The sequence below is a fragment of the Bradyrhizobium sp. RDM12 genome, assembly GCF_051917485.1.
Classification (GTDB): Bacteria; Pseudomonadota; Alphaproteobacteria; order Rhizobiales; family Xanthobacteraceae; genus Bradyrhizobium.
In genome coordinates, this window is sequence record NZ_CM133064.1 from 5272559 (window position 1) to 5328638 (window position 56080).

At 64.0% G+C, this 56080-nt stretch carries 53 protein-coding genes and 3 pseudogenes (1 of these 56 only partly in view); 24 read left to right on the forward strand and 32 right to left on the reverse strand.

All coding sequences use genetic code 11. The annotated features are described in order from the left end of the window. A protein-coding gene (locus tag ACTGJ9_RS25900; protein WP_456673400.1) for an acyltransferase family protein crosses the window boundary here: on the reverse strand, positions 1–651 show its 5' portion. 1188 nt of this gene lie to the left of the window's left edge; 651 of the gene's 1839 nt are visible here — the first part of the coding sequence; it begins with the start codon at positions 649–651; the stop codon falls past the left edge of the window. A gap of 191 nt (positions 652–842) precedes the next feature. On the opposite strand from ACTGJ9_RS25900, the gene ACTGJ9_RS25905 reads away from it, so the two are divergent. From ACTGJ9_RS25905 to ACTGJ9_RS25935, 7 genes are all read left to right on the forward strand, one after another. Continuing rightward, the gene (locus tag ACTGJ9_RS25905; RefSeq protein WP_456673401.1) at positions 843–1088 is read left to right on the forward strand and encodes a hypothetical protein; all 246 of its coding nucleotides are present in this window, start codon (positions 843–845) and stop codon (positions 1086–1088) included. 214 nt (positions 1089–1302) lie between these two features. Next, positions 1303–1929: a PilZ domain-containing protein gene (locus ACTGJ9_RS25910; RefSeq protein WP_456673402.1), complete on the forward strand. Its 627-nt coding sequence runs from the start codon at positions 1303–1305 to the stop codon at positions 1927–1929. A gap of 130 nt (positions 1930–2059) precedes the next feature. Next, on the forward strand, positions 2060–2320 hold the full coding sequence (locus ACTGJ9_RS25915) for a hypothetical protein (protein ID WP_456673403.1): 261 nt from the start codon (positions 2060–2062) through the stop codon (positions 2318–2320). Positions 2321–2460: 140 nt separating this feature from the next. Then, positions 2461–2613, forward strand: a complete 153-nt coding sequence (locus ACTGJ9_RS25920) for a hypothetical protein (RefSeq protein WP_456673404.1) — start codon at positions 2461–2463, stop codon at positions 2611–2613. 317 nt (positions 2614–2930) lie between these two features. Next, positions 2931–3971, forward strand: a complete 1041-nt coding sequence (locus tag ACTGJ9_RS25925) for a PrsW family glutamic-type intramembrane protease (protein WP_456673405.1) — start codon at positions 2931–2933, stop codon at positions 3969–3971. A 72-nt stretch (positions 3972–4043) separates the two neighbouring features. After that, positions 4044–4622 (forward strand): HdeD family acid-resistance protein, encoded by a 579-nt coding sequence (locus ACTGJ9_RS25930; RefSeq protein WP_456673406.1) that lies wholly within the window; start codon positions 4044–4046, stop codon positions 4620–4622. A gap of 233 nt (positions 4623–4855) precedes the next feature. Next, a complete protein-coding gene (locus ACTGJ9_RS25935) occupies positions 4856–5941 on the forward strand; it encodes a 3-deoxy-7-phosphoheptulonate synthase (RefSeq protein ID WP_456673407.1) in 1086 nt (361 codons plus the stop codon). Between the two features lie 63 nt (positions 5942–6004). On the opposite strand, the gene ACTGJ9_RS25940 is transcribed toward ACTGJ9_RS25935, so the two are convergent. Genes ACTGJ9_RS25940 through epmA form a run of 3 tightly spaced genes read right to left on the reverse strand, consistent with a single transcriptional unit; the run spans position 6005 to position 8452 of the window. Beyond that, positions 6005–6256 carry a hypothetical protein gene (locus ACTGJ9_RS25940; RefSeq protein ID WP_456673408.1) on the reverse strand — a complete coding sequence of 84 codons (252 nt, stop codon included), beginning with the start codon at positions 6254–6256 and terminating at the stop codon, positions 6005–6007. A 40-nt stretch (positions 6257–6296) separates the two neighbouring features. Next, entirely contained in the window at positions 6297–7391 is a 1095-nt protein-coding gene (locus tag ACTGJ9_RS25945) for a lysine-2,3-aminomutase-like protein (protein ID WP_456673409.1), read from the reverse strand. After that, positions 7388–8452: an EF-P lysine aminoacylase EpmA gene (epmA, locus tag ACTGJ9_RS25950; protein ID WP_456673410.1), complete on the reverse strand. Its 1065-nt coding sequence runs from the start codon at positions 8450–8452 to the stop codon at positions 7388–7390. The genes ACTGJ9_RS25945 and epmA overlap by 4 nt, the downstream gene beginning before the upstream one ends. Positions 8453–8614: 162 nt before the next feature. On the opposite strand from epmA, the gene efp reads away from it, so the two are divergent. Next, complete coding sequence (efp, locus tag ACTGJ9_RS25955) at positions 8615–9181, forward strand: elongation factor P (RefSeq protein ID WP_456673411.1); 567 nt, start codon at positions 8615–8617, stop codon at positions 9179–9181. Between the two features lie 24 nt (positions 9182–9205). Then, positions 9206–10828, forward strand: a complete 1623-nt coding sequence (locus ACTGJ9_RS25960; protein WP_456673412.1) for a M23 family peptidase — start codon at positions 9206–9208, stop codon at positions 10826–10828. 95 nt (positions 10829–10923) lie between these two features. On the opposite strand, the gene ACTGJ9_RS25965 is transcribed toward ACTGJ9_RS25960, so the two are convergent. Next, positions 10924–11427 carry a cupin domain-containing protein gene (locus tag ACTGJ9_RS25965; RefSeq protein ID WP_456673413.1) on the reverse strand — a complete coding sequence of 168 codons (504 nt, stop codon included), beginning with the start codon at positions 11425–11427 and terminating at the stop codon, positions 10924–10926. A 20-nt stretch (positions 11428–11447) separates the two neighbouring features. Continuing rightward, on the reverse strand, positions 11448–11927 hold the full coding sequence (locus ACTGJ9_RS25970; RefSeq protein ID WP_456673414.1) for a carboxymuconolactone decarboxylase family protein: 480 nt from the start codon (positions 11925–11927) through the stop codon (positions 11448–11450). Between the two features lie 54 nt (positions 11928–11981). On the opposite strand from ACTGJ9_RS25970, the gene ACTGJ9_RS25975 reads away from it, so the two are divergent. Next, positions 11982–12533, forward strand: a complete 552-nt coding sequence (locus ACTGJ9_RS25975; protein ID WP_456673415.1) for a MarR family winged helix-turn-helix transcriptional regulator — start codon at positions 11982–11984, stop codon at positions 12531–12533. 22 nt (positions 12534–12555) lie between these two features. On the opposite strand, the gene ACTGJ9_RS25980 is transcribed toward ACTGJ9_RS25975, so the two are convergent. After that, entirely contained in the window at positions 12556–12807 is a 252-nt protein-coding gene (locus ACTGJ9_RS25980) for a hypothetical protein (RefSeq protein WP_456673416.1), read from the reverse strand. A gap of 59 nt (positions 12808–12866) precedes the next feature. Next, positions 12867–13121: a hypothetical protein gene (locus ACTGJ9_RS25985; protein WP_456673417.1), complete on the reverse strand. Its 255-nt coding sequence runs from the start codon at positions 13119–13121 to the stop codon at positions 12867–12869. A gap of 137 nt (positions 13122–13258) precedes the next feature. Here ACTGJ9_RS25985 and ACTGJ9_RS25990 point away from each other — a divergent pair, with 137 nt between their 5' ends. Then, entirely contained in the window at positions 13259–14491 is a 1233-nt protein-coding gene (locus tag ACTGJ9_RS25990) for a lytic murein transglycosylase (RefSeq protein WP_456673418.1), read from the forward strand. A 5-nt stretch (positions 14492–14496) separates the two neighbouring features. Here ACTGJ9_RS25990 and ACTGJ9_RS25995 read toward each other — a convergent pair whose 3' ends face one another. From ACTGJ9_RS25995 to recJ, 3 genes are all read right to left on the reverse strand, one after another. Then, positions 14497–15288: an aldolase gene (locus tag ACTGJ9_RS25995; RefSeq protein ID WP_456673419.1), complete on the reverse strand. Its 792-nt coding sequence runs from the start codon at positions 15286–15288 to the stop codon at positions 14497–14499. Between the two features lie 96 nt (positions 15289–15384). Beyond that, on the reverse strand, positions 15385–16194 hold the full coding sequence (locus ACTGJ9_RS26000) for an SDR family NAD(P)-dependent oxidoreductase (protein ID WP_456673420.1): 810 nt from the start codon (positions 16192–16194) through the stop codon (positions 15385–15387). Between the two features lie 44 nt (positions 16195–16238). Beyond that, positions 16239–18080, reverse strand: coding sequence for a single-stranded-DNA-specific exonuclease RecJ (recJ, locus tag ACTGJ9_RS26005; RefSeq protein WP_456673421.1), 1842 nt, complete (start codon positions 18078–18080; stop codon positions 16239–16241). A gap of 233 nt (positions 18081–18313) precedes the next feature. Between recJ and ACTGJ9_RS26010 the strand changes: the two genes are divergently transcribed. Beyond that, positions 18314–19429, forward strand: coding sequence for a methyl-accepting chemotaxis protein (locus tag ACTGJ9_RS26010; RefSeq protein ID WP_456673422.1), 1116 nt, complete (start codon positions 18314–18316; stop codon positions 19427–19429). Between the two features lie 168 nt (positions 19430–19597). Here the strand turns inward: ACTGJ9_RS26010 and ACTGJ9_RS26015 are convergent, their stop codons facing one another. Continuing rightward, positions 19598–20578 (reverse strand): helix-turn-helix domain-containing protein, encoded by a 981-nt coding sequence (locus tag ACTGJ9_RS26015; protein WP_456673423.1) that lies wholly within the window; start codon positions 20576–20578, stop codon positions 19598–19600. 591 nt (positions 20579–21169) lie between these two features. Between ACTGJ9_RS26015 and ACTGJ9_RS26020 the strand changes: the two are divergent. Both ACTGJ9_RS26020 and ACTGJ9_RS26025 read left to right on the forward strand, forming a co-directional pair. Beyond that, a pseudogene (locus ACTGJ9_RS26020) lies at positions 21170–22092 on the forward strand (formylglycine-generating enzyme family protein). Positions 22093–22184: 92 nt separating this feature from the next. Further along, the gene (locus ACTGJ9_RS26025) at positions 22185–24290 is read left to right on the forward strand and encodes an adenylate/guanylate cyclase domain-containing protein (RefSeq protein WP_456673424.1); all 2106 of its coding nucleotides are present in this window, start codon (positions 22185–22187) and stop codon (positions 24288–24290) included. Positions 24291–24325: 35 nt separating this feature from the next. Here the strand turns inward: ACTGJ9_RS26025 and ACTGJ9_RS26030 are convergent, their stop codons facing one another. The 7 genes and pseudogenes from ACTGJ9_RS26030 to ACTGJ9_RS26060 form a co-directional block, all read right to left on the reverse strand. Beyond that, positions 24326–25336: a L,D-transpeptidase family protein gene (locus ACTGJ9_RS26030; RefSeq protein WP_456673425.1), complete on the reverse strand. Its 1011-nt coding sequence runs from the start codon at positions 25334–25336 to the stop codon at positions 24326–24328. Positions 25337–25429: 93 nt separating this feature from the next. Continuing rightward, positions 25430–26433 (reverse strand): annotated as a pseudogene (locus ACTGJ9_RS26035) (4-hydroxythreonine-4-phosphate dehydrogenase PdxA). Then, positions 26430–27968, reverse strand: coding sequence for a tripartite tricarboxylate transporter permease (locus ACTGJ9_RS26040; protein WP_456673426.1), 1539 nt, complete (start codon positions 27966–27968; stop codon positions 26430–26432). The pseudogene ACTGJ9_RS26035 and the gene ACTGJ9_RS26040 overlap by 4 nt, the downstream one beginning before the upstream one ends. 11 nt (positions 27969–27979) lie before the next feature. After that, entirely contained in the window at positions 27980–28462 is a 483-nt protein-coding gene (locus ACTGJ9_RS26045) for a tripartite tricarboxylate transporter TctB family protein (protein ID WP_456673427.1), read from the reverse strand. Between the two features lie 58 nt (positions 28463–28520). Next, complete coding sequence (locus ACTGJ9_RS26050; protein WP_456673428.1) at positions 28521–29513, reverse strand: Bug family tripartite tricarboxylate transporter substrate binding protein; 993 nt, start codon at positions 29511–29513, stop codon at positions 28521–28523. Between the two features lie 55 nt (positions 29514–29568). Continuing rightward, complete coding sequence (locus tag ACTGJ9_RS26055) at positions 29569–30828, reverse strand: CaiB/BaiF CoA transferase family protein (RefSeq protein ID WP_456673429.1); 1260 nt, start codon at positions 30826–30828, stop codon at positions 29569–29571. Positions 30829–30839: 11 nt separating this feature from the next. Next, positions 30840–31634 (reverse strand): enoyl-CoA hydratase/isomerase family protein, encoded by a 795-nt coding sequence (locus tag ACTGJ9_RS26060; protein WP_456673430.1) that lies wholly within the window; start codon positions 31632–31634, stop codon positions 30840–30842. Between the two features lie 116 nt (positions 31635–31750). Here ACTGJ9_RS26060 and ACTGJ9_RS26065 point away from each other — a divergent pair, with 116 nt between their 5' ends. After that, complete coding sequence (locus ACTGJ9_RS26065; protein WP_456673431.1) at positions 31751–32416, forward strand: GntR family transcriptional regulator; 666 nt, start codon at positions 31751–31753, stop codon at positions 32414–32416. A gap of 16 nt (positions 32417–32432) precedes the next feature. Here the strand turns inward: ACTGJ9_RS26065 and ACTGJ9_RS26070 are convergent, their stop codons facing one another. Next, entirely contained in the window at positions 32433–33359 is a 927-nt protein-coding gene (locus ACTGJ9_RS26070; RefSeq protein WP_456673432.1) for a LysR family transcriptional regulator, read from the reverse strand. A 97-nt stretch (positions 33360–33456) separates the two neighbouring features. On the opposite strand from ACTGJ9_RS26070, the gene ACTGJ9_RS26075 reads away from it, so the two are divergent. After that, positions 33457–34332 (forward strand): ABC transporter substrate-binding protein, encoded by an 876-nt coding sequence (locus tag ACTGJ9_RS26075; protein WP_456673433.1) that lies wholly within the window; start codon positions 33457–33459, stop codon positions 34330–34332. Positions 34333–34351: 19 nt separating this feature from the next. Here ACTGJ9_RS26075 and ACTGJ9_RS26080 read toward each other — a convergent pair whose 3' ends face one another. Then, on the reverse strand, positions 34352–35080 hold the full coding sequence (locus tag ACTGJ9_RS26080) for a haloacid dehalogenase type II (protein WP_456673434.1): 729 nt from the start codon (positions 35078–35080) through the stop codon (positions 34352–34354). A 256-nt stretch (positions 35081–35336) separates the two neighbouring features. After that, positions 35337–36734: an IS1380 family transposase gene (locus ACTGJ9_RS26085; protein WP_456673068.1), complete on the reverse strand. Its 1398-nt coding sequence runs from the start codon at positions 36732–36734 to the stop codon at positions 35337–35339. 668 nt (positions 36735–37402) lie between these two features. On the opposite strand from ACTGJ9_RS26085, the gene ACTGJ9_RS26090 reads away from it, so the two are divergent. Then, a complete protein-coding gene (locus ACTGJ9_RS26090) occupies positions 37403–38086 on the forward strand; it encodes a hypothetical protein (RefSeq protein WP_456673435.1) in 684 nt (227 codons plus the stop codon). A gap of 71 nt (positions 38087–38157) precedes the next feature. Here ACTGJ9_RS26090 and glpX read toward each other — a convergent pair whose 3' ends face one another. The 4 genes from glpX to ACTGJ9_RS26110 all read right to left on the reverse strand — a co-directional run bounded on the left by glpX (position 38158) and on the right by ACTGJ9_RS26110 (position 42421). Next, a complete protein-coding gene (glpX, locus tag ACTGJ9_RS26095; RefSeq protein WP_456673436.1) occupies positions 38158–39159 on the reverse strand; it encodes a class II fructose-bisphosphatase in 1002 nt (333 codons plus the stop codon). A gap of 159 nt (positions 39160–39318) precedes the next feature. Continuing rightward, positions 39319–40635: a homoserine dehydrogenase gene (locus ACTGJ9_RS26100; protein WP_456673437.1), complete on the reverse strand. Its 1317-nt coding sequence runs from the start codon at positions 40633–40635 to the stop codon at positions 39319–39321. Between the two features lie 28 nt (positions 40636–40663). After that, positions 40664–41884, reverse strand: coding sequence for an LL-diaminopimelate aminotransferase (locus ACTGJ9_RS26105; protein ID WP_456673438.1), 1221 nt, complete (start codon positions 41882–41884; stop codon positions 40664–40666). Between the two features lie 261 nt (positions 41885–42145). Beyond that, complete coding sequence (locus ACTGJ9_RS26110; protein WP_456673439.1) at positions 42146–42421, reverse strand: hypothetical protein; 276 nt, start codon at positions 42419–42421, stop codon at positions 42146–42148. A 253-nt stretch (positions 42422–42674) separates the two neighbouring features. Between ACTGJ9_RS26110 and ACTGJ9_RS26115 the strand changes: the two genes are divergently transcribed. Further along, a complete protein-coding gene (locus tag ACTGJ9_RS26115) occupies positions 42675–44495 on the forward strand; it encodes a PHA/PHB synthase family protein (RefSeq protein WP_456673440.1) in 1821 nt (606 codons plus the stop codon). A gap of 30 nt (positions 44496–44525) precedes the next feature. On the opposite strand, the gene ACTGJ9_RS26120 is transcribed toward ACTGJ9_RS26115, so the two are convergent. Both ACTGJ9_RS26120 and ACTGJ9_RS26125 read right to left on the reverse strand, forming a co-directional pair. Beyond that, complete coding sequence (locus ACTGJ9_RS26120; protein WP_456673441.1) at positions 44526–44978, reverse strand: transposase; 453 nt, start codon at positions 44976–44978, stop codon at positions 44526–44528. Continuing rightward, a complete protein-coding gene (locus tag ACTGJ9_RS26125) occupies positions 44884–46122 on the reverse strand; it encodes an IS1182 family transposase (protein ID WP_456673442.1) in 1239 nt (412 codons plus the stop codon). The genes ACTGJ9_RS26120 and ACTGJ9_RS26125 overlap by 95 nt, the downstream gene beginning before the upstream one ends. Before the next feature lie 112 nt (positions 46123–46234). Between ACTGJ9_RS26125 and ACTGJ9_RS26130 the strand changes: the two genes are divergently transcribed. Together ACTGJ9_RS26130 and ACTGJ9_RS26135 are read left to right on the forward strand one after the other, a co-directional pair. Continuing rightward, the gene (locus ACTGJ9_RS26130; protein WP_456673443.1) at positions 46235–46633 is read left to right on the forward strand and encodes an MAPEG family protein; all 399 of its coding nucleotides are present in this window, start codon (positions 46235–46237) and stop codon (positions 46631–46633) included. Between the two features lie 265 nt (positions 46634–46898). After that, positions 46899–47666, forward strand: a complete 768-nt coding sequence (locus tag ACTGJ9_RS26135; RefSeq protein ID WP_456673444.1) for an outer membrane protein — start codon at positions 46899–46901, stop codon at positions 47664–47666. A 156-nt stretch (positions 47667–47822) separates the two neighbouring features. Here the strand turns inward: ACTGJ9_RS26135 and argC are convergent, their stop codons facing one another. The 3 genes and pseudogenes from argC to ACTGJ9_RS26150 form a co-directional block, all read right to left on the reverse strand. Next, entirely contained in the window at positions 47823–48872 is a 1050-nt protein-coding gene (gene argC / locus ACTGJ9_RS26140; protein WP_456673445.1) for an N-acetyl-gamma-glutamyl-phosphate reductase, read from the reverse strand. Then, positions 48872–49555, reverse strand: a complete 684-nt coding sequence (locus ACTGJ9_RS26145) for an FMN-binding negative transcriptional regulator (RefSeq protein ID WP_456673446.1) — start codon at positions 49553–49555, stop codon at positions 48872–48874. Before ACTGJ9_RS26145 ends, argC begins: the two co-directional genes overlap by 1 nt. A 227-nt stretch (positions 49556–49782) precedes the next feature. Further along, positions 49783–50312: pseudogene (locus ACTGJ9_RS26150) on the reverse strand (DedA family protein). A 272-nt stretch (positions 50313–50584) separates the two neighbouring features. On the opposite strand from ACTGJ9_RS26150, the gene parE reads away from it, so the two are divergent. The 4 genes from parE (at position 50585) to ACTGJ9_RS26170 (ending at position 55092) form a co-directional block, all read left to right on the forward strand. Next, entirely contained in the window at positions 50585–52633 is a 2049-nt protein-coding gene (parE, locus tag ACTGJ9_RS26155) for a DNA topoisomerase IV subunit B (RefSeq protein WP_456673447.1), read from the forward strand. A 425-nt stretch (positions 52634–53058) separates the two neighbouring features. Beyond that, positions 53059–53841: an outer membrane protein gene (locus ACTGJ9_RS26160; protein WP_456673448.1), complete on the forward strand. Its 783-nt coding sequence runs from the start codon at positions 53059–53061 to the stop codon at positions 53839–53841. A 273-nt stretch (positions 53842–54114) separates the two neighbouring features. Further along, positions 54115–54300 carry a hypothetical protein gene (locus ACTGJ9_RS26165; protein ID WP_354136507.1) on the forward strand — a complete coding sequence of 62 codons (186 nt, stop codon included), beginning with the start codon at positions 54115–54117 and terminating at the stop codon, positions 54298–54300. A 21-nt stretch (positions 54301–54321) separates the two neighbouring features. Further along, on the forward strand, positions 54322–55092 hold the full coding sequence (locus tag ACTGJ9_RS26170; RefSeq protein ID WP_456673449.1) for an SDR family NAD(P)-dependent oxidoreductase: 771 nt from the start codon (positions 54322–54324) through the stop codon (positions 55090–55092). A 94-nt stretch (positions 55093–55186) separates the two neighbouring features. Here the strand turns inward: ACTGJ9_RS26170 and ACTGJ9_RS26175 are convergent, their stop codons facing one another. Further along, positions 55187–55957, reverse strand: coding sequence for an outer membrane protein (locus ACTGJ9_RS26175; RefSeq protein WP_456673450.1), 771 nt, complete (start codon positions 55955–55957; stop codon positions 55187–55189). Positions 55958–56080 lie beyond the last annotated feature (123 nt).

Below are 56080 nucleotides of genomic sequence, written 5' to 3' on the forward strand. Positions count from 1 at the left end.
GAAATTGCTCCGGCCTTTCCTGACCAGATCAGCTTCGGCCAGGAGCCCGCCGATCAGCAATTCCCAGGCGCGTGGCATCGGCGCGTAGAAGCCCCAGTCCGGGTTCGCCCTGGCAAGAAACACGCTGGCGACGAGCGACACCAGGATCGCGCCGAGGATGTACCGTCGACGATAGGGCGAGCGCCGCAGCAGGACGAGCGCCAGCGGCCAGAAGATATAAAACTGCTCCTCGACGCCGAGCGACCAGAGATGAAGCAGCGGATTTTCCGCGGCCGGCGACGCGAAATAACCGACCTGCCCGAGTTGGAACAGGTTCGAAGCGAACAGCGCGCTGGCAACGATGTTCTCTCCCAACAGACGAAAAGGCTGGGGGAGCAAAATGAACCAGCCAACTGCGTAGGTGGCCACGAGAACGGCGATCAGCGCCGGAAAGATTCGCTTGATCCGCCGTGCGTAGAATGTCGCGAGCGGCACGCCGCCGGGCGTGAGCAGGATTCGCGTGATCAGAAAGCCCGAGATGACGAAGAACACGTCGACGCCGATGAAGCCGCCTGGCAGCATCCACGGATGCGCGTGATAGCCGACCACCAGCAGGATCGAGACAGCGCGCAACCCATCAATATCTGGACGATAATATTCGGACGGCTTCATTGCCTCTGCACTAGCCGCATTCTTCGACAGATACAATCAGACGCAGAATAGCAGTTTTGAAATGATGCCGTCCGGTCGGGATGATCGCTTCGGAAGCCAGGCAACAGCCCCAAGTTGCCGAAGGAAGGTAATCAAGGCTCGCCCTGGCCATTGGCGCGTTGGTTTTGCTGACGCTGCACGGGCCTGCCTGAATGCCGCCGTTCAGCTCGGGCCAAAAAGCCCGCGTCGGTTTTCGTAAGCCGGTCGGGATAGTTTTAAGGCGCCCGATTCACAGGTCGCGCGCGCTGGCACGACAGGACCGCATCGACTATCGGCAAACCTCCAGGCACGAGCGGCCCCAGTACCGGCGCGAGGCAATCATCACGCTGCTCGGCAACTGGACCCTCGACGACATGCGCCTCGCAGACGGCATCATCGCCAAATGCCGGAACGGCTGAACGGCGAGAGCCTCGATTGCTCCGCTGGGTCGCAATGACGTGGTTGTGAATGCGCGCCCCTGACAACCGGGACGTTTTGCCGCTGACCCCGGCACGTTGCCGGTCCGGTCATTTACCGGAAATTTACCCCTGCTCATGAGCGCCGGTATCATTTGCTTAGAATTTGATCGCTACCGTGGAATTACGGAAACAATGAGAAACACAACAAGCGCCCATGTCCGTCGCAGAGTTCCTCAGGCAGCGTGCGGTGGAAGTGACCGTGAGCGGCAGCTATTCGCTGCATCGCTGGTACGATTGCGAGGGCAAGCTGCGAAACTTCGCCTGCCGCACCAAGCGCGTCTCGCCCTTCCGCATGATCGTGGACGTGCCGGTCGTCGGCAAGATCGGCGAGCGAGTTACCTCCTACTTCCAGGATTTCGGCGAATTCCAGTGCACCATCAGCGCGACGCTGAAATCGGGCTTCCTGATGGAGCTCGACATGACGCGGGCCCGCCGCGCCTGGATGTCGGAAAAGCTGACCTGGCTCGAGAAGAAGCAGAAGGACGACAGCATCCTGGAACTGCGCCGTGACGCGCGCTTCGTTCCGCAGGCCCCGCATACATACCTGACGGTTGCCGACGGCAGCACCCATCCCTGCTTCATCATCGACGTCTCCACAGCCGGCGCCGCGATCTCCTGCGAATACGACCCGCCGCTCGGAACCCCGCTTGCGGTCGGCGCCTGCGTCGGACGCGTCATTCGCAAGTTCGACAATGGCTTCGCGGTAGAGTTCACCGAGAAACAACAGCGGGACGACCTCGTCCGCCTGGTCGTGCGCCAGGCCGTGCCGCAGCCGGCCTGAAGCCGGTCCAGACCAATCCGTATTGCTGCCCTATCGCGGCCCCATTGCGAGATCAGCTTTTGGGGTCCGTGCCACACGACGGGCTTCATTTGCAGACTTTTGAGTTGAGGACTTGCGATCGGGGGACCGAATGGCAGTCGACAAGATCACGGTTGATAAGATCACCTGGGACAGGGTTGGCCGGGTCACCGAGCCCGGGCGCTACATATACACGTTCGGCTGGCTCACCATTACGGCCGGCGATCTCGATATCTGGAAGCAGTATCCGCAAGCCGCCTTCACGCTGCTCGCCCACCATTCCCAGCCAGAGGAGGCCGCCGTCGGTGATGAATTCCACCTTGGGGCCTTCGACATCGCGCCCGACGCTCCACCGCCGTTCACCAGCCATTGAGCGCTGAAAGCACGGGCCCTGCTCGCCTTGCGGGCGCCGGCGATTCGAACCGGAGCAAGCAGTGCTCGGTGTGAGATGCCGCTGCGCAATGCGTAGGCTGTCTCGGGAAGGCGTGGCATGCGCGCTGCTTAGTCAACGCCATGATCCATATCCCTCCCGCCGACCAGGCCTTCCTGCTGCTGCTCATCGTCTCCTGCCTTGGCACGTGCCTGAAACGCGCCATTTGGGAGCTCGAGCAGGTGCGGGGCCAGCCGGATGGCATCACCGCTCCGCGGACGCGCAACGAAGCGTGACTAAGCGGTTCAGCCGGCCGCGCAGTGGCTCGTCCGCCTCTGGACACGTCGCCCGCCCACATGCATCGTGAATTGAAGAAATCTGCAGATTGCCTTGATCTGACTTATCAATCGCGACCCGCTGAAGTGCGCGCGGCTGTTACAGTCGACGACGAGGTGGTTCTGTCATGCAATTGATTGCGCTCGTATTCTATGCATTGAGGTCCTGATGAACGCCAGCTGTCGCGCTTGTTAAGCAACGGGATAGCTTGCGCATGACAGATGGTCGCATCGGGAAACGTGGATAAGCGGACCAAGGGAACCTATTATCGGCGCCGATGTATCTGATTGAAGCGTTACCCACCGTCATCGGAACGGCCGCCATCGCCCCGGCGCTGCTGATGCTGTGGCTTGTCATTGCAGCCGAGGAGCGCCCAGGGCCGCCGGCCCAGGTCTGGACTGCGTTCCTGCTCGGGGCGGCCAGCATCTCCCTGCTGGGTCTCGCCCGAGCCCCCTTCGCCAAGATGGTCGCGGCGCCCGACAATCCCTGGGCGGCGCTCGCCATGCATTCGGTCTTTGGCGTCGCGCTGCCCGAGGAGGCGGTGAAGGTGATCGCCATCGTGCTGGTCTCCTCGACCAAGCGGCGGACCTTTGCCAACCCCATGGACACCGTGGTCTATGGCGCCGCCGTCGGCCTCGGCTTCGCGGCTTACGAAAACCTTGCCTATCTGGTGCAGCATGCCGAGATGTGGCGGTCGCTGGCGGCGCTGCGCAGCGTTCTCACCGTGCCATTCCACGGCGCGCTCGGCATTATCGCAGGCGCCTATCTCACGATCGCGCGCGCCGGCACGGCGCTGGGCGCAAACCGCCATCATCGCGACTGGGCCCGTGTCTCCAGCCGGCTCCTGTTGCTGATGGGACCCCTCGCTTTGCATTCGGCCTTCGACTTCCCTCTGCTCACACTTCAGCGCATGCCGGATCTCGATCCCAGCTTGCGGATGTGGCTGGGCGCCACGAGCCTGCTGATCGGCTTCAGCTCGATCGCCTTCGCCATGCGCCTGGTGCGGCGCGTCGCGCGCCACCACGCGCCCCGCACCGATATCGCGAGGGAGCGGCTCAGCCAGTTGCGCCGGATGTGGGCGCTGTTGCTCGCCGGCGGCGGCGTCGGCTTTCTCGGCCTTGCCTTCGTGCTGACCTCGATCCACCACTGGCTCATCAACCCCGAGCGCAACCTGACGCTGGCCCTGATCCCGATCGGCTTCGTCTCGATCCTGCTCGGCCTTGCACTGCTGGTCGTCACGACCGCGATCTACGTTCTCGGCCGCAACCGCATCCGCACCAGTGGCGAAGGTTTTTCGTCAGCGCACGGCGGCGGTTGATCCTCATCAGGATGGCAAGCGCAGAGTGTGCGTACTAGATTGTGCGCACATCTTTCGATCCGGAGCTTGCTGATGACATCGCCAGAGGAATTTTCACGGCTGCAATCCGCAATGAGCCAGGCGGTGAAGGCGCATTGGAAGGCCTTTCTGTTCGAAGGCATTTTGCTTGCCGTTCTCGGCATCGCCGCGCTGATCCTGCCGCCGCTCGCCAGCCTTGCCATCACGATCTTTCTCGGCTGGATGTTCCTGGTCAGCGGCATCGGCGGATTGATCGTAACCTATTGGGCGCGCGCCACGCCGGGCTTCTGGTGGTCGCTGATCTCGGCGGCCCTCGCCGTGCTCGCCGGCATGCTGCTGTTGGCCCGCCCGATGCAGGCCGTGCTGACGCTGACCATCGTGCTCGGTGCCTATTTCCTCGCCGAGGGCGTTACCACCATCATGTACGCGCTGGAGCACCGCCGCGAGTTGAGCGGCCGCTGGTCGTGGCTGCTGATCTCGGGCCTCTTCGATATCGCGATCGCGTTCATGGTGATCACGGGACTGCCGAGTTCAGCGGAATGGGCCATCGGCGTGCTCGTCGGCATCAACCTGTTGTTCGGCGGGGCCACCCTGATCGGCATGGCGCTGGCGGCGCGCAAAAGCAACAGGTGAGGCGCCACAAAGCCTGTGACGCCGATTGGGGGTGACAACCTGCCAACGGAGCGCTATATGACCGGCCATGATCACCGTCGCCACCAGCTATTTTTGGTACTTTAGCTACGACAGCTCGCTGGCGGCAGGAGGATCGCGCTCAATCTGAAATATTGAAGCAAACGTCCGAACAGCCGCCAGACCTGGCGGCTTTTTTATTGGCCGGCAGGTTCTCAAAATGACAGGAGCCCGCCGTGCTGAGCACGACCGACGATCTTCGTATCCGCGAACTGAAAGAGCTGAGCACGCCCGAGGACGTGATGCGGGAGGTTCCGCGCACCCTCACGGCCACCCGTGTGGTGATGGCGGCGCGCAACGCCATCCATGCGATCCTCAACGGCCAGGACGATCGCCTTCTGGTCGTCGTCGGCCCATGCTCGGTGCATGATCCCAAAGCCGCCCTCGAATATGCCGAGCGTCTCGCCGACGTGCGCGAGGATCTGGCCGACCAGCTCGAGATCGTGATGCGGGTCTATTTCGAGAAGCCGCGCACCACGGTCGGCTGGAAGGGCCTGATCAACGACCCGGACCTGGACGGCAGCTTCGACATCAACAAGGGCTTGCGGCTCGCACGCAACGTGCTCTCGGCCGTCAACAATCTGGGCCTGCCCGCCGGCACAGAATTCCTGGATATGACGACGCCACAATACATCGCCGATCTCGTGTCCTGGGCTGCGATCGGCGCGCGCACGACCGAAAGCCAGATCCATCGCGAGCTGGCGTCGGGGCTGTCCTGCCCGGTCGGGTTCAAGAACGGCACCGACGGCAATGTGCGCATCGCAGCCGACGCGGTGAAGTCGGCCTCGCATCCGCATCATTTCATGGCGGTGACGAAGCTCGGCCGTTCGGCGATCGCCTCGACCGCAGGCAACGAGGACTGCCACATCATCCTGCGCGGCGGAGCCAAGCCGAACTACGATGCCGCAAGCGTCGCGGCGGCCTGCAACGATCTGGCGAAATCGGGTGTCGCGCCACTGGTGATGGTGGATGCGAGCCACGCCAATTCGAGCAAGAAACCGGAAAACCAGCCGCTGGTCACGGCCGATGTCGCCGGCCAGATCTCGGGCGGCGAAAACCGCATCATGGGCGTGATGATCGAGAGCAATCTCGTCGCCGGCCGCCAGGACGTGGTGCCGGGCAAGCCGCTGATTTACGGCCAGAGCATCACCGACGGATGCATTGATTGGGCGACGACGGCAACCGCGCTCGAACAGCTCGCCGATGCCGTCGAGATCCGGCGCAACACCCCGCGCGCCGGACTGCACGAGCGCTCCGCTTAAGCGGGGCAAGAGGTGAGCGGGGCGATGCTGTTCGCGTCCTGCCCACCGCGCAGCAGTTACGGCTTAGCAACCGCGGCAGATGCTCTTGATCTTCTTGTCGAGGAGAGCGTCTTCCTTATTCACGGGATTGTTCGGATCGCTCAGACTCTTCTCGTTCGGCACGTCGCCAGCGCGCGGCTGGCGGTGACCGACCGGCGCCTGTGGCAACGTTCCCGACGTGGCGCCGCCGGATGTCGATCCCTTGGTGCCGGTCTGCGCAACCGCCGCACCACCGAGCAGGACAGCGACAGATGCTGCCAGCATGATCTTCTTCATGTCCGTTCCTCCATTCCTCAAACCGGCGTTCTCGGACCGCTCAGATCTCGGGCGGATAGAGATGAACGTCGCCGCAATAATCGACGATACGATAGCGCGTTTCCGAGGCCGCATCACGTGCATCGGCTGCGGTATTTTGCTCCGCCAACACATAATTCGGCCCGACCGGCGACTTGCCGGCACCGCCTGGTATGTCGATGACGTAGTCAGGCTGACACAATCCTGACACCCGTCCACGCAGTTGCCGCATCAACTCCTGCCCCTGCGCCAGCGTCGTACGCAGATGCGCAGTGCCTGGCGCGAGATCGCCGTGATGCAGGTAATAGGGCTTGATCCGGCACTCGACGAAAGCCCGCATCAAATCCGACAAGGTCGTGACGTTGTCATTGACGCCGCGCAACAGCACGGACTGGCTCACCATGGGAATCCCGGCATCGACCAGCCGCGAGCAGGCGGCGCGGACCGGTCCGGCCAGCTCACGCGCATGGTTGGCATGCAGTGCCACCCATGTGGTGGCGCCCTCGACCTTCAGCGCCGCGACCATGTCGTCGCTGATCCGCGCGGGGTCGGCCACGGGCACGCGGGTATGAAGGCGGATGATCTTGACATGATCGATGCCGGCGAGTTCGGCCATGATCTCGCTCAGCCGGCGCGGCGACAGCATCAGCGGGTCGCCGCCGGTCAGGATCACCTCCCAAATCTCGCCATGCGCGCGGATGTAATCGATCGCGGCGCCATAGGCGCTATCCGAGAGCGCGTTCTCCTTGCCGGGTCCAACCATCTCGCGGCGGAAGCAGAAGCGGCAATAGACCGCGCAGACGTGAACGAGCTTGAACAGCACGCGATCGGGATAGCGATGCACGATGCCTGATACCGGCGAATGCGGGTGATCGCCAATCGGATCGGCGCTCTCGCCCGGCTGCATCTCGAGCTCGGCGGCGGTCGGAACAAACTGGCGCGCGATCGGGTCATCGGGATCCGATTTGTCGATCAGTTCGACTAGCGCCGGCGTGATCGCGACCGCATAGCGCGCGGCGACGCGTTCGAGTGCCGGCAGCGCCGTGGCAGGCGCGATGTCCGCGGCCACGAGTTCGGCTGGCTCACGTAATGTCCGTGCAAGATTGGTCTTCGTCATGCTTCACTTAGCGTTTCATTTGAAGGCGGTGTCCACACCACTTGATCAATCCGCGTTGCGCCGCTCGCCAGCATCACCAGCCGGTCGAAGCCGAGCGCGACACCGCTCGCCTCCGGCATTTGGGCAACCGCAGCCAAAAAGTCTTCGTCCAGCGGGTAGGCCTCACCATAGCGGCGCTGCTTCTCCGCCATGGACTCCGTGAACCGCTTGCGTTGTTCCTCGGCGTCGGTGAGTTCGCCAAAGCCGTTGGCGAGCTCGACGCCACAGGCATACACCTCGAATCGCTCAGCAACTCTTGGGTCACCGGCCTTCACACGCGCCAATGCCGCCTCTGGAGATGGGTATTCGAACAAAATGGTCAAACGCCCCTGCCCCAGATGCGGTTCGACATGCTCCACCAGGATCTTGCTGAAGATGTCCGACCAGGTGTCGTCGGCGGCGACGCGGACCTTGCCGGCGGCCGCCTGGGCGAGCGCGGTACGGTTACCCTCGTTGCCCGAGATTGTCGACAGAAGGTCGATGCCGGCGAAGCGCTCAAACGCACCCGCGACCGTCAGCAGCTCCGGCTCGGCGAAGGGGTCCGCGGTCCGGTCCCGGAAGGCAAAGGTCCCGATTCCGGTCGCCTGCGCAGCGTGGGCGATGACCACCACTGTGTCAGCCATGATGGCGTCATAGGGGGCGCCCGCGCGGTACCATTCCAGCATGGTGAATTCGGGCAGATGCAGGTCGCCGCGCTCGCGGTCGCGGAACACTCGGGCGAACTCGAAAATCCGCGCCTCGCCGGCTGCCAGCAGCTTCTTGCAGGCGAATTCGGGCGAGGTCCGCAAATATCGGCTGGCCCGGCTGCCGTCGGGTCGGATGATCTCGGTCCGGGGAGCGTGCAGATGGGTCTCGTTGCCCGGAGAGACCTGAAGGACGGAGGTTTCGACCTCGACAAAGCCCTGCTCGGCGAAAAAGCCCCTGAGAGACCCGGTAATGGCGCCCCTGGCCTGGAGGAACGGCCGCCGGTCGAGGTGCCGCCCGGGCGTCCAGAACGGCGATATCGGCTTGTCCCCACCCATTAACCGACGGTCCCTTGAGCCAGCAAAATGCTGGCATTCAATGACAAAATGCGTATGTTGCGGCCCGAAACGGGCGCCGAGGTCTGATTTGAGGCCCCACGTCCCCCATCGATTTGACCACGTCCTGGCCGGAGCCGGGCCAAGCAAGCAGGAAATATAGCTTTGAGAGTCATCGCCAGTTCTATTCGCAAAGGCAACGTGATCGAGCAAGACGGCAAGCTCTATGTCGTCGTGACCGCCGAGAACATTCATCCCGGCAAGGGCACTCCGGTCAGCCAGATCGAAATGCGCCGAATCTCGGACGGGGTAAAGATCTCCGAGCGCTACAAGACCACCGATCAGGTCGAAAAGGCCACGATCGAAGAGCGCAACTTCACCTACCTCTATGAAGATGGTGACGGCTACCACTTCATGAACCCGGAAACCTATGATCAGGTCCAGGTGTCCAAGGACGTGATCGGCGACGCGGCCGCCTATCTCCAGGAGAGTATGACGGTCAAGCTGTCGACGCACGACGCCAACGTGGTGTCGATCGCGTTGCCGCAGCGTGTGACGCTCGAAGTGGTCGAGACCGAGCCCGTGACCAAGGGCCAGACCGCCTCATCCTCCTACAAACCGGCGGTGCTCTCCAACGGCCTGCGTACGACCGTGCCGCCGCACATCGCCGTCGGCACCCGTATCGTGGTGATGACCGAAGACGGCTCCTACTCCGAGCGCGCCAAGGACTAGGCAAGAGATCGAGGATCGGAACAGGTGCCGCCGGGGGGCGAGACAGTGGGTACGAACGGTCTCCGCTTCGTCTCGTTTCTTCTGGCGTCGCTTTCGCTCCTGATCGCATCTCCGCTCGCCGCGGAGGAATTCCGCGGCCCGTCGCTCACGGCCCTGCGCGTCGATTGGCGCGCAGCGCTCGACCAGCTCCGCACCGAGATCAATAGTCGCCCCCAGGTCGCCGGCGATTTCATCTTCGTGCCGCGCCATTCGGTGCCGCGCTTCGATCCGCGCGCAATGCCGGCGCTGGTGCAGCTCAATGCGGTCTCCTCGCAATTCTTCACCGGCATTGCCCGCAGCCCCGTTCCCGTGCTGCTGCCGTTCGATGCCGCCGCCTATCTCGAGGCGCAACGCAGCGGCGCACAATCCCCGCTGGCTCTGCCGCGCTACCAGGCCGATTTCAATCCCGTCGACATGTTCGATGCCGGTCCCGCCGGCTACAGCGCGACATTCTCGCTCGAGCCCGGCGCCGGCGACGGCATGCCTTCGCGCACCTTCGCCAACCGGGTCGATGTGCAGATCACCGGATCGGCGCTCGTCTACGACATTGCCGATCCCGCCGGCGGCAAGGGCGAGCTGGTCAAGCCGCTGGCGGCAATCTACCCGGACCTGCGCAGATTCATCCGTGAAGGCTATGTGCGCTATGCCTTCAGTCGCTTCGGCGTCGCCTATGTGGTGTCGATCCAGTGCCTGGACAGCGTCGCGAAGCCGCGGCGACTCGCCTGCAAGGAGGCCTACCCCGTTGCCGAGCGTTTCCTGAAGGCGCTGCACGTCGCCGGCGGGCAGCGCACCCGGCCATTGATGGACGTTGCATCTGATCTGATTGATCGCCCGACCGCGCGGTCCGCGGATTTCAGCTACCGGCCGAGCGGCGACATCATCCCGAACTCCGGCTATCGCAAACAGGGCGGCCATCCCGATCCGACGGCGTATGCGCAGATCCGCTTTCCGCTCGAGAAAGCGCCGGCCTTGGTGCATTCGCAATCCTACGCCAAGCGCGACAAGGACGATGGCCCGACCACCTATCCCTGGCGCGACAATTTCTGCGAGTCACGCAGCTTCGAAGTCTGGCAGTGCGGCGGCGGCTATGGCCACCAGGGCGAGGACATCCGCGCCGCCGGCTGCCCCTCGCCCGGTGACGGCCGCGAACCCTGCGATCCCAAGCAGCGCAGCGTCGTCGCCGCGCGCGACGCCGTGGTAATCCGTGCCCCCAAGGACCAGGCCGCCACGCTCGAGGTCAACAGCCGCACCGAGCACATCCGCTTCCGCTACATGCACATGAATCCGCAGGCGTTGAACGCCGACGGGGTGCTCAATGGGCGAATCGTCACCGAAGGCGAGAAGATCGGCGTGATCTCCAACTACCTTGACCACCCCGCGGGTACGTCGATGCACCTGCATTTTGACGTCCAGGTGTTCACCCGCGACGGCTGGATCTGGGTCAGCCCCTACATCACGCTGGTCTCGGCCTACGAGCGCCTGATCCGCGCCCGAGGCCGCGAGTTCGGCCCGGAGATCGCAAGCACCCCGCAGCCCGTCGCACACGCGCTGCCTGAGGATGCGGTCAAGCCTGATCAGCGCGAGGGATCGAGCGGCGAAGAGAACTGACGCTCAGCCCGCACCACCGGCCGCATTTTGACGACGCATCTCAGCTACATCGACGAGAACCAAAAGCCGGATTGGGCTTGGTCAATCCGGGCTGGCTATTCCAAATACGTCGTCAGTTGGGCGCCCTCATCCGCCACGAAGACCGCAATCAGTTCGGCCGGGTCCGTGGTGCTGGCATTGGCAGAGACCAGATGCGTAGTGCCCGGCGGCTCGAAGAAGGACTGGCCGACACCGAACGTCTCGACGGGGCCGCCGCCGAGCTGGGAGCGGATCTCGCCCTTGGTGATGTAAGCGGTCACGGAGCCGGCGTGCCGGTGCGGTCGAGAAAACCCGCCTGGCCCGTAGAACACGCGCACGATGGTGACACGCTTACCCGGCACGTTGGGCAATGGGTAGGACCCGATCGGCTCGACCTTGTCGAGTGACGAGCTTTCCGCAGCGGTGGCGCAGAGCGGCGCGAGTGCGCCTGATACGGTGCCCATTGTCACCGGCAGCACCTTGCCGATCGCAAGCGCGCAGGCAAGCCCGCCGACGACGGCCAACGCCGTCGAGCGCAATGGCACAGGGCGCGGCACGGCAACCAAATTCATTGCAGTCATGACAACCTTCCTCGTTGCAATCAGGACGTCGCGGCATTCGCCGCGACCGGCCGCTTCGCCGGCGTCCAGCGATAGGCCGCGCCAAACCGATTCCAAACATTGATCGAGGCGATTGCCGAGGTCAGGTACATCAGCTCGGCCTCCGAGAATTCACGCTGCACCTCGGCGTAAACCTCGTCGCCGAAGCCGTCGGCAAGCTGGGTCAATGCCTCGGCCCAGGCTAGTGCTGCCCGCTCGCGCGCCGAATAGATCGGCGCCTCGCGCCAGACCGCGACCAGATGGAGCTTGTCCGCGGGCACGCCGAGCCGCTCCGAGAGCAGGACATGGTGCTGCACACAGAAGGCGCAGCCGTTGATCTGCGAGGCGCGCAGCTTGATCAGCTCGAGAAGCTGCTTGTCGAGGCCGGCCTTGGCCGCAACCTGGCCCAGCGCAAGCACCAGATCGTAGGCGTCCGGCGCAATCTTCTTGAAATCCTCGTACTCGCTGCGGGCGTGTGACACTGCCGTTCACCTCGTGCTATTGGAAGGATGCTTACAAGTTATAAGAGCTCTTATATGATACGCAAGCCTGTCGACATCACAAGATCGCAACCGGGGCGGAAGACGCCCGGGCCGCCCAAGGATAGCCCGGTACACGTGCCCGCCCCTGGCGAAGGCAAGCGCGGCGAGCGAGGCTATCTCGGCTACCTCTTGCGTCAGGCCCATGCCGCAGTGCGGCTGAAGATGGAACGCACGCTGGCTGATCTCGGGGTGACCTCGCCGCAATTCGCCGTGCTGACGATGCTGAACGCCTATCCGGGACTATCAGGCGCCGATGTCGCCCGCCTCACCTTCCTGACGCCGCAGACCGTCGGGGTGATCATCCGCAACCTCGCGCGAGACGGCGCGATCCTGATGACGCCGCATCCCGTCCACGGCCGCATCCAGCAATGGACATTGACGCCGCGCGGCGCGACGCTGCTCAAAGCGTGCCGGGACCGCGTGCTCGAACTGGAAAAGCGTTTGGTGACAGGGCTCGACGGCAAGGCTGAAGTCACTGTCCGCCGTTGGCTTGCTGGCGTCGCGGCCGATCTGCACGACGAACCGACCATAAAAGGACAGGCTTGAAGCTGGGGATTTGAGAGCTGGCCTATCCGCCCTTCAAGGCTTTCTTAACCTCGCCATCCGGCCACGCCTCGCCCGCCGCAATGACCCGGACGCGGCTTCGGTCCGCAGCATTGACCAACACATGCGAGCTAATCCGGTCGCCACTCGGCTCCGGACGCAAATCCGTTTCAGGCTTCCAGCTCAGCGTCGCGGCGAGATCGCCGGGAAAAATCTGCCAGCACGATCCGTCGTCAAGCTCGACGACGTGACTTTCCGCATGGGCGCGTATCTTCATTCCACCCCGAGTCTCGTTGAAGAAGGCGGGCCCCGGCGATCGGCCAGGGCCCTGCTCCGTTAATCGTTGTCGTGATGAATCACGGTCTTGCTGCGGTTGCCGAGTTCATCTTCCTTCTTGATCACGGTGGTGCGATCGGCCGGTGCGCGCTCCTTGACGACGGTGGTGCGATCACGATCGCGGTCGCGATATTCGGGGGCCCGGCCAACTGTCACGCCGGCTCCGACCGGACCGGCATGAATGCCGACCTCATCCGCGAACGCAGGGGCCGCAATCGCCGTCACCATCGCAGCTGCAAACAGATACTTCCTCATCTCATTCTCCTCCAATGTGGTGCGGAGGGAATGCGGGAGTGCGACAATTTGTTCCGGGAAGACGTGACGTCTGAAGCCTGTTCCTCCTGTTCCGGGAACCGGCTCACAGACGCCACGTTTCCCGCTACAATGGCGGTATGAAACACGTTGATTCCTCGGCCAATCGCATCGCCCGCCGCGCTGTGCTCCAATCCGCGCTCGGCGCAGCCACCTTGCTGGCAGTGCCGACGAACGTCTTCGCATCGCCTCCTGGTTTCGACGAATGGCGCGAGGGTTTTCGCGCACGCGCACTGGCCAAGGGCATTTCGGCGGCGACCTGGCAGCGCGCGATGGCGCGGGTCGAGCCGGACATGAGCGTGTTCAAGCAGATGCGCAACCAGCCGGAATTCCACGAGCAGGTCTGGCAATACATCAACCGCCGCGTCTCTGACTGGCGCATCATCAACGGCAAGATCGCGCTGAAGAACAACGAGGCGCTGTTTGCGCGCATCGAACGCGATTTCGGCGTCGAGCGCGGCACGCTGCTGGCGCTGTGGGGCGTGGAGTCCGCCTACGGCGATCCGCTGGTGCAGCAGAACCACATGACGCCCGTTTTTCCCTCGCTCGCCGCGCTCGCCTGGAACGAGCCGCGCCGCAAGGCGTATTGGGAGACCGAACTGATCAATGCGCTGCGCATCGTCGACAGGGGCTGGAGTACACCGGAGGAGATGCAGGGATCCTGGGCCGGCGCCATGGGCCATTCGCAATGGATGCCGGAGGTCTGGCTGAATGTCGGCATCGACTATGATCGCGACGGCAAGATTTCGCCGTTCGGCAAGCCCGACGACGCGCTAGGCTCGACGGCAAAGTATCTGGTCAATCGCGGCAAGTGGCATCGTGGCGAGCATTGGGGTCACGAGGTCCGCGCATCCGGCGAGCTGAGCGGCAGCCGCACTTATGCGGCGTGGCAGGCAGCCGGCGTCACCCGCGCCGACGGCCAGGCATTTCCGCAGCCGAACGCATCCGCGCAGATGTGGACGCCGGTTGCGGGCGGACCGACGTTCCTGCTGGGCCCGAATTTCTATTCGGTGAAGAGCTACAATCCATCGATGAATTATGCGCTCGCGATCTGCCATCTCGGCGACCGCTGCCTCGGCGCGCCGCCCTTCATCCAGCCTTTCCCCGGCTCCGAGCGCGCGCTCACGCTGGCCGAGGTGCAGGAGATGCAGACGCGGCTGACCAAGGCCGGCTTTGACACCGGCGGCACCGACGGCCGCGTCGGCAACGACACCATGAAGGCGATCAAGGATTTTCAGCAGCGCGCCGGGATCACGCCCGCCGATGGTTATGGCGGGCTGAAGGTGCTGGCGAAGCTGCGGCAGGGATCGTAATAGCCTCAGTGCCGATACTGCGGCTCCTCGGCGTCGAGCTGGCGCCGGATCGCGGCGAGATGCAGCCGCGCCGATTCGGAATCGCCGTCGCGCATCTGCCTGTAGGTCTCGGCCGCAATCGCGGGATCAACGGGTAGCACCTTCCGGCCTGTCGACATCGCCAGCACCTGCACTTCGGCGGCACGCTCGAGATAATAGAGATCGTCCCAGGCTTCCGCGATGGTTGGCGCCAGAACCATCACGCCGTGATGCTTCATGAAGACGATGTCGGCATCGCCCACGGCGGACGCAATGCGCGCGCCTTCGCGGTTGTCGAGCGCGAGGCCGTTGTAGTCGCGGTCGACCGCCGTGCGGCCGTAGAATTTCAGCGCGGTCTGCCCGGCCCAGATCAAGGGATCGCCCTCGGTCATTGACAGCGCTGTGGCGTAGGGCATGTGAGTGTGGAAGGCGACCTTCGCGCGCGGCAGGCGCTTGTGCATCTCGGCGTGGATGTAGAACGCGGTCGCCTCGGGCTCGCCTTCGCCGTCGAGCACGTGGCCGTGGAAGTCGCAGATCAGGAGTTTTGAAGCGGTCAGTTCGCGGAAGGCGTAGCCGTAGGGGTTGACCAGGAAGAGATCGTCATGGCCGGGCACCACGGCCGAAAAATGGTTGCAGATGCCCTCCTCAAAGCCATTCCGCGCAGCCATCCTGAAGCAGGCGGCGAGGTCCTCGCGCGCGGTGCGTATCGCATCGGTCGCGAGGTCCGGCCGGTTCGAGCGAACGGCAGCGGGTGAGGAGGCATGAAGGCTGTGTGCCATGGCGAAGGAAACTTCTTTCAGGCAGGAGACGGCAGCGTTTTACAGGGCGCACGCCTGCGCGTCAGCCCCTGCGACCGCCACCCTGCCCTGCGCGTCTCACGCCCGCCGCGGCACGCCGCCGGCATTCATGCCGCCGTCGATCACGAGCTCGCTGCCGGTGACGTAACGCGAGGCATCTGAGGCCAGATACAGCACGCCGGAAGCAATCTCCGCAGCCTGACCGGCGCGGCCAAGCGGGGTTGCGACCTTGGCGCGCTCCTCCGGATCGATCGGCGCGTTCTGCCCCGCGCCGGTCGCGCCGGTCGGGATCTTGCCCCAGATCGGCGTGTCGATGATACCTGGATGCACGGAGTTGACACGGATGCCGTCGCCGACCGCCGCGCACTCCATCGCAATCGACTTGGCGAACAGCCGCACGCCGCCTTTGGTCAGCGAATAGGCTGAGAGGCCCGGTGCGCCGCGCAGGCCCGCAAGCGAGGACATCATGACGATCGAGCCGCCGCCATGCTTGCGCATCAAGGGCAGGCAATGTTTCACCGAGAGAAACACGCCGTCGAGGTTGATCGCATTCTGCTTGCGCCAGTCAGCGAGCGTCATGTCAACGATCGAGGGCACGGCAATGCCGATGCCGGCATTGGAGACCAGGATGTCGAGGCGACCGTAACGCTTCGCGATCTCAGCGACGATCTCGATCCAGCGCTCCTCGCTGGTGACGTCCTGCTCCAGGAAGATCGCCTTGCCGCCCGCCTTGACGATGCGCCTGGCGAGCTCGGGGCCGCGCAGCTCGTCGATGTCGGTGGCGATGACGGTGGCGCCCTCGCGCGCGAACACCTCGACGATGGCCTCGCCAATCCCGGACGCGCCGCCCGTCACCAATGCGACCTTGCCCTCAACCTGCCCTGCCATGTTCATTCCCTTTTTTGTTGTTTGAAGTCTGTTGTTTTCGGCCGTCACCTGATCACGGCTGGCCCCTGGTCCGGTAGTGCGACGTCGATGACGCGAAACTGCACGCGCTCGGCGCCCTGATAGCGATCGACCGACAAGGAGCCCGCGACATGCAGCTGCTGGCCACGATTGGCGAGCAGCGCATTGCCGAGCTTTTGCCCGACCGAGCGGAACGCAATGCCGTTGACGATGGCGCCGTCCCCGGACTTGAATCGCAAACGCAGATGCGCCTGTCCCACCTCGTCGGCAAAGACGAGCTGATGCGCCGGCAGCGCCAGCACGGCTTCCGGATTGCCGCTGCCGAAGGGACCTGCCCGATTGAGCGTGGTCGCAAGCTCCGGTGTCACCGCGCGCGCCGAGACCGCGCCGTCGATGTAGAGCTCGTTGACATGGCGCGCTTCGGCAACGTCCTGCGCCAGCGCGTTCTCCAGATAGGCGCGGAATTCAGCAAGCTTGTCCTTCCGCAGCGTGACGCCCGCGGCCATCGCGTGGCCGCCGCCCTTGAGCAGAATGCCATCAGTGACCGCCTGCCGCACCGCCCTGCCGAGATCGACGCCGGCGATCGAGCGGCCCGAGCCGGTACCGATACCGCCGGGCTCGAGCGCAATGGCAAAGGCGGGGCGCGAGAACTTCTCCTTCAGCCGCGAGGCGACCAGGCCGACCACGCCGGGATGCCAGCCTTCGGATGCGGTGACGATGACGCCGAGTTTGTCTTCCAGCCCAATCGAAGCAAGCGCCTCGGCTTCGGCCTGCGCTTCTGCCGCCTGCTCGATCACTCGGCGCTCGCTGTTGAGGCGGTCGAGCTCGGCCGCGATCCGCGCGGCCTCGACGCTGTCGCCCTCGAGCAGAAGCCGGACGCCGAGATCGGCGCGACCGATCCGGCCGCCGGCGTTGACGCGCGGTCCCAGCATGAAGCCGAGATGCCAGGCCTCAGGCGGACCATTGAGCCGCGCCACGTCCATCAACGCGGTGTGGCCGACATGGTCGCGTCGCCGCATCGCAATGAGCCCTTTGACGACGAAGGCGCGGTTCAGGCCGATCAGCGGCGCGACATCCGCGACGGTGCCGAGCGCGACGTGATGCAACATGCCGAGCAGATCGGGCTCGGGCATCTCCGCGTTCCAGAAGCCGCGCTGGCGCAGCTCGCGATTGACCGCGACCAGCGTGACCAGCACGAGACCGACGGCGGCGAGATGACCGAGGCCGGAGAGATCGTCGAGCCGGTTCGGATTGACCAGCGCATCGACCTCCGGCAACTCCGTGCCGGCCTGATGGTGGTCGATCACGACGACGGACATGCCGAGCCGTTTGGCTTCCGCCAGCGGCTCGATGCTGGTGGTGCCGCAATCGACGGTGACGAGCAACGTGGCGCCCTTGGCTGCCAGCCCGCGGACCGCTTCGGTGTTCGGGCCGTAGCCCTCAAAAATGCGGTCGGGAATGTGGATCAGCGGATCGAGCCCGCAATGGCGCAGATGCCAGGCGAGCAGCGCCGCCGAGGTCGCGCCGTCAACGTCGTAGTCACCGAAGATCGCGACCGTCTCGCCCTTCGCGGCCGCATCCGCGATCCGCTTCGACGCGGCTTCCATCTCCGTCACGGTAAACGGATCGGGCAACAATTTTCGGATGGTCGGATCGAGGAAGTCAGGCACCGCGTCGATGTCGATACCGCGGCCGGCCAGCACCCGCGCCAGCAGTTCCGGCAGCTGATGACGCTGCACGATGGCGAGCGCCGTGGCCGCGCCTCGCGCATCCAGCCGGTTGCGCCAGAGCTTGTCGGTGAGCGAGCGCGCCACGCCCAGGAAGGCCTGAGGCATTTCGACGGGCAAGGCGGTGGCGGGCGGCGTCATGATTGAGAGGGTCTCGGGACTCTGGGCTGACGCGACTGCGCGGCGTCCAGCTGGCGTAGGGATTGGCCGGCAATCCTCCGGGAATTGCAACGGCAGCGGCGCACAAAGCGGTGGATGGCCCGGCCGGAGTGACTACCATTTAGGCACTCCGCCGAACAGCAAATTAAGCAGGCGTTAGTTTGAATCCTGGAAAAAGACTCGTATTCGATCTGTAATTTGTTGTTCCGGGTTCGTTGCAGATCAGACCTCATTGCCAAGGGAAATTCCCCGATGTCTGCTGCGCTGGGTCTGAAAACCAAGCCGATCACCGCCGAACCGGCGCCGACGACGATTCCGACATCTCTGCGCTGATCAATCGCCTGACCGCGGAGGTCAACCAGATCGCGGTCGACAAGACCAAGTCGATCCAGCAGATCACCAACCAGATGAAGATGCTGGCGCTAAACGCGCTGATCGAAAGCTCGCGGGCCGGCGCGCAAGGCGCGGGCTTCGCGGTGGTGGCGCAGGAGGTGCGCGGCGTCGGCCAGCAGGTCGAGACCATCGCGCGCGAGCTCGAGACGCAGCTGACGAAACGCACCGGCGATCTCGTCGCCTCGATCGACCGCATGAGCCAGCGGTCGCGCGGCGAGCGCATGATGGATCTGTCGCTCAACGCGGTCGAGCTGATCGACCGCAACCTCTATGAACGCACCTGCGACGTGCGTTGGTGGGCGACCGATTCCGCAATGGTCGATTGCGCGGCCTCGCCGGCGCCTGCCGCTGTCGCCTACGCGTCGCAGCGCCTCGGCGTCATCCTCGGCGCCTACACCGTCTATCTCGACCTCTGGCTCTGCGACCTCGACGGCAACGTCATCGCCAACGGCCGGGCCGACCGCTTTCGCGTCGTCGGCCAAAACGTCGCCCACACCAAATGGTTTCGCGAGGCGAAGACCTTGCGCTCCGGCGACGACTATGTTGCCGGCGACATCGAGAACCAACTGCTGCTCGGCAACGCCCAGGTCGCGACCTATTGCGCCAGCGTGCGCGCCGGCGGCCAGCTCAACGGCGCGCCGATCGGCGTGCTTGCCATCCATTTCGACTGGGAGCCGCAGGCGCGCGCCATCGTCCAAGGCGTGCGCGTCGGCGACAGCGACAAGGCCCGGGTGCTGCTGGTCGACTCCCATTTGCGCGTGATCGCCGCCTCCGACGGGCAAGGCATTTTGAGCGAGCGCATCTCGCTATCGCTCAATGGCCAGCGCTCCGGCTTCTACCAGGACCGTTCCGGTTCGATGATCGCCTTCCACGCGACGCCGGGCTACGAGACCTATCGCGGGCTCGGCTGGTATGGCGTGATCGTCTGCGCCGCGTGAGGCTGGAGCCGTCCAACACCAAACCTTGAAAACAACCCCATGCACAGTAGCCGCGGGGTGGTTTTGGTCATGGATTTCATGTCCGACCCTCAAGGCATTTGACACGTCGGGCAAAACACCGGCATTCTGCAATGATGGCCTCATTCGAGAGCGAGGCTGCCCGGACCGCTAGGCGCTAGCGGTATCGTTCCCGGTCAACGTTGCAACTCCGAGCGTCTGCGACGGGCGCTCGCCGAACATTGCAAAGTAGTATTGAGCGAACCGGCCGAGCTCGTAAAAGCCCTGCTCCATCGCAACGGCCGCCACGGTGGTCGAGCCGGGTGCGCTCTCGCGCAGAATGGAATGAACGGCGCAGAGCCGCTTGTGCCGGAGGAAGCTGACCGGACCGAGGCCGAACACTTCCTGAAAGGCTCGGTGCAAGGTCCGTCGCGATACGTCCAGCGCCGCGCAGATCTCCGAGACATGGACCGGGCGCGTGCCGGCTTCGTCGAGATACTCCTCGGCCCTGCGGATCAGCCGCCTTGCCGAAGGCGGCCAGCCGTTGTCGTCAGGTGGCAGCGACGACATGACGTTGGCGGCCATGCAATCGACGATCGATCGTTTCCAGAAATCGGCGGTCGATGGCGTCAGGCCGGACTTCTGGGTCCGCAGATGAGACATGATCCGAATCAGGCGGTGTGACGCTATCGGCCCGGTCTCGAGGTCCGCGCGGAGATGGCCGCGGCTGCGCCAGGTATCAGGGTCGCTCAACCGCGCCTCGCCACCAAATAGCGATGCAACCTCGTTGATGTCGAAGCGCATCGCCGCGTAAGCGGACGCGCCGTGAAAAACCCCGTCATGCTCCAGCAGCGGCGGAATGACGAGCACGTCGTTGAGCTGCATGTCGAACGACCAGTGCGCGACACGATCTTCGGCGGCGAGAAGCATCCCTATGATCAGCTTGTCGTCGCTGGAAGCGCGCTGCGTGCGCATGCCGACGTTGAAGGTGCCGATGCTGAGTGAGAACTCACCAATGCCGACATGGGACAACGTTCCACGCAAACGCCCGCGGCCGAGCTGCATCACATCGACATGCGAACCATGAACGGCCTGATGAAGTCCTTCGAAACCGTCCAGCTTGCGCGAATCAACCAGAAGGAATTGCCCCATGGCTGTACGCTGTTACTGAAGCGCGACAATTCTGCGGCAGGCCGCAGCAAAATACCACCAAAGCGCGAAGTTGGTGCGACAATCTGCCTTCGCGTTTTGAGACAAACGCTAGCGAAAATCCCAAATTTGACTGGAATTTCAGCTTAGTTTCAGTGCTTCCGACGTGGGGCGTTGGATCTCACCCAGTGCTCCCGCATACCTGGCACAAACTGCACATCACAGCCGTCCAATGTTCAGATACCGTTCGCAACCTTAGCGATATAGATCGAAGGTGCTCTGCGAACGGCAGAGCGCATGCGGCGGGGGTTTTGCCGCGTGCTAGAAGGCATGCGCGCGATGGGAAAGAGACGTTGACGCAATGAAGCGTCGTCCTCTCCTCCAAGCGCCAAAAAAGAGGAGGCCAGACAATGCGTCCAACCTGCCGGTCAATGTGCCCTCGCCGATCTCTGCCGAAGTGTGCACCATAGCGTCAGGTCGAATGCGCGTAGCGGAGTTTCCACCATGTTGCGGGCGGATATGGATCACTGCGAGTGGTTGCCGGATGACGTGAAGACCGGCGAGATGGTCTTCATTTCTGGCGGAACGTTTCGCATGGGGTCCGACCATCACTATCCCGAGGAGGCGCCGAGCCATCGCGTCTGCGTCGATGGTTTCTGGATCGACCGCACGCCGGTCACCAACCGGCAGTTCAAGCAATTCGTCAACGCGACCGGCCATGTTACTGAGGCGCAGATCGTTCCTGATCCCAACGACTATCCCGGCGCGCTGAAAGAGATGCTCTATGCGGGATCGCTGGTGTTCTCGCCCCTGCCCCGCATCACCGATCTCACCGACTGGAGCCAATGGTGGTCGTTCTTGCGCGGCGCGAACTGGCGCCACCCTACGGCCCTGGCACCAACATCAGGGGTCTCGACGACCATCCGGTCGTGCATGTCTCCCACAGCGATGCGGCGGCTTATGCGCGCTGGGCCGGCAAGGATCTGCCGACCGAGGCGGAGTGGGAGTTCGCCGCGCGCGGCGGCCTCGAGGCCGAGGAGTTCGCCTGGGGCGATGCGTTGATGCCGGGCGGCAAGCACATGGCCAATATCTGGCAGGGAAACTTTCCTGTCCAGAATCTCGGCGAGGATGGGTTCGAGCGTACCTCGCCGGTCATGGCCTTCCCGCCGAACGGCTATGGCCTCTAGGACATGATCGGCAATGTCTGGGAGTGGACCTCCGACTGGTGGTCGGCAAAGCACGCCGCTGATGCCGCAAAGCCCTGCTGCATTCCCCAAAATCCCCGAGGAGGTCGTGAGGATGCGAGTTACGACCCTCGCCTCCCCGACATCAGGATTCCGCGGAAGGTGCTGAAGGGCGGCTCGCATCTCTGCGCGCCGAATTACTGCCGCCGCTACCGCCCCGCTGCGCGCCATGCCGAGCCGGTCGATACATCGACCAGTCACGTCGGATTCCGCTGCGTGGTGCGCGGACCGATTACCATTCGTCAGGAACGGGAAGGAAACGCTGCAAGGTAGTGCGACCACCTTTTGGCTCTCCGGGGCAGCGTCGCCACCAGCCGCGACAAAACCTGCCGCTCGAATATTGAAGGAGGCGTCGCGCAGCTCCAATGACCGGAAACAAGGCCAGCAAACGCATGTTCCGCATCGGCTTCCGGACATCGATCATCACGGTGTTCGTTGGCGTCGTGCTGCTTGTCGGCCTGACGCTGGTCTATCTCAGCTTCGAACGCGTGACCTCGATGACCCGGACGGCGGCTTCCGGCTTCATCGAGAAGGTGGCGCAATTGGGTGCCGATCACGTCGACGAGCAGTTCAAGAATGTCCGCGACAATCTCGACATTCTCTCCGGCCTGCCGCCGATTCAGAAGGCCGACATCGCCGACAATCCAGGGCTGTACAGCGTGATGGCGGCGATGCTGCGCAACAATCCGCAGCTCTTCAATCTCTATGTCGGCTACGAGGACGGTTCGTTCATCGAGATGGACGTGATCGACCGCGCCAGGCCGGCGTTCCGCGCGAGCCTGAAGGTCGATCAGGATGCGGCGTTCCGGCTGGTCGTGATCTCGCGCGCGGCCGGCGGCGCACCGGTCACGCAATATCTGTCGGAGAACCTGACGCAAGTTGCCGAAGTCCCCGGCCCCACCGGCTACGACCCGCGGCAGCGGCCCTGGTACGTGGAGGCGTTCAAGAACGACAAGACGCTGCTGACGGGGCCGTACGTCTTCTACGCCACGGGCGAGCCCGGCTACACGTTGCGGACGCCGCTGAAAGAAGGCCGCCGCGGCGTCGTGGCCGGCGACATGCTCCTGAACCGGTTCGAGGACATGCTGGCGGCGCAAAGGCTCGGCCAATCGGGGCAGGCGTTCCTGTTCAACGATGCCGAGCGCATTGTTGGCCATCCCGAGATGAGCCGCCTGATGGCGGAGACCCCGGAGCGGCAGGATGACCTGCCGCAGATCGGCGCGCTCAAGCTGCCCGCGCTGGTCCCGATCATCCGCTCCTGGCGCGATGGCGGATCGGCGCAACAATTCTTCGACGACGACGCCGGCCGGACCTATATCGCGGCGGTCCACCGGCTCGACACCACCGGCTCGGCCAATGTCCGGCTCGCGGTCATCGCGCCGCTCGACGAATTCTACGCCCGGATCATCAACGAGCGCCGCACGCTGTTCGCGCTGGCGCTGGCCTTCGTCGGCGCCACGCTGCCGTTTGCGTTCTGGCTGGGGTCGCGGATGGCAGAGCCGCTGCGCAAGCTGGTCGAGGAAACCGACGCGATCCAGCGCTTCGACATCGCGGAACGGCCGCGCATTCATTCCGCCATCGCCGAGATCGAGGAGCTCGCCCGCTCGGTCTTCACCATGCGCAGTGTGGTCAGCAGCTTTGCGAGCTTCATTCCGCGCCCGATCGTGCGGCAGCTGATCGAGACCGGCTCGTCGCTCCGCCTCGGCGGCAGCAGGCGCGAGGTCACCGTGCTGTTCACTGATGTCGCCGACTTCACCGCCAAGACGGAACGGGCCGACCCGTCGCAGGTGATGATTTTCACCTCGCGGTATTTCGCCGCGCTCTCGGACGAGATCATGCGGCACCGGGGCACGGTCGACAAATATATCGGCGACGCCGTGATGGCGCTCTGGAATGCGCCGGCTGACGATCCCGATCATACGGTCAACGCCTGCCGCGCCGTTCTCGCCTGCCTTGCGGCGAACGAGGCCCTCAACAAAGAGTTTCAGCGCGAGGGCTGGCCGTCTTACGAGACGCGGTATGGGCTGCATGTCGGCGACGCAGTGGTCGGCAATGTCGGCTCCAGCGACCGGATGAACTACACCGCGCTCGGCGCCGCCGTGAACCTGGCCTCGCGGCTGGAAGGCCTTAACAAGAGCTACGGCACGCGCGTACTGGTCAGCGCCGCGGTCCGCGCGCGCGTGGGCCACGCGTTCCTGTTCCGCAGCGTCGACAGCATCACGCCGAAGGGATTTGCCGAGCCGATCACGGTCAGCGAACTGCGCGGCGAGTTGGCGCAGGCCAATGAGGGCGAGATCATCATGTGCCAGCGCTGGGACGAGGTTTTCGCGGCGATTGCGCAGGATGGCGCAGCGGACACTACGCTGGTCCGTCTCTCCGGCTTCCTGCATGACTATCCCAAGGACGGCATCGCGGAGTTTCACGCCCAGCGTTTTCGCGAGGCGCCCCGGGACACAGGAGCTGCGGCATAAGCACCCGCCTGATCAGCCGTCGGCAATCGCCGGCATCAAGCACCGCCGTCCACGAACGCGACCGGCGTTCCTTTCGAGACGCTGGCTGCAACACGTTCGGCGTCCCAATTGGTGAGACGCACGCAACCATGCGATTGCCCCTTGGAGATATTCTGCGGCGACGGCGTGCCGTGGATACCGTAGCCGTCGGCGAGATTGATCCACATCGTGCCGACCGGGTTGTTCGGGCCGGGCCTGATCTTGAACGGCTTTCGGGAATGAACGCCCTTGAAGTGATAGGCGGGATTGTAGCGATAGGTTGGATTGGGATCGATCTCGGTGACCTTCAGCGTGCCCGAAGGTGACGGCTTCTCCTCGCTGCCCACACTGGCCGGATAGAAACCGATCAGCGCATTCGACTTGTCGAACAGTTTTACCGTTTGCCTGACCTTGTCGATCTCGACCCTGTCGGCCTTCACGGGCGCAGCGCTTCCGCCGTTGCTGGTGTCGACTACGGTGATGGTCTCACCGGCGCGGTCGAAGTGGCGCCCGGGGTTGAGCGCCGCCAGCAACTGCTCGCTCATGTGAAATTTCTCGGCCAGCGCTTCCCGCGGACTGGTGTAACCGAGCCTCGGGATGTCTTTCATCGCCTCCATCTTTGCCGGAAGCTTGCGCAGGAACGGGCCGGCGACGTCCTTGTCGGTAATGGTGTAGGTCGCCGTCAGCGGCCGGTCGTCCGCCTTCAGCGCCTTCCAGACGTCGTCCGTCAGCTCATCCGTACCAGGCAATTGCCGTGCTTCCGCATAGGCGCGCAGTGCTTTCCTGGCGTTCTCCCCGAATTTGCCGTCGATCTCGCCCGGCGAGAAATGGGCCCTGTCCAGCAGCACCTGCAGACGCACGCCCGCCGGGGTCGGCTTGTCGTTCGACAGGGTCTTCTTCGAGGGCTCCGCGGAACCGATCGCGGCCACGTCCATTCCGGCGGCGAACGCCGGTGCGGCCGCCAAGACCAAGAGCGTGACCGCGAAAACAATCTTCGCTGCCGCACGGAGCGGCGCCTCCTCGATCATGTTCCAGCTCCGACGCGGGGACATTCGTCGGATGGGCAACTCGACTCGATCGCGGAAGTTTCCAGTTTATCCCGAAAAGCGCGCCGGCCCGGATCAGCCGAGCCGTCGCCCGGCCATCTCCGCCGCAAGCAGCACCGCGGCCCGGCTGGCGCCGGTCGATGCGACGCCCTGCCCTGCGATGTCGTAGGCGGTGCCGTGCGCGGGCGTGCAGATCGGAAACGGGAAGCCGCCGAGCAAGGTGACGCCGCGATCGAACCCCATCAGCTTCATCGCGATCTGGCCTTGGTCGTGATACATCGTCAGCACCGCATCGAAGGCGCCGGCCTTGGCGCGCAGGAAGACGGTGTCGGCGGGAAACGGGCCCTCTACGGCGATACCCTCGCGCTGACCGGCTTCCACCACCGGCGCGATGACATCGATCTCCTCACGGCCGAAATTGCCGCCGTCGCCGGCGTGCGGGTTGAGCCCGGCCACCGCGATGCGCGGGCGCGCAAAGCCGGCATTGCGCATGCAGCCATCTGTCAGCTTCAGCGCACGCTGGATGCGTTCGGCGGAGAGCTTCGCAGCCACATCCCTGAGCGGAATATGCGAGGTCACCCGCGCGTTCCAGAGCTCGCCCAGCACGTTGAATTCGCTGGCCGGCGTCTTGAGGCCGGCGACCTCCGCGGAGAACGCGATCTCGTCGTCATAGTCGGCGCGGGCATACCGCATCGCCTGCTTATTGAAGGGGTGAAGCACACGGCATCGACGCGGCCATCGCGGGCGAACTCCAGTGCGTGGCGGTAATTCGCGAGGGCGAATTTTCCGCCGGCCAGGGTCGCAGTCTTCGGCTGGACCTCCTTGGGATCGAGATGGCCGAGATCGACGAACAGCGCATCGCCCTTCGCCGCGCGGAAATCACGCCCCTGCTCCACCCTTGTCAGCTCCGGGGCGATGCCGGCGACGCGTGCCCCCTCGTCGAAGATGCGGCGGTCGCCAATGACGACGAGCCGGGCGCGGGCCCGGATCTCGTCCAGCGCCACGAGCTTTGCCGTCAGCTCCGGGCTGATGCCGGCGGGGTCTCCCATCGCGAGAGCAATGAGCGGCTTTGCGGTCATATGATCACCTTTTCCTGGGCTGGCGTGTCGGTTGCCGGGGACGCAGGCTTGCGAAAGAGCCGCGCGAGCTGCAGCACGAGCGGAAGCAGCAATAGCGCGAGGCCGGCCACGACCAGGCACGTCACCAGCTTGTTGGCAAAGAATATGCCCAGTGATCCCTTGGACATCAGCATCGACTGGCGGAACGCATCCTCGGCCTTGTCGCCGATGACGATCGCGAGCACCAGCGGCGCCAGCGGATAAAACAGCTTCTTGAAGAGATAACCGACAATGCCGAAGCCGAGCATCATGACGACGTCGAGATAGGAGTTCGACACCGAGTAGGCGCCGACGACGCAGATGATCACGATCAGCGGCGCGATGATCACGAAGGGAATCCGCATCAAGGCGGCGAACACGGGCACGGTCAGCAGCACCAGCGCGACCGCGACGATGTTGCCGACATACATCGAGGCGATCAGGCCCCAGACGAAATCCTTCTGGTCGACGAACAGCATCGGTCCGGGATTGAGGCCCCAGATCATCAGCCCGCCCATCATGACGGCCGCGGTGGCCGAACCGGGAATGCCGAGCGAGAGCATCGGCAACAGCGCGCTGGTGCCGGCCGCGTGATCGGCGGTCTCGGGCGAGATGATGCCTTCGACCTCGCCGGTGCCGAAATAGCGGCCGCGCCGCGAGAAGCGCCGCGCGATGCCGTAGCTCATGAAGGATGCCGCAGTCGGGCCGCCCGGCGTGATCCCCATCCAGCAGCCGATGGCGGCGCTGCGCAGCAGCGCGACGCCGTGCCGCGGCAGGCGGCCGACCGCGCGGAGCACCTCGCGCCAGTCGATCCTGGAGGAGACAGCGCGGGCGTGAAACTCCTCCTCGACCGCAACCAGGAGCTCGCCGATGCCAAACAGGCCCATCACCGCGACGACGAAGTTCACGCCCTTGACCAGCTCGTCGATGCCCATGGTGAGACGGACGCTGCCGGAGACGGTGTCGATGCCGATCGCGGCGATCGCAAAGCCGATCGCGAGCGCCACCACGGTCTTGATCGGCGCGGCGCCGCCCATGCCGACGAAGCTCGCGAAGGCCAGAAAATAGACCGCAAAATATTCCGGCGGGCCGAAGGCGAGCGCGACCTGCGCCACCCATGACGCCAGGAAGGTGATCAGGATGACACCGATCAGCGCGCCGAACGCTGCCGAGCCGAAGGCGGTGGCGAGCGCCGTGGTCGGCCGGCCGTCGCGCGCCATCGGATAGCCGTCGAAGGTCGTCGCGACCGAGGACGGCTCGCCGGGGATGTTGAACAGGATCGAGGTCACCGAGCCCCCGAACAGCGCGCCCCAATACATGCTGGAGAGCAGGATGATCGCCGATACCGGCTGCATGCCGAAAGTGAGCGGCAGCAGCAGCGACACTCCGTTCGGCGCACCCAGCCCAGGCAGCACGCCGACGAGAATGCCGAGCAGCACGCCGACGACCATCAGCGCCAGATGGGGCACCGTGACCGCAATGGTGAAGCCGTGGAAGAGCTCCGAGAGATTGTCCATCACCCTCTCCCTCAGAATCCGAACGCGGCGGCGAGCGCGCCGTGCGGCAGGCTGACCTGGAACATGCGCTCGAACACGACATAGAGCGCGAGCGCCGTCGCTGCCGCCGTAATCGCCGCACGCAGCACGGATTGATGACGGGGGATCGCGAGCACCGCGAAGACGTAAGCGGCCGACGCCAGATACATCCCGAGCAGCGGGATCGCCGCGACGAAGATCGCGGCCGGCACGAACAGGCCCGCCAGCCGCCGCAGCTCGATGGACGTGATCGCGATCGGCACGCTGGCCAGCGACGCAGCCGGCACGACGCCGCGCACCAGATTGTACAGGCTGCCGGCGACGATGATGATGCCGGTCAGGAACGGGAATGTGCCTGAATCCACGCCCGCACTCGACCAGCCGATGCCGTTGTCCAGACTCTGGACCACCACCGCAACACCAAAACTGCCGGTAAGGATGGCGGTCGCAAGTTCGAGCGCGCGTCGTGAGATCATGGAAGGCTCCGGTCGAGCAGCGGACAAGGGCACTTCAATTGCGCAAGCGCACCCCGCCTCACTTGACCAGCCAGCCCTGCTCGCTTGCGACCTGCCTCAGGTGCTCGAGATCCTCCTTGATGAACTTGTCGAACTCGGCTCCGGTAAGGAAGGTGTCGATCTGCGAACTCTTCTCGATGTAGTCCTTCCACTCCGGTGTCGCCTGCACCTTCTTCATGAGGTCGACATAGTATGCCGCCTGGTCCGGCGTGACCTTGCCGGGCAGCCAGACCGTCCGCGGCTGCTCATATTGCTTGATGTCGAGGCCCTGCTCGACGCAGGTCGGCACGTCGCTCCAGCCCTCGGTCGCAGTGATCTTGGGGCCCTGCGGCAGCCGCTTCGGGCTGAAGGCGCAGAGCGGACGCTGGGTGCCGCCGCGCCACTGCCCGAGGCTTTCGCTGGGATTGTTGACGTGGGAATCGATGTGCCCGCCGGCGAGTTGCACGGCAGCCTCGGCGCCGCTCTTGAAGGGGATGTAGGTCAGCTTCACATGACCGGCCTTCTCGATCATGCGCGTCAACACCTCGTCGGTGTCCTTGGACTGCGCGCCGCCCATCTTGAAGTCACCCGACGCGGCGGCTTTGAGATAGTCGCCCGCCGTCTTGTAGGGCGCGTCCTGCTTGACCCAGAGCAGGAACTCGTCCTGCGCCATGGCTGCAATCGGGGTGAGATCGGTGTAGTTGAAGGCGACCTTGGAGACGAGCGGCTGCTGCCAGGCGTTCGAGGTGCCGAAGATCACCTTGTAGGGATCTCCCGCGGATGCCTTGCCGTAGACATAGCCTTCGGCGCCGCTGCCGCCCGCCTTGTTGACGACGACGATCGGCTGGTCCGTCAGCTTGTACTTGGTGATGATGTTCTGCACCGCGCGGGCGATGTTGTCGGTACCGCCGCCCGGGCCTGCGGTCGCCACGAACTCGATCGGCTTCTGCGGCTGCCAGGCCGCGAGCGCCGGCGCGCTGCCCAAGGCAACAGCCGCACCGACGGTCAGCAGAAATAACGACGTCCCACGCATGATTTCCTCCAACTGATTTTTTCTGTTTTGTTTGACCAGTCGTCTCGACGTCCGTTCAGGCGACGCGTTCCCTGCGCTCCCTGGATGCCGAGACGATCGCGCCTTCTTGCTCGAGCGCTTCGATCTGCTTGTCGTCGAACCCGTGCTCGGCCAGCACCTCGCGGGTATGTTCGCCGTAGACGGGCGCGCCCGACAGCACCTTGCCCGGCGTTTCCGAGAACTTGACCGGCAGCCCGATCGTCTTGACCGGGCCGAGCGTGGAATGCTCGACCTCGACGACCATCTCGCGCGCCAGCGTCTGCGGATCGCTGAGCGCCTCCAGCATGTCGTGCACGGGGCCGCATGGCACGCCCTTGTCGTCGAGCGCCGCGAGCCAATGCGCGCGCGTTTGGGTGCGGAAGCGCTCGCTCAAGACGGCTTCAAGCTCCTTCAAATTCGCCATGCGGTCGGCGCCGTTGACGAAGCGCGGATCGGCGGCGAGCTCGCTCGCGCCGAGCGCTTCCAGCATCAGCAGCCAGTGCTTCTTGTTGGCCCCGCCAACCACGAGCCAGCCGTCCGAGGCCTCGAACGCCTGGTACGGCGCGTTGAGCGGATGCGCCGAGCCCATCGCGCGCGGCGCCGTGCCGGCGGCGAGCGCGATGGTCGATTGCCAATAGGTCTGCACCAGCGCCGCCTCATAGAGCGAGGTCTCGACCCACTGCCCCTCGCCGGTCTTGAGGCGATGGGTGTAGGCGGCGAGAATGCCCATGCTCGCGAGCAGGCCGGCGGTGATGTCCGACAGCGGCGGGCCGCATTTCACCGGCGGGCCATCCGGGCGTTCGCCGGTAAAGCTCATGATGCCGCTCATGGCCTGCGCGACCAGGTCGAAGCCGCGACGGTGCTTGTAGGGACCGGTGCGGCCAAATCCCGACAACGAGCAATAGATCAGCGCCGGGAATTTTCCGTGCAGCTCTTCATAGCCGAACCCAAGGCGCTCCATCGCGCCGGGCGCAAAGTTCTCGACCAGCACGTCGGCGTCCGCGATCAGCCGCCGCAGCACCGCCTTGCCGCCATCGGTCTTCAGATCCAGCACGATGCCGCGCTTGTTGCGGTTCATCATCAGGAACGAGGCGGCCTCGTCTCCGATCCTGGGCGGGACCGAATGACGGGTGTCGTCGCCGTTCGGCCACTTCTCGATCTTGATGACGTCTGCGCCCATGTCGGCGAGCATCAGGGTGCAGGTCGGCCCTGCCATGACATGGGTGAGATCGATGACCTTGAGGCCGGCGAGCGGGCCCGCGCGGCGTGAGGTGGATTGCGGTCGATCGCTTTGCATCACGGGACATCCTATTGACCGCGCCACTGCGGGGCGCGCTTGTTGAGGAAAGCATCGAGCCCTTCGCGAAAGTCCTGGCTCGTGTAGCACATCAGGATGAGGTCTTCGCCCTCATCGCGCGTCAGCCGCCGTTGCAGGCGTGCCACCGCCTGCTTGGTCGCGTTGAGCGTCAGCGGTGCATGGCCGGCAACAAGGCGCGCGAGCTCGTCGGCACGCTTGTCGAGCGCTGCGAGATCGTCGACGACCTCACCGAGCAGCCCGACGCCGGCGGCCTCCGCGGCATCGACCAGGCGCGCGGTGAAGATCAAATCCTTGACCCGTGCCGCGCCGATCAGCGCGGTGAGACGGCTGACGTTGGACATCGACAGGCAATTGCCGAGCGTGCGAGCGATGGGAAATCCGATTTTCGTGCTTCTCGTCCCGATGCGCAGGTCGCAGGCAGCGGCTATCCCCGCGCCGCCGCCGGTGCAGAAGCCGTTGATCGCCGCGATCGTCGGCACCCGGCATTGCTCGAGGGTGGAGAGCACCCGGTCGATCCGGCTCTCGTAGTCGATGGAGTCCTGCGGGGTCTTGAATTCGCGGAACTGGTTGATGTCGGTGCCCGAGGCAAAGGCCTTATCGCCGGCCCCGCGCAGCACCAGCACCTTGATGGACCGATCGTCGTTGGCCTGCTCGCAAATGGCAGCGAGCCGCTCATACATGGCGAAGGTGAAGGCGTTGCGCGCCTGCGGGCGGTTGAAGGTGATCCGCCCGATGCCGTCCCTGCATTCAAAAACGAGGTCGTCCGCCTCTACGGTCTGGTCCATTTCCTCGATCCCCGTTGTTTTTTGTATTTTTGAATGCAAAATTTTGGATTTTCAAGATATAATTACATAACTTTGGTCTATTGGGTCACTTTTGCATTCAAAAATAGAGAAATCCCATGCTGCATGAGGAGGTCGTCGGCCGTATCCGCGACATTCTGCTCGACGGCGAGATTCCGCCGGGGGCGCGGATCTCCGAGCGCGAGCTGTGCGAACGGCTCGAGATTTCGCGCACGCCGCTGCGCGAGGCGCTCAAGGTGCTCGCTGCCGAGGGCCTCGTGCAGCTCCTGCCCCATCGCGGCTCGCGCGCGGCAAAACTGACGGACAAGGACATGCGCGACCTCTTCGAGGTCTGCCAGGGCCTCGAAGCGCTGGCCGGCGAGCTCGCCTGCGAGCGCATCAGTGATCACGAGATCGCGGAGATCGCGGCTGCGCACGCAGCGATGGTGCAGCATTATCGCGAGGGCGATCTGATCCAGTATTATCGCGGCAACCGCACCATCCACGAGGGGATCGTCAATGCGGCCGGCAATCCCGTGCTCACCGGGCTCTATGCGTCGGTGACCGCGCGCATCCGCCGCGCCCGCTACGTCACGCCGATGACGCCGCAGCGCTGGGCGTTTGCCGTCAGCGAGCACGAAGCGATCCTGAACGCGCTCCAGCGCCGCGACGGCGCCGGCCTTTCCCACGTTTTGCGCGCCCATCTGCGCCACAAGCGGGAAGAGGTTTTGCAGGCGGGCTTTGCGGAGACGGAGGCGACTGAGCCCACGCTGAAGATCGCGTGAGGCGCCACCTCCCCGGCTAGGCGCGATTGCCGAACAGATCGAGCGTGATCGACCGCAGCCAGCGATGGGCGGGATCGCGATGATAGCGCTCGTGCCAATAATGCGCGATCTCGATCCGCGGCAATGCCACCGGTGTGCTGAACACGCTCATGCCGAGCGGTTCGGCAACGATGGCAGCCAGATTGGCGGGCAAGGTCGCGACACCATCGGTCTGCGATGCCACGATCGCGCCTGCGATGAAGCTCGGCACCTGCAACAGAATATTCGTGCGAGCGATCGCGCGCGTCAGCACGCGCTGCGTCTCGAGATGGGCCGCATGGCCGGTCTCCGAGGCCGTGATCAGGATGTGCTTCTCCTCCAGAAATCCCCGGCGCGTGCGCGCCGCCGCCGGCCTCGGATGACCTCGCCTGACGACGCTCGCGTAGCCGTCCGAGTAGAGCCGCTGGGAGCGAAGATGCCCCGCCGCGCGCGGCAAGGCGCCGAGCGCAAGGTCCGCCTCTCCCGACTCGAGCTTGAGGGCGAAATGCCGGGAGTCGAGCGGGATTGCGCGCACCTGAACGCGCGGTGCGAGTTCGGAAAGGCGCGCGACCAGAGGCGGCAGGAACCGCACCATGCCGACATCGGTCAACAGCAGGCTGAAGGTCTTCTCGGATTTCCGCGGATCGAATGGCAGCCGCTCCTGCCACAACCGGTCGGCCATCTCGAGCAAGGCGCGGACCTGGGCCGCCATCTCGACGGCGCGCGCGGTCGGCTGCACGCCGCTGCCACGTCGCACGAACAGGGGATCGTCGAAGCGCAGCCGCAAGCGCGCCAGCAGCTTGCTGATCGCCGGCTGCGTAGTCTCGAGGCTCACGGCCGCGCGCGTGATGCTGCCCTCGCGGATCAGCGCGTCGAGCACGCGAAAGTCGCGAAAGTCGATCCCGGAAGATTCCATTTTCGACATATGAAACATTCCCTCGCGGCTATGGATCGAGCTTCGCCCTTTGCTATCCTGCAGTCGACCGAACGGCCGGAACGGCCACGCGGACACGGAGGACGCCATGACCAAATTCGTGATCGAGTCGCATTTCCGCCTGCAGGAATGGGTGGCCGAGGAGAAGGGCTACTTCCGCGACGAAGGGCTCGACTACGAGTTTCGCGAACTGATCCGCTCGACCGAGGGCCAGCACCACAACAAGGTCAATGAAGGCGCCTTCCAGAGCATCGAGAAGGGCCGCAAGGCCGACGTCAGCTGTGCCTGCCACTGGACCGTCAACGTCGCTGCCTCGAACGGCCACGCCAAGCTCTACGCCGACGTCTATTCGGTCGCGCCCTCTGGCATTTTCGTTCCGGCGGATTCGAAGATCCGCACCCCTGCCGATCTCGCCGGCGTGCCGATCTCGGTTGGCTTCCAGTCAGGCAGCCACTATTCGACGATCCAGGCGCTCGAACCGTATCTGGCGCCGGGCCAGATCAACCTCACCTTCGAGGACGGCATGCTGTTCCGCCGGATGGAGCTGCTGTTCGAAGGCAAGAGCGAGGCGGCCTCGCTTTTCAACGGCCCCTATTATTTCGCCGAGCAGCTCGGCTATCGCAAGATCATCGACACCACATTCATGATCGCATCCATGATCAACGGCGATCCGGCGCCCGAGGACGTCAAGCGCTACTTCCGCGCGCTGAAGAAGGCCCAGCGCGATATCGACCTGCGTCCGGAGCTTTTCACCCGCTACTACAAGAACGAATTTCCGGACCGATTCCACGCCACCATGGACACCAGGCGCTGGGGGCCCGGCGAACGGATCGTGTTCGAACCCTATTCACGCGAGATCTACGAGCAGTCGTTCGACTGGATCGAGAAGCACGGCATCTTCGAAGCCGGCACGATGGGCAATGGCGCCTACGACAAGGCCACGGTCGCGTTCGGCAGAATCTGAGGCTCGGAGAGGACGTGCGCTAGCAGCCGAGCTTGTCGGCGATGCCGCCAAAATCCTTGGCGACGATGTCCCAGTTGCCGGTCGCCTCGAAATCGACCTTCTGCAACGGGCCGTACTCGGTGGGCCGCGCCACGAACGCGGTCTTCAATCCGTACTTCTGCGCGGCGGCGAGATCGCCATTGTGGGCCGCGACCATCATAACCTGGTCCGGCTTGAGGCAGAGCAATCGTGCCGCGCCGAGATAGGTTTCGGGATCGGGCTTGTAATGCTCGAACAACTCGGCCGACATGATGAGATCCCACGGCAGACCAGCGAACTTCGCCATGTTGGTCAGCAGCGCGACATTGCCGTTCGACAACGGCGAGATCACGAACCTTGTCTTCAGCCGCGTCAGGCCGGCGACGCTGTCCGGCCACGGATGCAGGCGATGCCAGCCCCTGGTGAGATGATCGAGATCGGCCTCGGTGAGGCCCTTGATCGCGAACTGCTCGACCAGCTTCTCCAGCGAGCGGCGATGCAGATCGTCGAGCATGACATAGCCGCGCTCGGGGTGCTTGCGCACGTCGTCCATCGAGGCCGAGTACACGGCGCGCCAGCCGTCGACCAAAGCGCTCCAGTCGGCGCTGATGCCGCGACCCTTCGCCCACCACATGAAGTCGGTGATCAGGCTGGTGCGCCAGTCCACGACCGTGCCGAACACGTCGAAGACGAGGGCTTTGACGGCGGAGAGATCGGATGTTGTACCCATGGATGGCTCCGTTGATGTTCGGTCGCACCGGTTGGCCCGGTTCAGATCGAGGGCTTTAAAGCATGGTCATTCTCATGCAACAATAACGCTAGCCCGCATTTCTCACACGACCGATTGCTCAGCGACGGAGGATAGGAGGATTTGGCAAGGCAACGGGGAGCCGTGGCGCTGAAGGCGCAGCCGGCGATTTGGTTTTGAATGTCTCCGTTGGGCCTGTTGGTGATGCCGCCGATTGAGCGCGTCGCAGCGTCGCGTGTCAGGCCGGCGAGGCGCGAGCCTTGGCGGCTTCGGCCAGGCGACGAGCCGCGTGTCCCCACGGCTGAGCGGCTGGGCAGGCCGAGGCCATGGCGATCCTGATGCGGCGGACGCTGATGCGCACCAGTGCGCCGATCTTGAGGAGCTTGAGGCGGATGGTGCCGCAGGTGGCGTCCGCAAAGGTGGTTTCGGCAAGGCCGATGCGCCGCAGGGCACAGATCAGCACATAGGCCATCGAGGCGAACCACAGCCGCAGCTGGTTGGCGCGCATGGTGGCGGCCGAGGTGCGGTCGGCGTAGAGATCGAGTTGGCACTCCTTGATGCGGTTCTCCATGTCGCCGCGGGCGCAGTAGATGTCCTCATAGAGCTGCCGCACGCCCGCCGCGCTGCGCTTGAGCGAGGTGACGACGAAGCGCGGATTGGCCTCGCCTTGCGTCCACTCCGCCTTGGCGACGACGCGGCGCTCCTGGCTCCAGGTGTCGCGCGTACGCCATTGGAAGTCCTTGAAGCGGCGTGCCGGTTGGCCGGTCGTCTCGGCTGTGGCTCTCGCCGCGGCGAGCTCCTCCTCGATCATGGCGACCAGGCGCGTGTTGCGGGCGAGCCCGAACAGATAATCCACGCGGTTTTGCTCACACCACGCCATCAGCGCCTCGCGCGCAAAGCCACTGTCGGCGCGCAGCACGATGCGCACGAACGGCCAGCGGGCGCGGATTTGCCGGACAATCCGCGCGATCTCCGCGACACTGCCTGCGCTGGCATCGATGTCGGCGCGCCGCAGCTTGGCCGCCAGCAGATGCCGGCCGCAGAACACGTACAGCGGCAGATAGCAGTAGCAGTCGTAATAGCCGTGGAAGAAGCGCCCCTCCTGATGCCCGTGCAGAGGATCGTCGGTGGCGTCGAGATCGAGGATGATCTGCGGCGGCGGTCGCTTGTGCGCCTCCAGGAACAGCGTCACCGGCAACGCCTCGATCGCCGCCGCGTCGTAGGCGATCTTGTGATAGCGCGAAGGTTCCTCCCGGCCCAGTTCCAGCCGGTTCAGCGTCGACTTGCCGGCCACCGGTGCGCAGTCCTCGCGCCTGGCAACAAGCTTGCCCGCCAGCACCGCCATCAGCGGGTCGTGCCGCAACTCGTCGTGATCGTTGATGTCTTCGTAGCCAAGTGCGATGCCAAAGACCCGCTGTCCGACCAACGTTCCGACTGCGTGCTCGATCAAGTCCACCCGGCGATGATCGCGAAAGCAATCGGCAAAGCGCCCCACCAGATCAATCGCCCGATCAGACGCGCCCAGCAGCAGCGCGCCCGCATCCGACGTCACCAGGCCACCATCAAAAGCCGCTTCCACGATGCGGCCTTCCACCTCTCCAAAATCAAACCGTTCTGCGCTACACTGTGCCGGCATCGGGGCATTCCTTGAATCACCGCGAAGTCCTTCTCGCAAAAGAACTTTCGCTGATTCGCGCCCCGATGCGCCTCAACACTGTGAGAAATGCGGGCTAGTCCGCCGCGGCAGACAGGTCCGCGACGAGCGATGTGAGCGGCCTCAACCAGTTGGGGTGCCATGACCATCCCTGTTGCGTATGTATTGCTCGAGGATGCGAGGCTCCCGAACGAAGGAGCCCTGATCGAGAGACTGCGCGTGCGCCATCCCGGTTTACGGTGGGACCACAGCCCAACCGCACCGAGTAACGACATCGACGGTCCGATGTTCATCCGCGTCGGCGATCATCTCCTGACCATCCTCTTGATGCCTGCGCCCATGCCGTTCGATCAGCAACTCTGGCGGCGCGCCTCCTGGGTATGGCCGAACGCTTTCGACGCCGCCGGGCGCCACCGCGCGCACCTCATCGTTTCGACCATGGGCTCCGCTGAAAACAATGCAGAGACGAAAGCACTCGGGTTCGTCGAGAGTACGCGCCTCACGACGGCCTTTGTCGGCGCCGTGCTCGAAACGCTGCCTGGTTGTCTCGCCGTGGTCTGGCATGGAGGCGTAGGCCGCTCCCCAAGATGTGGCTCGAGCAGTCGCTTCGCTCGTTCGAGCCGTTTCCAGACCATCCGTTCGGATTGTGGATGGAGATCGTTCATTTCCGTTGTGGTGAGACCATCGGAGCCTACACGGTCGGATTGTCCGCATTCACGGGGCGCGAGATCGAATTTGAGGTGGACGGACTTGACAAATACGCTGTCACCGTTCGCGTTGCCCAACTGTCGTCATACCTTATCGCAAACGGCCTCAACGCCGAAATCAAGGACGGCGGCGTGTTCGAGCCCGACCCCGAAATCGATCATCGCGTAGCCGTGCTCTACCGCAACTCGCGCTTCAACCTCGGACCGGTCATTTCGTTCTCATCCGTTGAGGACCGCGTCGGGAGGCTCAAGGCCTATGGGATCATTCCGCCCTCGATCGCCCGAAATCACCCACTGCTGGTCATGCTGGGCAAAGTCGGGCTTTTCGATCCTTCACGGGCTGAAAATCAGATCCGGCTAAAGCCGGATCACTATATTTCGGAGGTTCGGTTGGAGAGTTTTGACGACGGCCTCTCGCGCGCATTGTCCGGAATGCTCGCAACCGAAGCTTATGCGGAAGCGGACACCAAAGCGCGTCGTGCGCTCGCGAGCGGAGACACCGCATCCGCAAGGTCGCTTCTGATGCCTTGGGCCGACGAAGTTGGCCTGCTTCAAACCGCTGCCAAGCTCGCTCTGACCTTGTGCGACGCCTTCATGTTCTCGCCGGCGCCGCCGCGCAGCCCCTAACAGACACTGACTCGCCTGCAGCGAACGTCCGGTGAAAGCAACAGAACGATCGCGCGGGAAAGCCAGCGCTCTTAGTCCAGGTGGAACTTCGCCAGTTCGCGGTGCTCTGCCTTGATGTAGCGCACGGTGCCGGTGACGGAGCGCATCACCACCGTCTCGGTCTCGATCACGCCGTCCTTGCGGAACTTGACGCCCGAGAGCAGCGAGCCGGTGGTGACGCCGGTGGCCGCGAACAGGCAGTCGCCGCGCGCCATGTCCTCGATGCCGTAGATCATCTTGGGATCGTTGACGCCCATCTTGGCGGCGCGCTCGCGTTTCTCGTCGGAATCCAGGATCAGGCGGCACTGCATCTGGCCGCCGATGCAACGCAGCGCCACCGCCGCAAGCACGCCTTCCGGTGCGCCACCGGTGCCGAGATACATATCGACGCCGGTGTTGTCGGGGTCGGCGCAGTGGATCACGCCGGCGACGTCGCCGTCGGTGATCAGGCGCACGGCAGCTCCGGTCGAGCGCACGCTCTCGATGATGCTGGCATGGCGCGGACGGTCGAGCACCAGGACGGTGATGTCCTCAGGCTTGACGCCCTTGGCCTTGGCGAGACGGCGGACGTTGTCGGCGGGTGAGGCGTCGAGATCGACAACGCCCTTGTCGTAGCCCGGACCGATCGCGAGCTTCTGCATGTAGACGTCGGGAGCGTGCAGCAACGTGCCGCCGTCGGCCATCGCCATCGTGGCGATCGAGCCCGGCATGTTCTTGGCGCACAGCGTGGTGCCTTCGAGCGGGTCGACCGCGATATCGACTTCCGGGCCGGTGTTCAGGCCAACTTTCTCGCCGATGAAGAGCATCGGCGCCTCGTCGCGCTCGCCCTCGCCGATCACGATGGTGCCCTGGATCGGCAGCTTGTTGAGCTCGCGGCGCATGGCGTCGACAGCGGCCTGGTCGGCGGGCTTCTCCTGCCCGTGCCCGCGCAGCCGCGCCGACGACACCGCCGCCCGCTCCGTCACGCGCACGATCTCCAGCGTGAGAATGCGCTCGAGCAATGCTTGCGGCGGCACTGAAATATGGGTCGACATCGGCTAACTCCTTCGAAACAGTTTGGACAGGACCCTGGTTTTGGACAGGACTCCTTGCCCGAATCAACTCGCAACGCCCACGGTTCGTTCGAACGAACCACCTCATTGTTTGAGCATGACCTTCCCGGAAAACCGCTTCACACTTTTCCGGGTCATGCTCTAGTTCTTCTCGATCCGGATCACCTGCGGCCGCCCGCTGATCACCTTGTCCTTCTGCACGGCGGCGAGCGCGCGGCGAACCGCATCCTCATGCGTGGCATAGGTGATCAGGATGACGGGCACGGGGACCGCCTTGCCGTCGCTAGGGGCAGCGCCGCCATTGGGATGACGCTGCACAATCGACTCGATCGAAATCTTCTGCTCCGCGAGACGGGTCGCGATCGCAGCCGCGGTGCCCGGGAAATCGCGCGCCAAAAGGCGGATGTAATAGCCGCCTTCGTGCCGCTCCATCGGCGCCTTCCTGGTGTCGTGCAGTTGTGCGATCGGCCGGCCGAACGGATTGGCGCGAATGCCGCGTGCGACGTCGGCGATGTCCGCCACGACGGCTGATGCGGTCGCAGCGCCGCCGGCACCGGGACCGACCAGCGTGATCGGCGGAATGCCCTCGCCGTCGATCGTGACCGCGTTGGTGACACCCATCACCTGCGCGATCGAAGAGGCTTTTGGAACCATGGTCGGATGCACGCGCTGCTCGATGCCCTTGGCGGTGCGAACGGCAACGCCGAGCAGCTTGACGCGGTAGCCAAGATCAGCGGCAGCACGCAGATCTTCCGGCGCGATGGAGGAGATACCTTCGACATACACCGCGCTTTGAGCAACTTTCGTGCCGAAGGCGAGGCTGGCGAGAATGGCGAGCTTTTGCGCGGTGTCGTGGCCGTCGACGTCGAAGGACGGGTCGGTCTCGGCATAGCCGAGCCGCTGCGCATCCTTGAGGCACTCGGCAAACGACAGGCCCTCCTGCTCCATCCGCGTCAGGATGTAATTGCAGGTGCCGTTAAGGATGCCGTAGACGCGGTTGATGCCGGTTCCCGCAAGACCTTCGCGCAGCGTTTTGATGACAGGGATCGCGGCGCCGACCGCTGCCTCGAAATTCAGCGCGCCGCCATGCTTTTCGGCGGCCTTGGCCAGCTTGATCCCGTGCTTTGCGAGCAGCGCCTTGTTGGCGGTGACGACCGACTTGCCGGCGTTGAGCGCGGCGTCGACCGCGGACAGCGCGGGATCGCCGGCGCCGCCCATCAGCTCGACAAAGCAGTCGATGCCGGGATCTGTGGCGAGCGCCATCGGATCCTTGGCCCATTCCACGCCGCGCAGATCGATGCTGCGCTTCTTGGCCTTTGAGCGCGCGGTGACGGCGACGACGCGGATGCCGCGGCCGCTGCGGCCCGCGAGCACGCGCGCCTGCGTTTCAATCAAGCGGACAACTTCGGCGCCCACGGTGCCGAGCCCCGCTATGCCCACTTTCAGGGGTGCAACCATGATGCTTTAGTGAACCTACAGAAGAGAATTAGCGCCGATTGGCGAGCGGAACCACGTTGTGCAACGTTTCGATGCCGCTTTCAAGGAAGCGGCGCACGCCGCGCGCGGCCTGCCTGATCCGTTGCTCGTTTTCCACCATGGCGATACGGACATATCCTTCACCATGCTCGCCGAAGCCGACGCCGGGCGAGACCGCGACGCCGGATTTCTCCACCATCAGAGTCGCGAACTGCATGCTGCCGACGCTACGGAACGCTTCGGGCAGCGGCACCCAGGCGAACATCGAGGCTTCCGGCGGCGGAATCTCCCAGCCGGCGCGGCCGAACGATTCCACCAGCGCGTCGCGGCGCTTGCGGTAGGTGTCGCGCATCTCCTTGATGCAATCGTCCGGGCCGTTCAGCGCGGCCGTCGCCGCGACCTGCACCGGCGTGAAGGCGCCGTAATCGAGGTAGGATTTGACGCGGGCGAGCGCTGCGATCACGCGCTCATTGCCGACGGCAAAGCCCATGCGCCAGCCGGCCATCGAATAGGTCTTCGACATCGAGGTGAACTCGACGGTGACGTCGATGGCGCCGGGCACCTGGAGCACTGAGGGCGGCGGATTGTTCTCGTCGAAATAGACCTCGGCATAGGCGAGGTCGGACAGGATCAGGATCTCGTGCTTCTTCGCAAAGGCGACGAGGTCCTTGTAGAAGTCGAGGCTCGCGACATAGGCGGTCGGGTTCGAGGGATAGCAGACCACGAGCGCGAGCGGCTTCGGGATCGAATGCACGATCGCCCGCTCCACCGCCTCGAAGAATTGCGGCGTCGGCTCCGAGGGCACCGAGCGGATCACGCCGCCCGCCATCAAAAAGCCGAAGGCATGAATCGGGTAGCTCGGGTTCGGACAGAGGATGACGTCGCCCGGCGCGGTGATCGCCTGAGCCACGTTGGCAAAGCCTTCCTTCGAACCCAGCGTCGCCACCACCTGGGTATCAGGATCGAGCTTCACGCCGAAGCGGCGGGCGTAGTAGCCGGCCTGGGCGCGGCGCAGGCCCGGGATGCCGCGGGACGCCGAGTAGCGGTCTGTGCGCGGCTTGCCCAGGGTCTCCTTGAGCTTCTCCAGCACGTGTGGCGGCGCCGGCAGATCGGGGTTGCCCATGCCGAGATCGATGATGTCGGCACCGGCATTCCGCGCGGCCGCCTTGGCCCGGTTGACCTGTTCGAACACGTAAGGCGGAAGGCGGCGGATGCGGTAAAACTCGTCCATGGCTCTCTGGGCTCCGGGCAACCGGTCAGGATAGAATCGACGGGCGATGACCACCCTTCGAGGAGATCTCGCCCTGCACACAAAAACCGCTCAAAATCAAATGTTTGGAGCAATTTTCGGCGATGGGGACTGAACTCCTTCGCCCTGACTCTCGGCTGAATTGAAGTCTTTTTAGCACGGAGTGGCGGGGGCGCCAGCGATTACCTTGCACCTCGCGATGGCCGTCCCGTGCCCAATTAGGGGTCTTACTTGTCAGGGGTCTTACTTGGCGTCCTTGGCGGCGACGGCCTGACGGTCGCGGGCGGCCGCAAGCTCGGCCTCGATCTTGGCGCGCTGGTCGGGCGGGATGACCGCCTGATCACGATCCGGCGGCAGATCGTGCACCGGCAGATAGGCACCGGGCTCCCTGGGATGAGCCGGCATGTCGGCGGCCGACATGTCCGCGAGCTGGCTCGAACAGCCGGCCAGCGCAAGCGCCGCCGTCAGCAGCGCGCAGCATGCGAGCCCCGACTTTTGCAGGTCCCAAAACGCAAACACCTGGGAATTCCCCTACTCGTCCCATGCGAGGCTCTCGGGAGCTTAACCCGACAACCTGCCCAAGCTCAAACCATTGCTGCCCACAAATGGCACGAGCGAGAAATCATCCAAGGCCCACACTCGGAGAGGTGCACTGCGATTGTGACAAAAGCAAGAAGCCTTGTCGCAGTGCAGCACATCTTCGCGCGTGTTTAGCGCGAAACCAGCGAGCTTCGCGGTGACGAATACGGAATGAATCGTTACTGTTGCCTTCATGAGTAGTGCCACGACCGATACGCCCAAGTCCGGGACGAAGTCTGAAACGAAGTTCGATGCGGAAGCCTTCGCGATGAATGTCGCGCGGGCCATGGAGAGCGGCGGCAAGGCGCTCGCCGCGTATCTCAAGCCGCGCGAAACCGGCGAGGTCCAGGATCGTCCGCCGGCCGAGCTCGCCGAAGTCGTCAAGACCTTTACGGCGGTCGCCGAATACTGGCTGTCGGACCAGTCGCGTGCGTCCGACCTCCAGACCAAGCTCGCCAAGGACTACCTCGATCTCTGGGGCTCGGCGGCACGGCGAATGGCCGGACAGGAGGTTCAGCCGGCAATCGCGCCCTCGCCGCGCGACAAGCGGTTTGCCGATCCGGAATGGAAGTCGAACCAGTTCTTCGACTTCATGATGCAGCTCTATCTGCTCACGACCAAATGGGCGCAGGAGCTGGTGCGCGATGCCGAGGGGCTCGATCCGCAGACCCGGCGCAAGGCCGAGTTCTACATGCAGCAGGTCACCAACGCGATCTCGCCGTCGAACTTCGTGCTGACCAATCCGGAGGTGCTGCGCCAAACGGTAGCCAGCAGCGGCGAGAACCTCGCGCGCGGCCTGACGATGCTGGCGGAGGACATCGCCGCCGGCAAGGGCATGCTGAAGATCCGCCAGTCCGATCCCGACAACCTCGTCGTCGGCGTCAACATGGCGACGACGCCAGGCAAGGTGATCTACCAGAACGAGATGATGCAGCTGATCCAGTATTCTCCGACCACGGAGAAGGTGCTGCGTACGCCGCTGCTGATCATCCCGCCCTGGATCAACAAGTTCTACATTCTCGATCTCAAGCCGGAGAAATCCTACATCAAGTGGTGCGTCGATCAGGGCATCACCGTGTTCGTGATCTCATGGGTCAATCCCGACAAGAGGCTCGGTACCAAGAGCTGGGAAGATTACATGAAGGAAGGTCTGCTCGCGGCGATGGACGTGATCGAGAAGGTCACCGGCGAGTTGAAGGTGCACACCGCCGGCTATTGCGTCGGCGGCACCATGCTCGCGACCACGCTGGCCTGGCTCGCCGAGAAGCGGCGCCAGCGCGTGGCCTCTGCGACGTTCTTTGCCGCCCAGGTCGACTTCACCCATGCCGGCGATCTGCTCGTGTTCGTCGACGAAGACCAGATCGCGGCGCTCGAAAAGGACATGAAGGCGTCCGGCGTGCTCGAAGGCTCCAAGATGGCCATGGCCTTCAACATGCTGCGATCCAACGACCTGATCTGGTCCTATGTGGTCAGCAACTACCTCAAGGGCCAGCAACCGAGCGCGTTCGACCTGCTGCACTGGAATTCCGACGCTACGCGGATGACCCAGGCGAACCATTCCTATTACCTGCGCAACTGCTATCTGGAGAACCGGCTGTCGACCGGCACCATGGTGCTCGACAACACGCTGCTCGACCTCTCCAAGGTCAAAGTGCCGGTCTACAACCTCGCCACACGCGAGGACCACATCGCGCCGGCGGAATCGGTGCTGTACGGCTCGCAGTTCTTCGGCGGCCCCGTGAAGTACGTGCTGTCCGGCTCCGGCCACATCGCAGGCGTCGTCAATCCGCCGGCCTCGAACAAGTATCAGTACTGGACCAACGACAACATCAAGGACGTCAACGTCGCCGAGTGGATGAAGGGCGCGGTGGAGCACAAGGGCTCATGGTGGCCGGACTGGCGCGAATGGCTGGGCGGCCTCGATCCGGAGGAAGTGCCTGCGCGCGCCGTCGGCACCGACGCGCTCCCGCCGATCGAGGACGCCCCGGGCAGCTATGTCAGGGTTCGCGCATAGAGACTGGGCAAGAATTGTATTGCGCGCTGATTATGTGGCTATGGCGAAGGTCAGGCGCACTTTGCCTTGGGAGAGCGGCATGCTGGCTTGTAGGCGGTTGACGATGGCCGAGACGGCTTTGAGCAGCAAGAACGCCCAATATGGATGGCGGTTGGCCAGATAAGCCATGAAACTGTCGCTGCCGAGGATGTTCAGCACGCGGGAGAAGTTGTAGCAGAGTGCCATCAGGCTCCATTCGCCGCGCACCTTGTCGAAGCCGCGAACGAGGAAGTGGCGATAGCCCGCCCGGCATTTCAGGGTACCGAAGGGATGTTCGGCGAGTTCTGCCCGGCGTCGCATCTGGGCGTCGGCGTCCTGCATCCGCGCACGATGCCGCTCGAGCACCGCCTCATGCTCCCAGCGGTAAACGGTGCGCGTCGGCGTCTTGGCAGAGGCAGCGTGAGCGTAGCGCGCAGGCGTCGCAGTCGGATTTGCGGCTGACATACCGGATCTCGATCCGTTTGCCGTTGGTCTTGCGGCCGTCCGTCGGGCTCAGGAGCCTGCCGGCGGGACAGCGATAGACATTGGCTTCGGTGTCATAGGCGAACTCTTCATGGCTGATGCGATCTTGCGCTTCGAGCCGCGCGGTCCGCCTGGCTTGCGGAACGTAGGCCACGATCCCGTTCTCCTCGCAGTCCTTCAGCGTGTGGCCGTTGTAATAACCGGTATCGGCCAGCGCCGTGAGCGTCTCGACGCCAAGCTCCTCCTTCGCGGCTTTGGCTATATCGTAAAGCTGGCCGGTGTCGTTGCCGTCGTTGACGACCTCGCTCGCCACGATCAGCTTGTGCTTGTCGTCGACGGCGATCTGAACGTTGTAGCCCGCCACCACCTGGCCGTTCTTTGCCAGCAAGCGGGCATCCGCATCGGTTCGCGACAACTGCGTCTGACCACTCTCTTCCAGCCGCGCCAAATCCACCTTCAGGGCTGTGCGCTTGGCCATCAAGGTCGCCACCTTCTGCGCGACGTCCCCGCCGCCTTCGCCCCCGCCACCATCTGGCCCCGCCGGCGGACGTTCCGCCTCCACGCTGTCGTTGGCCTCCAGCGCGGCACCATAGGCTTCAATCTCCTGTTCGATCTCCGCCAGCCGCTTGGCAAGTCGGCGTTGCGTCTTGATGCTCGCCTTGCTGGCGTTGCCATCAAAAAACGCCCCGTCGATCGCCACCACCTCACCACCCAGAAGGTCGAGTTCACGCATCAGCAGCACGAACTCCCGGTTCGCCGCCTTGAGCGCCTTCCAGTTGTCCCGGCGGAAATTGGCAATGGTACGATAGCCGGGCGCCAGGTGCTTCATCAGCCAGATAAGTTCGAGGTTGCGCCCGGCCTCGCGTTCAAGAGCGCGCGAGGAGCGGATTCTGTTGATGTAGCCATAAAGATAGAGCTTCAGCAGGTCGGCGGGATCGTAAGCAGGTTGTCCTGCCCCGCCGCCTGACCCAGCATGGCCGAAGCCAAGCCGTTTAAGGTCCAGCGCTGCGACAAAAGCATCGATGGCGCGAACAGGGTTGTCGCCAGCCACGTAATCTTCCACTCTCGGCGGAAGAAAGCTCGCCTGATCCCGGCTTACCCCGGTCTTGAACATACGATTCGTCATACCGAATCGTACACTCCTCTGCACAAACGGCTAGATTCTTGCCCAGTCTCATAGCGCAATGGCGCGCGGTTTTGTATAAGCTCACGACATCGATTTTGGAGGGGACCGGGTTATGACGCGTGAATTGTTCTGGCTGACGTGCACGGTGATCCTGACCGGGATCCTCTGGATTCCCTACACCATCAACCGCTGCCAGATTCGCGGGCTCGGCGGCGCGATGGCCAATCCCTCGCGCGGTGACAAGCCACAGTCGGAGTGGGCGACCCGCCTGATGTTCGCGCACGACAACGCGGTCGAGAACCTCGTCCTGTTCGCTCCGCTGGTGCTGATCCTGAACGCGATCGACTATTCCTCGAAATGGACGGTGCTGGCCTGCGTCGTCTATTTCTGGTCGCGCGTCGCGCATCTGATCGTCTATGCGCTCGGCATCCCGGTATTCCGCACCCTCGCCTTCACCGTCGGCTTCCTCGCGCAGGCCGTGCTGGCGCTGGCGATTTTCCAGGTGGTTTGACACGAACGTCCCGGCTACGCGGCAACGTGGAGCGATGCATAGCGAATTCAGCCGGGATTTTCTCCAAAATATGCAATGTAGTATCGTCCACGGCGATACTCGCGCTGCCGACAAACTGCCTGCTTCCGAGGCAGCCGGATGACAACCGCAGGTGTTGCCGGGTGATGACACTTCCAGAGAATCAGCACCGCTCCGGTTTGCACATCAAGTTGTCACTCATCCCCATGTATATTTACGCATCGCAATTGATTGATTCGGGGCAGACATGAATTTGAAGGTTGTATCCGCGCTCGGCGCGCTCTCGCTCGCCGCGGTCGCGACCCAGGCCAACGCTGCCGATCTCGCTGCTCGTCCCTACACCAAAGCGCCGCCGATGATCGCCGCGATCTATGATTGGAGCGGCTTCTACATCGGCGCCAACGGCGGCTATGGCACGTCGCGGAATTGCTGGGACGGGACTGCCGGTTTCCCGGCCGCCATCGCCGAAGGCTGCCATGATGCGACGGGCGCCGTCGCCGGCGGCCAGATCGGCTATCGCTGGCAGAGCAGCGCCTTCGTGTTCGGCCTCGAGGCTCAGGGCAACTGGGCCGACCTCTCGGGCCGGAATGCCAGCACCGTGTTCGGCGTCGCGAACCGCACCCATATCGACGCCTTCGGACTGTTCACCGGCCAGGTCGGCTACGCCTGGAACAATGCGCTGCTCTATGTGAAGGGCGGCGCCGCGGTCACCAGCAATCAATACCGCGGCATCGGTACGGGCGGTCTGGCCGGAGCCGAGTTCGATGGTGCCAACGAGACCCGCTGGGGCGGTACGGTCGGCGTCGGCTTCGAATACGGCTTTACCCCGAACTGGTCGGTCGGCCTCGAATACGATCACCTGTTCATGGGTCGCCACGATGTCACACTCACGGCTAATGGAGCGCTGGCGCCGGTTGGTACCTTCTCGCGCACCGACCGCATCGGTCAGGATGTCGACCTGATCACTGCGCGCATCAACTACCGGTTCGGTGGCCCGGTCGTCGCGAAGTACTGAGCGGACAGAGCGAAACACTCTCGTGTCCGGGACGCGCGAAGCGTGAGCCGGGACGCAGAAGGCAGCAATCCAAGAGCGTCTTCGCCCAGTCCGCATAGGACTGGGCGTTGCTCCGACAGAATTGCAGGGTCTCTTCGTCCACGGCGCCCCCTCCGATCAAGGAAACAGCGCGAGCTGCTCCAGTCCAGCGGTCTCGGGGAATCCGAACATCAGGTTCATGTTCTGGATCGCCTGACCGGCCGAGCCCTTCACCAGATTATCGAGCACCGAGATCACGATGGCGCGGTTCTTGATCCGGTCGGCGACGACACCGATCTGGACATAGTTCGAGCCGCGTACGTTCTGGGTCTGCGGCAGCACGCCCTTTTTGACAACATGCACGAAGGGCTCGTTCGCGTAGGCTTTCTCGAGTGCGGCCCGCAAATCATCCGGCGTCGCACCGTTGAGCTTGACATAGGACGTGCAGAGTTCGCCCCGCGACATCGGAATGAGATGCGGCGTGAAATTGACGGTCACGCTCGCGCCCGCCGCGACGCCGATCTCCTGTTCGATCTCCGGCGCATGCCGGTGCGTGCCGACCGAATACGGCGAAATCCCCTCGCCCGCCTCACTGAACAGCGTGTTCTGCTTCAGGCCGCGTCCGGCGCCGGTGACGCCTGATTTGGCGTCGATCACGATGTCATCGACGTCGATCAGTTTCGCTTTCGCCAGCGGCACCAGCGCCAACAGCGCTGCCGTCGGATAGCAGCCGGGACAGGCGACCAGTCGCGCCGCGGTGATCTTCTCCCGATAGAATTCGGTCAGGCCGTATACGGCCTCGCCCTGCAACTCGATCGCCTGATGTTCGTGGCCGTACCACTGCGCGTAGGTTTCCTTGTTGCGCAGCCGGAAATCGGCGGACATGTCGAGGACCTTGATGTTCGGGTTGGCCTTCAGCACCGCCGCGATGATCTGCTGCGTGGTACCGTGCGGCAATCCGCAGAACACCGCGTCGAGCTTGGTCCAGTCGACGTTTTCCCATTCCACGAGTTTGGGCAAATCCAGCATGAAGAAATGCGGGAACACGTCGCTCATGGCCTTGCCGGCATGGGTGTTGGCGGTGAGTGCCGTGATTTCCGCATTGGGATGCCGCGCCAGCAGACGCACCGCATCGGCGCCGGTGTAGCCGGATGCCCCCAAAATGCCGATTTTCTTCTTCGTGCTCATCACACGTTCCTTTCAACTGTCGCCGCTTCGTTTGCTTGTGCCGTATCGGATGCGAAGGCCTGCGGGCGCGCCTCGCGCATCAGGCGCGCGATCTGCTGTGAACCGGCGTCGCCTTGCGCACCCACGGCATCGCTGATCGCCGCGTAATCGGCATCCGATTTGTGCTGGTTGAGCTTGAAGCTGCCTTCGACCTCTTCAACCGTCATCACCAGACCCACGATCGCCTTCTTCATCGCTTCGAACCGGCCTGCCGTCATCTTGCCTGACGTCCATGGCGTCTTCGGCAGCAGCCAGCTCTCGAACTTGTCGCTGAGCGTGTCGATCTGCACCGCCAGCTCGTCGTCCGACAACAACGTTACCGGGCCGCTCAGATGCACCGACTGGTAGAGCCATGTCGGCACCTGATCCGGCGAGACGTACCAGTCGGGCGAGACATATGCATCGGGGCCATTGATCGCGAGCAGCCAGGACGTCGCGCCGTCCGCAAGCTTTACCAGCGGATTGTGACGGGCGACATGAAAGGCGGCCTGCGGCGTGCCGTCGGCGGCGTAGGTCAGATAGAACGGCAGCGGCGAGGCGACCGGCTTGCGGCCGTCAAAGGCGCACATGGTGCCGAAACCGCGCTCCTCGGCGAATTTCAGGCTTGCAGCGCGATCAGGCTTGAAAAAGGGTGGCGTGTACATCGTGGTCTCCTGCTGGCCTCCGTGGGGGCCGCCGGATCAGATCGCGCTGACAGGAGGGAGAGAATGCCGCGGATCGGATCCAGCGGCAAAGACGATGATCTCAAACGCGATCGACCGCCCGAACCGCTAAAGAGCGGCGGCGGCGACGGGCGAACAGGATGGTCGCGGCGTTGATCATGGTGCGCGGCTATAAGGGCAGATGCTGTTCCCGTCAAGCTTCGCGGCGTTCACACGACACGCCAAAGCCATTCCATGATCGTCGCGATCACATCGCCGAACAACAGGAGCGCCGCCGACCAGACCAGCGCGGAGACAAAATTGGCGGCCTGAAAGCTCCAGTACGGCATTTCGAAAATGCCGGCCGCGAGCGGCACGGAGGCGCGCAAGGGTCCGAAGAAGCGGCCGATGAAGATGCTGGGCACGCCCCAGCTCCGCACGAAGGCCTCGCCCTTGGGCAGGATTTCCGGATAGCGCGAGAGCGGCCACATCTGCGCGACCTGCTCCTTGTAGCGGTAACCGAACCAGTAGGAGACCCAGTCGCCGAGTGCGGCACCGATCGCGCCGGCAATCCAGATCGGATAGAAGCTGATGCCGCTCGCCCCGATCAGCGCGCCGATGGCGACCAGCGCCCCCAGGCCGGGATCAACAGCGAGATGAAGGCGAGCGATTCCCCGAACGCGAGCAGGAACACGATCGGAGCAGCCCAGGCCTGGTGAAGGCGCACGAAATCGGCCAGTGCGTGCGCGTACTGCTCCATTCCAGAATAGCCTTCCCGCCCGCCTTGAGGTGCTGCTCGATGAAAAGCACTGGTAAGCCAAGGACTTGTGTGACATCAAGTCACAAAGCCGGCTCCCGCGGGTCCGAAGCGTCAAATTGCCGGGACTTGGTTAGCTTGCGGCGTAAATTCGCCGGCATTAGCTCCCACCCACAGCGACCGGCCGGCGCTGCGATAACCTTTCGAAGCCAGAAGTGGCATAGTCGGGCCAACCGATTCGCCGCCTTCGCGGCCATCAAAACGTATCAAGATATATGTCCAAGCAGTTGAAAACAAAACAAAAAGACGATTTGTTCGACGGCAATGGGCCGAAGGGGCGTGCTTCTGCCCCGAAGCCAGCGCCGCGCGGAACCGGCGGTGAGGCCGACTACACGGCCGCCGACATCGAGGTGCTCGAAGGCCTGGAACCGGTGCGGCGCCGGCCCGGCATGTATATCGGCGGCACCGACGAGAAGGCGCTGCATCACCTCTTCGCCGAAGTCATCGACAACTCGATGGACGAGGCGCTGGCCGGACACGCGACCTTCATCGGCGTCGAGCTCTCCGCGGACGGCTTTCTCACCGTGACCGACAACGGCCGCGGCATCCCGATCGATCCGCATCCGAAGTTTCCGAAGAAGTCGGCGCTTGAAGTCATCATGTGCACGCTGCATTCGGGCGGCAAGTTCGACAGCAAGGTCTACGAGACCTCGGGCGGCCTGCACGGCGTCGGCATCTCCGTGGTGAACGCACTCTCCTCGCGGCTCGAGGTCGAGGTCGCGCGCGGCCAGAAGCTGCATCGCATGACATTCGAGCGCGGCCATCCCAAGGGCAAGCTCGAGGATCTCGGCAAGGTCAACAACCGCCGCGGCACGCGGGTGCGGTTCAAGCCCGACACCGACATCTTCGGCGCCAAGGCCGCGTTCAAGCCGCAGCGCCTCTTCAAGATGACGCGCTCGAAGGCCTATCTGTTCGGCGGCGTCGAGATTCGCTGGAACTGCGCGCCCGAGCTGCTCAAGGGCATCGAGGATGTTCCGCCGGAAGCGACCTTCCACTTCCCCGGCGGCCTCAAGGACTATCTGGCGGCGGCGATCCACGCCGACACGCTGGTGCATCCCGACATTTTCTCGGGCAAATCGGGCCGCAACGGTGCGCATGGCGCCTGCGAATGGGCCGTGGCCTGGACTGCGGATGCCGACGGCTTCCTCTCCTCCTACACCAACACCGTGCCGACGCCCGACGGTGGCACCCACGAATCCGGCCTGCGCAGCGCGCTGTTGCGAGGCCTGAAGGATCACGCCGAGCGCGTCGGCCAGGGCAAGCGCGCTTCGTCCATCACCTCGGAAGACGTGATGGTCGGTGCCGCCGTGATGCTGTCCGTGTTCGTGCGCGAGCCTGAATTCCAGGGCCAGACCAAGGATCGCCTCGCCACCGCTGAAGCGCAGCGCATCGTCGAACAGGCGATGAAGGATCCGTTCGACCATTGGCTGTCGGGCAATCCGAACATGGCCAACCGGCTGCTCGATTTCGTGATCGATCGGGCCGAAGAGCGGCCGCGACGCCGTCAGGAAAAGGAAACCGCGCGCAAAACCGCGGGCAAGAAACTGCGCTTGCCCGGCAAGCTCGCCGACTGCACCGATGCCGGCACCGACGGCTCCGAGCTCTTCATCGTCGAGGGTGACTCGGCTGGCGGCAGCGCCAAGCAGGCGCGCGACCGCAAAACCCAGGCCGTGCTGCCGCTGCGCGGCAAGATCCTCAACGTCGCCTCCGCCGGCAAGGACAAGCTGACGGCGAACGCCCAGCTTTCCGACCTGGTGCAGGCAATCGGCTGCGGCCAGCTGCTGCACTATCGCGAAGAGGATCTGCGCTACCAGCGCATCATCATCATGACCGACGCCGACGTCGACGGCGCACACATTGCTTCGCTGCTGATCACCTTCTTCTACCGGCAGATGCCGAAGCTGATCGACGAGGGTCACCTTTTCCTCGCCGTGCCGCCGCTCTACAAGCTGACCCATGGCACCAAGTCGGTCTACGCGCGCGACGACAAGCACAAGGAAGAGCTGATCAAGAGCGCGTTCAACGCCAACGCCAAGGTCGAGGTCAATCGCTTCAAAGGCCTCGGCGAGATGATGCCGGCGCAGCTCAAGGAAACCACCATGGATCCGAGCAAGCGGACCCTGCTCAAGGTGGTCCTGCTCCCCGACGATCGCGACACCACAGCAGATTCGGTGGAGCGCCTGATGGGCACCAAGGCCGAAGCGCGCTTCGCCTTCATCTCCGACAAGGCCGAGTTCGCCAGTGAGGAGCTGCTGGACGTCTGATTCGGTGATTCCCGCTGAAAAGCCCCGGGAGACCGGGGCTTTTTCATTTGGGACGGACGATCGAGCCCGTCACGGACGTCATCCGCAGCATTTTACCTCGCGGACGCGCAGGTCGGCCAACGACTCACAGCGGCCGGTCGGCGAGCCAAAGCTGAGGCGGGACTGCCTTCGTCTCGGACAAATGCGAATTCCTGACAAAACCCTACCCGGACAGACGAGGCAGAGACCGGCGTAATACATTGGAATCACATCTGTTTTCGAGGAGCCAGTGATGACACCTCATAACCCGGATGGCGGGCGTTTTCCGGCGACTGTGCCTGCCCTGCAACAGCATTTCGGCGAGAACCGTCTATAGTCCGGGCATCAGATCACACGGACTTCACAGCGCTCGCGCCTGCTACGGACCTAAGGTTGGGGATTTAGTCATGAAGAAGATTGTACTCGCAATGACCGCGGTTGCGGCGATGACCGGTTCGGCTTCGGCGGCTGACCTTGCGGCCCGTCCCTACGTGAAGGCGCCGATGGCGGCTCCGGTTGCCAACTGGACCGGCTTTTACATCTTCGGCGGCGGCGGCGGCGGCCTCTCGAATGCTGACCAGAGCGTCGTGGATACGGCCACCGGCACGCCGTTGACGATCACGCAGCGCCAGGGTGGTTCGGGCTGGTTCGGCACCGTCGGTCTCGGCTACGACTGGCAGTTCAGCGGCACCTGGGTCGCCGGTGTATTCGCTGACGGTCAGTTCGGCAGCATCCGCGCCACCATCCAGGATCCGCTCCTGGGCATCACCGGCAGCCAGAAGCTGGAAGACTCTTGGGCCGCTGGTATCCGCCTTGGCTGGCTGGCCGCTCCGAACGTTCTCACCTACGTCAATGGCGGTTACTCGGGCGCCCACTTCGGCCAGACCAACTTCACTGACCTTGCTGGCGTTCCGGTCGGTGCCCATCTCAACAGCTACAACCGCAACGGCTGGTTCATCGGCGGCGGCGTCGAGAATAGCTTGAATTTCTTCGGCATCTCTTCGCCCGGCTGGTTCATGAAGACCGAGTACCGCTCGGCGTTCTACAATGCCAAGACCCAGGACGAATTGTTCGACGTCAGCAACGCTCCGGTCGGCAACAGCATCCGCGCCAACAGCTGGAACCAGACGATCTCGACCTCGCTGGTCTACCGCTTCAACTGGACCGGCCCGGTCGTCGCCAAGTACTGAGCTGATCTGAATTCAACTTCAGACGCAAAGCCCCGGCATTGCCCGGGGCTTTTCCGTTTTCGGAGGCTTGAGCGATTGATGCTCGCCGTCAACGACCTGCTTGCGCCGGCGATGCCCGGGATGGTCTCGACGGACATGCGTTCTCGCGCGGCCTTGCATCCCTGCCCATTGTATCTGAACCGAAGCTACGGCTAGTCTGGCCGCAAGCTCTCGCGACCTGCGGCGGTGCTTTGTGCCGTAGGCCGCGACAGAATCAGACCGATAGGAGGATGCATGCGCAGATTTCTGCTGATCGCAGGCCTGTTTGCCCTCGCTGTCGGGCTGCTCTGGATCGGACAAGGCACGGGCACCGTTGCCTGGCCCCGATCGAGCTTCATGGTCAACCAGCTGCAATGGGCCGGCTATGGCGCCGCCATGGCAGGCTTCGGGCTGGTGCTGATCTGGCAAAGCAACCGATAGAAGAAACCAGGACGTGAAAGCATGACATCCAACCGGTTCGATCTCCGCGGCAAGGTCGCGATCGTCACAGGAGGCAATGGCGGCATCGGACTCGGCCTAGCCCATGGGCTTGCGGACGCCGGCGCCGATATTGCCGTGGTCGGGCGCAACGAAGCCAAGTCGGCTGCAGCGGTCGTCGACCTCAAAGCGCGCGGCGTAAAGGCGATTGCCGTCACCACTGACGTTACCGATAAGGCGGCAATCGCCGCGATGATCGACCGTGTCGTCCGGGATCTCGGCCGCATCGACATCCTGATCAACAATGCCGGCATGAGCATCCGCAAGCCGCCGCACGAGCTCGAGCTCGACGAGTGGAACAAGGTGATCGACACCAACCTCACCAGCGCCTTTCTGTGCTCGAAGCTGGCCTATCCGGCGCTGAAGGCGTCGGGCAACGGCAAGGTGATCAACATCGGCTCGATGATGTCGATCTTCGGCGCGAGCTTCGCGACTGCCTATGCGGCGAGCAAGGGCGGCATCGTGCAGTACACGCGCGCCTGCGCCAATGCCTGGGCGCCCGACAACATCCAGGTCAATGCGATCCTGCCGGGCTGGATCGACACCGATCTCACCCGGGGCGCGCGACAGCAGGTGTCGGGCCTGCACGAGCGCGTGCTGGCGCGTACGCCCGCGGGACGCTGGGGCGACATCGACGACTTCGCCGGCATCGCGGTCTTCTTGGCCTCGCCCGCGTCGAACTTCGTCACGGGCACCGCGATCCCGGTCGACGGCGGATTCTCCATCATGGCGTGAGACGCCATCGCGTTGCAGGAAAAAGAAGCCCCGGACGAAGCCGGGGCTTTTAATTGTTGGCAGTACTCTTTTTTGGGTGTCGTTCGTTGAAGGCTCAGTAGCGCGCGATGACCGGCGCGTCGAACTTGTAGCTCGCACGGACGACGGCCCACTGGATGTCACGCGGTTTGGCATCGAACGTGTAATTGCCCGAGGGGCCGCCGAGCTGATAGGTCTGGCTGCCGAAAGCCGCGTAATTGTACTCGAGGCCGACGATCCAGTTACGGGTGATGCCGTATTCCCAGCCGGCGCCGACAGTCCAGCCGTTGGCCCAGTGGGTCTGACCGCCCGAGCCCGTCGCCGGGCCGACCGTGTCGGTCACCGAGAGACGGTTGTTCACGCCGGCATAGCCGCCCTTGATGTAGAACAGGTTGTTCTGAACCGCGAAGCCGGCGCGACCGACGACGGTCGCAAGGAGGTTCGCACGCCAGGTGAACACGTCGTCGCCCGCGCCGAACGCGGTGTTCACGACGGTGCCCTTGTTGTCGAGGCCGGAGATCGTTCCTTCCATGCCGAATACGTAGTTGTTGGCCTGCCAGTTGTAGCCGATCTGGGCGCCGCCCATGATGCCGGTGCCACGCTGACGATAGCCCTGGCCCGGCGTCAGATCGCCGAACGGCGCGCCGACGCCATTGTTGATGAACTGCTCATTGGTCCAGGCGCCACCGATGTGGCCGCCGACGTAGAAGCCGGTCCAGTTGAACAGCGGCTCGATATAGGCGGGCGCCTTGGTATAGGGACGCGCGGCGAGATCGGCGGCGGAAGCGGTGCCGGTCGAAACCAGAGCGGTCGTGCAGGCGAAGGCAGCAATCAATTTGTTACGCATGGTACATCCCGTGTCCTTTGATGGACGCACGCTCACACGCAGTTCTTACTCAAATTTGAATCAAGAAAGTTAAGGTGCCGGATTGGCGCATCGCGGCCTTTGACTCCGCGCGCGCTGTGGCTG

Coding starts and splice junctions, on each gene's coding strand:
- ACTGJ9_RS25905 (WP_456673401.1), top strand. CDS start 843: ATGCCGCCGTTCAGCTCGGGCCAAAAAGCCCGCGTCGGTTTTCGTAAG.
- ACTGJ9_RS25910 (WP_456673402.1), top strand. CDS start 1,303: ATGTCCGTCGCAGAGTTCCTCAGGCAGCGTGCGGTGGAAGTGACCGTG.
- ACTGJ9_RS25915 (WP_456673403.1), top strand. CDS start 2,060: ATGGCAGTCGACAAGATCACGGTTGATAAGATCACCTGGGACAGGGTT.
- ACTGJ9_RS25920 (WP_456673404.1), top strand. CDS start 2,461: ATGATCCATATCCCTCCCGCCGACCAGGCCTTCCTGCTGCTGCTCATC.
- ACTGJ9_RS25925 (WP_456673405.1), top strand. CDS start 2,931: ATGTATCTGATTGAAGCGTTACCCACCGTCATCGGAACGGCCGCCATC.
- ACTGJ9_RS25930 (WP_456673406.1), top strand. CDS start 4,044: ATGACATCGCCAGAGGAATTTTCACGGCTGCAATCCGCAATGAGCCAG.
- ACTGJ9_RS25940 (WP_456673408.1), bottom strand. CDS start 6,256: ATGAAGAAGATCATGCTGGCAGCATCTGTCGCTGTCCTGCTCGGTGGT.
- ACTGJ9_RS25945 (WP_456673409.1), bottom strand. CDS start 7,391: ATGACGAAGACCAATCTTGCACGGACATTACGTGAGCCAGCCGAACTC.
- epmA (WP_456673410.1), bottom strand. CDS start 8,452: ATGGGTGGGGACAAGCCGATATCGCCGTTCTGGACGCCCGGGCGGCAC.
- ACTGJ9_RS25965 (WP_456673413.1), bottom strand. CDS start 11,427: ATGACTGCAATGAATTTGGTTGCCGTGCCGCGCCCTGTGCCATTGCGC.
- ACTGJ9_RS25975 (WP_456673415.1), top strand. CDS start 11,982: ATGATACGCAAGCCTGTCGACATCACAAGATCGCAACCGGGGCGGAAG.
- ACTGJ9_RS25980 (WP_456673416.1), bottom strand. CDS start 12,807: ATGAAGATACGCGCCCATGCGGAAAGTCACGTCGTCGAGCTTGACGAC.
- ACTGJ9_RS25985 (WP_456673417.1), bottom strand. CDS start 13,121: ATGAGGAAGTATCTGTTTGCAGCTGCGATGGTGACGGCGATTGCGGCC.
- ACTGJ9_RS25990 (WP_456673418.1), top strand. CDS start 13,259: ATGAAACACGTTGATTCCTCGGCCAATCGCATCGCCCGCCGCGCTGTG.
- ACTGJ9_RS25995 (WP_456673419.1), bottom strand. CDS start 15,288: ATGGCACACAGCCTTCATGCCTCCTCACCCGCTGCCGTTCGCTCGAAC.
- ACTGJ9_RS26000 (WP_456673420.1), bottom strand. CDS start 16,194: ATGGCAGGGCAGGTTGAGGGCAAGGTCGCATTGGTGACGGGCGGCGCG.
- recJ (WP_456673421.1), bottom strand. CDS start 18,080: ATGACGCCGCCCGCCACCGCCTTGCCCGTCGAAATGCCTCAGGCCTTC.
- ACTGJ9_RS26015 (WP_456673423.1), bottom strand. CDS start 20,578: ATGGGGCAATTCCTTCTGGTTGATTCGCGCAAGCTGGACGGTTTCGAA.
- ACTGJ9_RS26025 (WP_456673424.1), top strand. CDS start 22,185: ATGACCGGAAACAAGGCCAGCAAACGCATGTTCCGCATCGGCTTCCGG.
- ACTGJ9_RS26030 (WP_456673425.1), bottom strand. CDS start 25,336: ATGATCGAGGAGGCGCCGCTCCGTGCGGCAGCGAAGATTGTTTTCGCG.
- ACTGJ9_RS26040 (WP_456673426.1), bottom strand. CDS start 27,968: ATGGACAATCTCTCGGAGCTCTTCCACGGCTTCACCATTGCGGTCACG.
- ACTGJ9_RS26045 (WP_456673427.1), bottom strand. CDS start 28,462: ATGATCTCACGACGCGCGCTCGAACTTGCGACCGCCATCCTTACCGGC.
- ACTGJ9_RS26050 (WP_456673428.1), bottom strand. CDS start 29,513: ATGCGTGGGACGTCGTTATTTCTGCTGACCGTCGGTGCGGCTGTTGCC.
- ACTGJ9_RS26055 (WP_456673429.1), bottom strand. CDS start 30,828: ATGCAAAGCGATCGACCGCAATCCACCTCACGCCGCGCGGGCCCGCTC.
- ACTGJ9_RS26060 (WP_456673430.1), bottom strand. CDS start 31,634: ATGGACCAGACCGTAGAGGCGGACGACCTCGTTTTTGAATGCAGGGAC.
- ACTGJ9_RS26065 (WP_456673431.1), top strand. CDS start 31,751: ATGCTGCATGAGGAGGTCGTCGGCCGTATCCGCGACATTCTGCTCGAC.
- ACTGJ9_RS26070 (WP_456673432.1), bottom strand. CDS start 33,359: ATGTCGAAAATGGAATCTTCCGGGATCGACTTTCGCGACTTTCGCGTG.
- ACTGJ9_RS26075 (WP_456673433.1), top strand. CDS start 33,457: ATGACCAAATTCGTGATCGAGTCGCATTTCCGCCTGCAGGAATGGGTG.
- ACTGJ9_RS26080 (WP_456673434.1), bottom strand. CDS start 35,080: ATGGGTACAACATCCGATCTCTCCGCCGTCAAAGCCCTCGTCTTCGAC.
- ACTGJ9_RS26085 (WP_456673068.1), bottom strand. CDS start 36,734: ATGCCGGCACAGTGTAGCGCAGAACGGTTTGATTTTGGAGAGGTGGAA.
- ACTGJ9_RS26090 (WP_456673435.1), top strand. CDS start 37,403: ATGGAGATCGTTCATTTCCGTTGTGGTGAGACCATCGGAGCCTACACG.
- glpX (WP_456673436.1), bottom strand. CDS start 39,159: ATGTCGACCCATATTTCAGTGCCGCCGCAAGCATTGCTCGAGCGCATT.
- ACTGJ9_RS26100 (WP_456673437.1), bottom strand. CDS start 40,635: ATGGTTGCACCCCTGAAAGTGGGCATAGCGGGGCTCGGCACCGTGGGC.
- ACTGJ9_RS26105 (WP_456673438.1), bottom strand. CDS start 41,884: ATGGACGAGTTTTACCGCATCCGCCGCCTTCCGCCTTACGTGTTCGAA.
- ACTGJ9_RS26115 (WP_456673440.1), top strand. CDS start 42,675: ATGAGTAGTGCCACGACCGATACGCCCAAGTCCGGGACGAAGTCTGAA.
- ACTGJ9_RS26120 (WP_456673441.1), bottom strand. CDS start 44,978: ATGTCAGCCGCAAATCCGACTGCGACGCCTGCGCGCTACGCTCACGCT.
- ACTGJ9_RS26125 (WP_456673442.1), bottom strand. CDS start 46,122: ATGACGAATCGTATGTTCAAGACCGGGGTAAGCCGGGATCAGGCGAGC.
- ACTGJ9_RS26130 (WP_456673443.1), top strand. CDS start 46,235: ATGACGCGTGAATTGTTCTGGCTGACGTGCACGGTGATCCTGACCGGG.
- ACTGJ9_RS26135 (WP_456673444.1), top strand. CDS start 46,899: ATGAATTTGAAGGTTGTATCCGCGCTCGGCGCGCTCTCGCTCGCCGCG.
- argC (WP_456673445.1), bottom strand. CDS start 48,872: ATGAGCACGAAGAAGAAAATCGGCATTTTGGGGGCATCCGGCTACACC.
- ACTGJ9_RS26145 (WP_456673446.1), bottom strand. CDS start 49,555: ATGTACACGCCACCCTTTTTCAAGCCTGATCGCGCTGCAAGCCTGAAA.
- parE (WP_456673447.1), top strand. CDS start 50,585: ATGTCCAAGCAGTTGAAAACAAAACAAAAAGACGATTTGTTCGACGGC.
- ACTGJ9_RS26160 (WP_456673448.1), top strand. CDS start 53,059: ATGAAGAAGATTGTACTCGCAATGACCGCGGTTGCGGCGATGACCGGT.
- ACTGJ9_RS26165 (WP_354136507.1), top strand. CDS start 54,115: ATGCGCAGATTTCTGCTGATCGCAGGCCTGTTTGCCCTCGCTGTCGGG.
- ACTGJ9_RS26170 (WP_456673449.1), top strand. CDS start 54,322: ATGACATCCAACCGGTTCGATCTCCGCGGCAAGGTCGCGATCGTCACA.
- ACTGJ9_RS26175 (WP_456673450.1), bottom strand. CDS start 55,957: ATGCGTAACAAATTGATTGCTGCCTTCGCCTGCACGACCGCTCTGGTT.